Consider the following 57,671-nt stretch of genomic DNA (forward strand, 5'->3'; position numbering starts at 1 on the left):
AGGCGATTACCACTCCTACGGAGGCTTCTGTGAGGCGTGCGATGGCCATTCAGATGATTATCAATAAAGAACTGGGGCTAGCGAAAAATGAAAATCCACTTCAAGGAGCTTTTATTATTGAGGAATTGACCGACTTGGTAGAGGAAGCCGTGTACCATGAGTTTGAGCGGATCAGTGACCGTGGAGGAGTAACCGGAGCCATGGAGACCATGTACCAGAGAGGGAAGATTCAGGAGGAGAGCATGTACTACGAAGGTCAAAAGCACTCCGGGGAATACCCCATCATCGGAGTAAATACCTTTCTGTCAGACACAGGTTCGCCCACCGTGGTGCCTGGAGAGGTGATCCGCGCAGAGCAGTCTGAGAAAGAATTGCAGATCCATCAGGTAAATAGCCTTAGCAAGCAAAATGCGGGGAATAGCAAAGATTTATTAAATGAATTGAAAGAGGCTTCGGTAAGAAACGAGAATGTGTTTTCTTTGCTTATGAAAGCCGCAGCCAGATGCAGCTTGGGCCAGATCACCCATGCCTTATATGAGGTGGGGGGCCGATATAGGCGCAATATGTAATGGTGACCTGGCGAAAAGTAAAAAATAATGATAAGTTTATTTATGTCAATTTCACCCCTTTCGATGACATAAGTGAATTTATAAAGTGTAAAATTGTTCTATTTCAAATAAATTAAAACATAAAATAGCGATGGCTAAGAGAAATGTAACAGTCACCATGAAGGCTGACTATGAATATGAGGCGGTAAATCCTCAGGGAAATAAGGTCATGATCGATATGTATGATGCAGACAAGAAACAGGCACAATCTCCTATGGACCTGGTGCTGTCGGCTGTCGCCAGTTGTGCTTCAGTGGATGCAGTACAGATGATGAAGAAGAAGCGAAAGACGGTGGAAGCCTTCCAAGTGGAAACGGAAGGAGATCGAAACGATGGCGTTCCTGCCTTTTATACAAGTATTCATATGAAGTTTATCCTGACTTCTCCCGATGCCACAGAGGAGGAATTTGCCAAGGTGATCAAACTTTCGGTGGATAAGTACTGCTCAGTATCCGCTTCCCTGTCTGCTGAGATTTCTTATAGCTCAGAAGTGAAGCGCCCATGAGAGTAGTCAAAGAGCTCTCCTCAGGCTTTACCAAAATCACCGTTTTCTCCTGGAATAATAAGTATCTTATTAAGTATGAGCAGGGTATGCTGGAGCAGACTTATAAGGTGAATGAGATGGATATATTGGAGGAGTCTGACCTGGAGATATTTTATTCTGAGGACTTCGTTTCAGAAATAAATAAAAAATTCGAAGAGATGGGGCAATTACTTAGAATTCAATTAGAAAATATTTAAATTTAAGATCTATTTAAATATTTATAGATGAAATATGTTTATTCTGTAATAATTCTTGTCTTTTTGGTCTATTCGTATGGCTGTACTTATGAAGGTACAGAGGTTTATACCGATGAGTTTTCTTCTTTAGACTCGATTATACAGGATATGGAATCGGATTTAGCTCCTTTGGAGGTGGTAATAGCTGATTTAGCGGCTCATACCGCCTCTATTTATGATATGAAAGAGGATTTGGCTAGTCGGGCTCAGCATGATCAGTATTCTGAGTCGAGCACTGGGGTGATCTTTCGAGACACATTGGATCCTAATTTCAGCTCTGTGCATGTGTCTTCCATCAGTCCAAATAAGGAAGAGGCATTGCAGCAGGTGTATTATACGGAGTACCTTGATTCAGCTTTTAGATATACCTATGCCAGCGCACCTTTTGTGGCTCAGGTCTATTATAATACTCCCTTACAGATGTGTAGGATATTTCCTGCCTTGGATGTGCTGAATGTATTCGATGCCGAAATGAATTTGCCTTTATATAATTTTTATTATATGGCAGATGAGGTACGGAATCCTCAGCGAAAAAGTAAGTGGTTAGAAGATATTTATGTGGACCCCGCAGGTAGGGGCTGGATATTATCATTGATCCACCCTATCTATGAAAATGAAAAGTTAGCGGGGGTTTTAGGGATAGATATTACCATTAATGATATTATTAAGAGATACCTAAATCTCAAAAACCGGAAATTATTGATCATCGATGGATCTGGGAATATTGTGGCAGGAACCAATGAGGCAATAGAATTGCTGAATTTGCCTCCCTTAAGAAATCACACTTATGTCCAGACCATCAATAGTGATAATTTCAGGAAAGGGGATTATAATTTGTTTAAATCTAAAAGTAAAGAAGTGAGGAAAATGGTTGCCAAATTCCTATTAGAAAAAGATAATTTTTATCAGATAGACGATGAACTTTCTAATAATTTGTATCGCGTTTTTTGTCGGCAAATGAACCTGCTGAATTGGTATATCCTTGAAATTAAAGCTTAGTCATACTAGAGGGGCATGAAGTACAAAGAAGAATTAAAAAAATTCAAATTACTTACTTTGGTGACTGTCACCTCGGTAATTTTGATTCTTTCTCTGGCTTATTTGTTTTATAATACCCTGACAAAGAACTTGTTAGGTAATAGCAAAGAGTTTCTAAGTAAGCAAACGGAGATTGCTGCTAATGAAGTCCAGAGGCGTTTCAATACATTATACGAGGATTTGAGCTATTTCTCAAGTAGCCATCAGGGTGGAGGCACGATGAGTTCTGAGCAGTCAGCCATCCAATATTCCCGAACACGCCAATTGCTAAATTCGTATGGCACGCTCATCGATACCTTATTTGTAAGGACCGACACAGAGGTGACGGCTTACTTTTTAAGGGATAATAATTATTTTGAATCAGCACCTGTACCCTCCACACGTAATTTCAAAGATCCCAGTCGCTATGTTTTGGTAAAGAATCTCAAAAGCCCCGTCACGGTAATTGCCTCCGTGGATTTGGATCGTTTTATGGATTATTATGCCTCTAATCATTTCCTTGGGCCTGGTGGATACAAGTTTTATCTTCAGGATAATGAGCTTACCAATATTACAGAAAACCCACAGTACCCCTATATAAGGTTCTCAGAGCAGTCACTTTCTGTACTAAAAAATGAATATCAAGGAGGCTTAAGAGGGGTATATGATGGGGTTTTTGTCACCGCTGATGATCATGCGATTAGCTCTATCGTCGCCCAATACCCATTTAGCTTATACCCTCTGGAGGGTAAATTTGCATTTGTTTTTTCTCAGGATAAAAGCATTATCGTATCCAGGCTCTATAATACTTACTTTTTGATATTTGCGGGATTGCTGGCTTTATTGCTTTTGGTGATATTTCTGATGATGAAGCACTCCTTAAGTATTGATGAGAAAAACTTACAGCTGGAACGCAAATCAAATGAGGTAAATCAGCTATTTGAGCAGCAAACGATGCTACTTCAGGAAACCAATGGTTTCGTATATTATCATAATTATAATGGGGAGGTATCCCAGGTAAGTGACAATGTGTTTGATGTCCTGGGTTATACTCCAGCGGAGTTTCTGAAAAAAAATAAATCCTTAATCGGGCCAAAGGACCTTGGTAAGATTCAGGAAAAGGCAGCAAAAGCCATTAATTCCCAAGCCCCTTTCTTAGGTTTTGAGGTGAGTTTTATCAAGAAAAATGGAAGTACTATTCGTACTAAGCTTTTCGAAAAACTCTTTTATGATGAGGAAGGGAATTTTACAAGTAGCATTGGAATAGGAACCGATATCAATGAGAAGTTTCTCGCAGAAAGGGAATTGATCAAGAGTGAAAATAGACTCAGGTCCGTGCTAAATAGTCTTCCTGATATCATCTTTATTTACGATTATAACGGAACCTATCTGGACTATTATGTTCAGGATACTGATATGCTGGTATCTCCTCCGGATGAGTCCCTAGGCAAAAACATCCGCGATATCATCCCTGCACCATGGGGAGAGAAAATGGAAAATGCCCTGCATCGAGCCGTAAAAACGGGCAGGATACAGACAGAGCAGATGGTGCTCAACCTTCCCGCAGGGAAGAAGTTCCTGGAAGTGCGCTTCTTTAAGTTGGATGATGAGCGGATGATTTCTGTGGGTAGAGATATCACCGAGCAGCGACTATGGGAAAAGGGCCTGAAGGAGGCCAAAGAAATGGCGGAGGGTGCCAATAGGGCCAAATCCGAATTCCTGGCAAGCATGAGTCATGAAATCCGAACTCCAATGAATGGGCTATTGGGAATGATAGGTCTTTTGGAGAACACCAAATTGACAGATGAGCAGATTAGCATTGTGGACGTGATCAAAGACTCTGGGGAATCTTTACTATCTATAATTAAGGATATTCTTGATTACTCCAAGATAGAAGAGGGGAAGCTCGAGTTGGATCTCTCCAGTGTGAGATTGCAGGAGGAGTTGAATAAGGTGATCAATATTTTCTCCGGAATGGTCCTCAAAAAGGACATGCACCTTAACCTCACGGTGTCTCCAAATGTCCCTAAGTGGCTTATTTTGGATAAGGAAAAGCTGAATCAGATACTATTTAATATCATTGGCAACGCTATCAAATTCACCCCAAGGGGTGGAGAGGTAAATATAAAAGTGTCAGGAGAGCCTTTCATGGACAAGAATTTTATGATTTATTTCATAGTTCAGGATACAGGAGTGGGCATTCCTAAATCCAAGGTTCATAGCCTCATCAATCCATTTACGCAAACGGGAAGTGGTACGGCAGAGGAAAAGAGTGGTAGTGGTCTGGGGCTTGCCATAGCCAATAAGCTCATAGAGCTGATGGGTGGGAGTCTGCAGATCGAGAGTGAAGTGGACAGGGGTTCTGAGTTCTCATTTACTGTTTTTGCTCGAATCGCCGAAGGTGCGGAAGTGGAGCAGGGAGAGTTGGATAAGTATGCCACCAATGAATATAGTTTATCAAATATCGCAGACAAATACCCTGTGAAGATTCTTTTGGCGGAGGATAATGATATTAACCTTAAATTCATGAAGCTTCTCATGAAGCAATTGGGCTATGAGGTGGATACTGCGGTCACCGGAAAAGAAGCCGTGGAGGCGATCGCTCAGGGAAATTATGATATGGTATTTATGGACTATCAGATGCCTATAATGAATGGACTGGAAGCATCCACAAAAATCAAAAGCACGAAGAAAGGCAAGGAAGTACGGATCATCGGCTTGTCAGCCAATGTGTTCAAGGAAGATATTGAAAAAGCCTATGCCGCAGGAATGGATGACTACCTCACCAAGCCTATAAAAATCCAGGACCTCGTCGCCAAAATAAAAGAATGCTACGGCCTGAATGTCTGATAATGGACCTAAATCGGCTTAGATAATTTTTTATAATCTTTAATACCCATTGGGGTGATAAGCGTTAAAAAAGAAGAGATTGCCTCAGTGGATGGCTTCACCAGATATGCCCAACTGGGGCGATGATGAAGGCAATTCTAAAGCAATCTCTTAAGATGTTTTATTAAGCCAGGGAATCTATACCTTGGTATTGAGGTCAAATGCTTCCAGGTATTCAGCGACTCTTTTGACAAACATTCCTCCAAGGGAGCCATCCACGACGCGGTGATCATAGCTATGGGATAGGAACATCTTATGTCGAATGGCGATCACATCGCCAGTGGGTGTTTCCACCACCGCAGGCTTTTTAGTAATGCTTCCTACCGCCAATATGGCGACCTGAGGTTGCATAATGATGGGAGTGCCCATTACATTGCCAAAAGACCCTACATTGGAGATAGTATAAGTGCCACCAGACAGTTCATCCGCACTTAGCTGATTGGCACGAGCTCTGCTGGCGAGGTCATTCACTTTTTTGGAGATGCCCGTTAGGTTCAGCTCATTGGCTTTTTTGATTACAGGGACGATGAGATTGCCAGAAGGAAGGGCGACAGCCACCCCGATATTAATATTTTTCTTCTTGATAATCGTGTCTCCATCCACCGAGATATTGATCATAGGGAAATCCTGAATGGCCTTGGCCACGGCTTCTATGAAAAATGGTGTGAAGGTAATCGGCTCGCCGTTTTTCTTTTTATAGTCTTCTTTTACCTTATTTCTCCACAGCACGATATTGGTCACATCAGCTTCCACAAAGGAGGTGACATGAGGGGAGATTCGCTTAGACTCCAGCATCCTTCCGGCGATCATCTTCCTCATACGGTCCATTTCGATGATCTCATCACCGGCACTTACGCTTGCGGATACTTTCTGACTAGGGATATGGTTTTCTGATGGGGCAGATTTGGCTTTTAGATAAGCCAGCATATCATTTTTGGTGACGCGGCCTTCTTTGCCTGTGCCTGCTATGCGGGCGAGCTCGTCTTTGCTTATGCCTTCTTCCTTGGCGATACTCTGCACCAAAGGACTATAAAATCGATCGTCCTTAATGGCACTGCCGGAATTAGATAATAAGGAAGCGGTCTGAGCTGGCGCTACGCTGAGCAGCTCTTCATTTTCCTGTATAGATGGATCTTCGTTTGTTTTTTTAGGCTCCTGAGAAGTAGGACTATGGCTGGTTTTTTCTTCTTCGTCCTGCGTTTCTATTAATGCAATGGGGGTACCAACGGCCACCACATCGCCCTCTTTTACTAGGATTTCTTTCAAAAGGCCAGCATGAGAACTAGGGACTTCTGTGTCCACCTTATCCGTGGCCACTTCCAGTACTGATTCGTCTTGATCGATTTGGTCGCCTTCTTTTTTGAGCCAGGTAAGGATGGTTCCTTCAATAATGCTCTCACCCATTTTGGGCATTACCATTTCTATAATTGCCATATGATATTTCCTTTAATTGGGCTATTTTCTATAATTTAAAATTATATTTTAATTTTCTATTTGCAAAACCATGTTTGCAAAATTATATGTCTTTACTGCTTTTTGATCACCTTGCGGAGGAGATTTAATACTGCCGTGGCGGTGTGTTCTATATTCAACTGTCGGTCGTAAGCCAGCTGGAGTTTTCTGGTGACCAGCCCATCTGCGGAGGCGATGGCTATCCATACGGTGCCCACCGGCTTGTCCTTGCTGCCCCCGGCAGGTCCAGCGATGCCGCTACTTGCAACCCCATAATCTGACTGGAATCGCTTACGCGCTCCGTTGGCCATTTCTGCCACCGTTTCTTCGCTCACTGCTCCATATTGACGGAGGGTTTGGGAGCTTACATCCACCAGACTTTCCTTAAACTGATTATGATAAGGGACGATAGCCCCATTAAAATAAGAACTGCTTCCGGGTATGCTGGTGAGCAAGTGCGCTATATATCCTCCGGTGCAGCTTTCTGCTAGGGATACCGTTTTGCCCTCACTCTTTAGCAAGCGACCTACAGCCTCTTCCAGGGTGTCCTGATCATATCCGTAGATATAGTTTTTTATCAGTGGACAGACTTTCTTTACCTCCATCTGTACCTCATCACTCAGCTGCTGGTGATCCTCTCCAAAGGCCGTCAGTCGCAGCTTTACCTGACCTAAGGAAGGTAGATAAGCCAGCTTAATATGTTCTGGAAGCTGGTCCTCCCAGGTCGCGATCAGGTCAGCAAGCCAGCTTTCCCCTATGCCCACTGTGCGGATGACTTTATGATAGATGACAGGAAGGGAAAATTGCTCTTTTATTTTTGGAAGGACAAAGGCCTCCATTAGGTATTTCATCTCATGGGGGACACCCGGCATTGACATCCATTTTGCACCGTTCTCCTCAAACCACATTCCGGGAGCCGTCCCCCGTTCGTTGGGTACATAAGTACACTTGCTAGGAAGGTGCCCCTGCAGTTTGTTGAGCGGGGTGAGCTCACGCCCACGCTTGGCAAAGAAGGTTTCCACATCCTTTATTGCCTGCTCATTGGGTACTATCTCGCATTGGAAATATTTAGCCATCAGGGGTTTGGTAAGGTCATCTTTGGTGGGACCTAGACCGCCAGTGATCAGGATGATATCTGCACGGACCTCAGCCTTCATGAAGGCCTCTAAAATATCCCTTTCATTATCCCCAACCGTGGTTTTGCGAACCACACGAACGCCAATCTGATCCAATTGCTGGCTGATCCAATGACTGTTGGTATCCATGATTTGCCCATACAAAAGCTCATCTCCAATAGCAATTATTTCTGCATTTACTGCTTTCATAGTTATACTTGATTAGGCTCTCTGATAATGAACAAATGTATAGTCGAATTGGTTTTTTTCGTCCTTATGATGCACTTCCTCTGTCAGCTTTCTCCAGTTTTCCTCTTTAAATTCTGGGAAAAAAGCGTCTCCTTCAGGCTGACAGTTCACCTCGGTGATCAATAATTCGTCTGCTATGGGTAAGGCTAGCTTGTAGATCTCCGCTCCCCCAATTATATAGACCTTCTCCTGCTGGAGTTTTTCTGCCAAGGTGATGGCCTCCTCGAGACTATGAACCACGTAATGGCCGTCAGGGAGGCTGTAATTAGGATTTCGAGTGATCACCACAGAGGTGCGATTGGGAAGTGGCTTCCCCATGGACTCGTACGTCTTCCGCCCCATCAGGATGAGGTGCCCCGTGGTATGTCTCTTGAAATGTTGTAGGTCCGCTGATAATTTCCAGATTAACTGGTTATTCCTGCCGATTACATTATTGGTAGCTTTTGCTACGATCATGGATATAGTCAAAACCTTGGAATTTTTAGGATTCCACAAGATACCAAGGTTTTTTCAAGTGGTGAAGAATGAATTTGAAAAATGTAGGCTATATCTTTAGATATAATGAAATTTCTTCCCGAAAACTTATTGCAGCTCCTTCAGGTTTAATTTTAGCCATAAATTGATGGCTGCTTTTTAGTAGCATATCCCCCAAGAAAATGCAAGGAGAGCGAAGCCCTTTTGGGGTTATAATTATTGCATTAGCACTCAAAAAAAATGGGATGAATATAAAATTCATCCCGAAATTTGATTCTGCTCAATAAAAAATAGTCAAACCAATACGCTGATATTTTGTTGGTCAATATTATTCGGTGCTCATGCCGTTTTTGTATTCAGATAGGATGAAGTCGGTAGATTGTCTGGTATTGATTTCCACGATTTTCATCCATGTTTCGCCTTTGTCTTCCTTAGATACATGGTGGATTTCCATCACATCGCCCTCCGGTAAGTCCTGATATAAGTTGCCATGCTTTTTGGCCATCTTGCCACTAAACATAAAGTTGTTTTTGGACCAAAATGATGCATAACCCTCCACTGGAGTTTTACTTACCCAATAGTTGATCGTCGCCTCTTCATTCTCCATTCTGTATTCTTCACAGGTGACACCTAGTACCGTCTTGGAATTACCTGTTTTCTCGATCTTATAGGCTTCTTCTATGCCTTCCACATCCGGAGCATCTCCCTCTTTTACATCGGCAGATTCGATCATTTTGTTCCAGTCAGCACCATAGGACATATAGATTTTCTCTTTCTCCTCATTTTCCATGAGGATCACTGTGGAATTATTTTTTCCATCAAAAATCATCACTGCATTTTCCATCTCACTTTCCTTACTATCCATCTTGATTCCCCAATAATGCTCCTCAGCGCTCAGGTAGGTCCTGAAAACCGTGTTCTCTATGTCCTTACCCTTTTCGTCGGTACCCGAAATCTCCATATCTGTATATCCCGAAAAATGATAACTATCTTCCGTTGGGGCATTTAGGTTTACACTGCTGAAGATCTTTCCGTAATCATAGTCGCTTCCCTCATATTCCGATGCTGGACCAAAAATAGACTCTAGGGTCTTGTCCACTTGCTTTTGAGTGGCCGTTTCTACTTCTTTGGTCACCCTTCTTTCCACCGCTTTTTCCACCCCATCTTGGGCTGCTCTCTTTAGTTTATTCAAAAACTGAGCATGAGCAAGTCCAGAACTGCTCACTATCAAAATGGAAATGCCTAAGAGTATTTTAAATGATTTCATGGTTAGAGTAGGTTAATATCAACTATTCAAGGTAATAAATGCCCCAATCATTTACTATAGGCATATAGTATTTGGGAGTTTATAGTTAGTATTTTGAATGTGGCAATTAGTTAATGCAGAAAAAACAGGGAATTGGATGAACTCAATCGGGCCTTTCAGGGAGGAAATCAAGTAGGTGATGAAAAAAAATAGATAAAAATAGATGACATCAAACTTGCCCTGAGCACATGATGTCATCTTTGCCAATCAGAAGAAAATTTATGATTTAGCGTTTGAGCTATTATAGCGTATTGCCACGAAGGAAGTCATCGATGGCCATTCGTTTTTTACCTTGCAGCTGTAGCTCTTTGATAGCGATGATACCTTCACCGGTTTGTAGATGGAGGTAGGTTTTATTATCGGTTTTATATTTCCCGGCTTCTAATCCTAATGTGCCGGGAAGGCTTTCCGTTTGGAAGATCTTGCAGAGTTTATCATTGAGATTTGTCCATGCAGCAGGGTAGGGGGACAGGCCTCTTACCAGGTTATGTATTTTCTCAGAAGGCTGATTCCAATCTATTTCACAGGTCTCCTTATAGATTTTTGGGGCATGATTTAAGGCTTTACTTTCATCCTGCACCTTGGTTTCCACTGGCCCTTGGGAGATTTCTTCGATGGTTTTTAGCACGAGTTTAGCGCCTCTGTTCATCAGCTTTTCGTACATCGTTCCGATATTGTCCTCAGGAAGGATGGGTTCTTTTTCCTGAAAAATAATACTTCCGGTGTCGATTTCATGACGAAGAAAAAACGTGCTTACCCCGGTTTCCTTTTCCCCATTGATGATGGCCCAGTTGATGGGGGCTGCACCGCGATAATCTGGAAGTAGGGAAGCATGCAGGTTGAAGGTGCCTTGGGCTGGCATATTCCAAACCATCTCAGGAAGCATGCGGAAAGCGACGACCACCTGAATGTCAGCATTGAAGCTTTTAAGCTCTTCTATAAATTCCGGAGACTTTAGGTTTGTGGGCTGGAGTACTGGGATATCATGTTGGAGGGCGGCTTCCTTGACTGGAGATGGTACCAGTTTCTGGCCCCGGCCTCTTGGCTTGTCAGGAGCAGTGACCACTGCGATCACATTCCATCCGTTATGCACTAATATTTCTAAGGAGGACACAGCAAATTCCGGCGTGCCCATATAGATTATCCGAAGATCTTTATTCATGATATATTTTTTTTACCCTAATAGATCGTGTTCATCCTGGCTCAGTCTCCAAGGGAAATCCTAATTTCTTTTCAAGTAACTCCTACGTATTTCTTATACGGTATTGAGGAATAGCTGTATTATTTGCCATAGAGTAATGGCAAATAATTTTATTTATACAATAAATATTTTTGCCTCATGGTCTTGTATTTATCTAAGGCCGGTTTCCAGCTTGCTTTAATTTCCGCAGCGGATTTTCCAGCCAAGATATCCTTCCTCAATTGGTCAGTACCTGCGAGTTTGTCGAAGAAATTATTGAAGAACTTCTCTTTTTTGCCAGACTTTTGGTACATCTCCAGAAGGTAGGAAAGGGTGAATTGATGTGAAAGCGGCTCCTCTCTGAGATCCGTCCCATAGCAGAGCTGATCCTCATGTGGTGGATGTTTGCTCATGCCCTGAATACTCTTTGGGGTGAAGGTAAATTCTCCATATTTAGGGTCTGGAGCACCATAGACTTGAAATGGGAAATAAGTCCCTCGCCCCACGCTAATGTCTGTTCCTTCAAAGAAGCATAAGGAAGGATATAGGCGGATTGAGATATCATTTGGAAGATTTGGAGACGGCTTTACAGGCAGGGAGTAGGGCATACTATGATCCCAATTGGCCACAGGGATCACCGTGATATCAGCTTTGACCTTGTTTTTTAGCCATCCTTCGCCATTGATCATTTGGGCTAGCTCGCCCATGGTCAGGCCATGGATTACAGGGATTTCATGCATTCCCACGAAACTCCTATACTTGGGGTCCAGCATGGGACCATCGATATAGTCAGCATTTGGATTGGGGCGGTCAAGGATAATTAATGGTTTTCCTTGCTCTGCACAAGCCTCCATGACATAGTGCATGGTGCTGATATAAGTGTAAAATCTCAATCCTACGTCTTGAAAATCAAAAATCAAAACGTCTACATCCATAAGTGCTTCCGGAGAAGGCTTCTTATTGGACCCATATAGAGATACCAAGGGAATACCTGTTTCCTTATCAATATCATTTTTTATAACCTCCCCAGCATCTGCATTTCCTCGGAACCCGTGTTCGGGTACAAAAATCTTTTGGATGGTAATATCGTTTTCCATCAGGAAATCCACCAAATGCAAATTGTTCTTTTGGGTCAGCACCCCGGTTTGATTAGTGATCAAGGCCACTTTTTTCCCTTTCAGGAGAGAAAGATAGAGCTGCCCCTGGTCGGCTCCCGGGAGGATGGCTGCGCTCTCCGTACCAAAGCTTGTTCCCTTCACGACGATTTTGTGTTGGGCAAGCAAGGAATGATGAGCGAGGGTGCATAAAAATGTAATTAGAAATATTAATTTTACCTGCTTCATTGTAATTTGCATTTGAGTCTTAACAAAATAAAACACTTCATTGAACCTTTCCTACTTCATTGCCAAAAGAATTAGTTTTAAAAGGACCGGCGGTTTCACGGGCACCATTCATGGCATTGCGGTAGCGAGCATAGCCATTGGTCTTTCTATACTTATTATTGCTTTTCTGATTCAGGGCGGGTTTAAAGAAGTCGTGGCCAATAAGGTTTTTGCGTTTACTGGGCATTATCAGGTCCATAAGTTTTCGTCACATAATGGATATGAGGACATTCCCTCCAGTAAGAATAGCCAATTTTATACCAATTATAAGGATTATGGTTTTGTGAAGCATATCCAGGAGTATGCGTTCAAGCCAGGGCTGCTAAAAGGGGACGATGAGGTGCAGGGGGTACTGCTAAAAGGTATAGGGCCAGATTTCGATTCGGTAGCCTTTCAGCCCGCATTGCATGAAGGACGCTTGATAAATTTCAATGAAGATGGCAGCGCTGCCAATGAGGTTTTGCTAAGCCGTAAGATAGCCAATAAGCTGCTGCTCGGTCTGGGGGATAAGGTGATTATGTACTTTGTCCAGGATCCACCCCGGTATAGACGCTTTGAAGTGGTGGGGATTTACGAAACTTATTTGGAGGATTTTGATGACAAAATGGTCCTTGGCGATATCCAGACCATACGAAATCTCAATGGCTGGAATCCCGACCAGGTGGGAGGCTTTGAGGTGTTTATCAATGATCCAAAACAGATTAATGAGTTTGAAGAAGCCCTTTATGACAAAATTGATTATGATCTGAAAGTTGATAATTCTACCATAAAATTTATTCAAATATTTGACTGGCTCAAACTACTAAATAATAATGTATATGTATTCCTGGCTTTAATTCTCTTCGTAGCGGCTTTTAATATGGTGTCTATTTTGTTTATCCTCATTATGGAAAGAACCCAGATGATAGGGATGCTCAAGTCCATGGGAAGCAGTAATCGCCAGATTCGACGGATTTTTGTGTGGAATGGGATTAGGATTATCGGGCGGGGTACCCTTCTGGGAAATGCCATTGGCTTAGGACTATGTGCTTTTCAGTATTGGACACAGGCTTTGACCTTGGACCCTGAAAACTATTATATGACCTACGTGCCCATAGAGTGGAACTGGCCCGTGATTATAGCTTTGAATTGTATCGTGTTGGTGGTGACCACCTTGGTGTTGTTTATTCCAGCGATGCTGATCAGTAATGTCCAGCCTATCAAAGCTATTCGCTTTGATTAGCCCTCTTAAAAGGTCTAAATAAACTGATCACTTTCATATAAATGACACCCATTACGGCTTCTCTAAAAATATGCTTGGACATCTTTGAGGTGCCTTTGGTGCGATCGGTGAAGATGATCGGTACTTCAATGATACTATAGCCAAGCTTCCATGAGGTAAACTTCATTTCTATCTGGAAAGCATATCCCACAAAGCGAATTTTGTCCAATTTTATTCCTTCAAGCACTGATCTATGGTAGCATTTGAACCCTGCTGTGCTGTCTTTTATAGGTAATCCGGTGATGAACTGCACATAGACACTCGCGAAATAAGACATCAGTACCCTTCCCATGGGCCAGTTGACCACATTTACCCCTTTGATATACCGAGAACCTATGGCCATATCAAAGCCTTGCTCTGCGCAGGCTTGGTATAAGCGAATCAGGTCGTGAGGATTATGGGAGAAGTCAGCATCCATCTCAAAAATATAGTCGTAACCTTCTTTTAGCGCATGCTTAAAGCCCTCTATATAGGCAGTGCCCAATCCTAATTTTCCAGAGCGTTGGATAAGATGGACCTTTCCAGGATGAAGGCCCTGAGCTGCTTTTGCTAATTCGGCCGTACCATCAGGGGAATTATCGTCAATAATCAGGACCTCAAAATTCCCCTCCAAAGCCAGCACCGCGTAGATGATGTCTCGGATATTCTCCTTTTCATTATAGGTGGGGATGATGACGAGTTTCTTGTGATTCATAATTTCGAAACCCAAAATTAGAATTTAAAGCGGTTTTTTTTATACCAACTGACAAAAAATGATGAGTTTATGAGCTTAATAATAAATATATCTAAAATATTTCGGCCCGCTCTAGGCTATATGCCACCTATTTTATCCTTCATAATCCAGTGCAGGTAAGATGAAAATGTTCCTACCTTATCCCTCAAGTGGATAAAGTGAGCAATTGAAGTCCTTGAATACCAGCCTTAACCATCCCAACCCTATATTGTAGTGTCTAGTCAGTATTATAGTATATTGGGAGCAAGTTCAAACAAAAAGCTAAAGGTAGATCTTAAGTCGATTCGGCTGAGAAAAAGCGTAAGGCGCCAGTAAAAATAAACATAGCCGCTTGACGAGATAGACGAAAATCTTAAATTAGTACCCGCTGACCCCTCCAAAAACTATGGTTAATAGTGTTAAAGATTCAATAGGTTGCTGGGGCTGATGGAACCTTGACTAGTGGCGGATAGTAAATTAACTGCATCTTATAAGTGATTAAGTTATGGCAAAAGAACTAAAAATAGAATCATAGCCTATTAGAATCATAGCCTAATAGGATTTAGCATTTCCTATATTACTTCAGATGATTGCTAAGGCTGGAGGAGTATTATGAATCTGAAGAAAATGATACTCTTAAAAGTACAGGCTTGGAATGGAAAGTCGTTAGGCTAAATAATAGTAAATTAATGATTTTTGTGGCGAATAAAACATGATGCTTGACGGAAAATTTAGTTCTTAGGAACCGCCTACTTTTCTTAAACCAGATGCATTATATTCCTCAATAAATGGTGAATTATAGATGAACTATCATACATTTCAACCAAGTTCTGATTTGAAAGCTCTTATCAGCTGTTATTGGACTTTAGAAGTTCCTGTTGGACCTGAGTCACAAAGGCAGCGAATAATCCCAGATGGAACCATTGAAATGGCTTTTATACTTGGGGATGACATAAAGCGATACACCTCGGAAACTGAATTTATTATTCAACCTCGTGCAATGGTGCTAGGCCAGATAATCGATCCATTTTATATTGAGCCTACAGGCTATGTGAATACCTTTGCAATTCGTTTTTATCCTTATGGCTTTGCTAATTTCGTGTCAGGGTCGATTAAGAGCTTGGAAAATAATGAAACACCACTAGGTGAGTTGCTTGGAGAAAAAACAGCATTGGGATTGGAGCAAAAAATTATAGAGGCCAAAAATAGTACTGAACGAATTGAAATAATTGAAAATTTCCTTTCGGGAAAGTTACACGAAAAAACTACTATCGATACTATCGTAAAATCTACGATTGATGCCCTTTTGGAAACAAAAGGAAGTGCCTCTGTGAAGGAAATCCTTAGAGATGATTTATCCAAACGGAGACAACTTGAGCGAAAGTTCAAAAAACAAATTGGCCTTAGTCCAAAACAGCTAGGTAAAGTAATCCGATTACAGACCGCTTTAAAAATGTTATTGAACAAACAGGAAGAAAACCTGACGGACATAGCGTATGAAAGTGAATATTTTGACCAGGCCCATTTTATAAAAGACTTTAGAGAATTTACAGGAATCAACCCCAAGGAGTTTTTAGGTAATGAAAATATGGCACTTTCTGCCCTTTTCTATAAATAATTAAGGTGTCGCATTTTTACAATTTTTGTGGATGTCCCTAAGCTAAATTTGACTAATCAAATAAAGCAGGACGATATGAAATCATACATTTTTTATATAGCCATATTCCTATGCCACGGTTGTACTGCATATAGCAGTCAAAGGGCATCAAAAACCAAATCGAATTCAGTTGTATCTAATCTAAAAACAAAAGAAATGAAGAGTCATATTTCGATTTTTGAAATTCCTGCAAGGGATATTTCACGAGCTGTCGATTTTTATCAAGCGATTTTGGGCATTAGCATTGAGAAAATGGAAATGCCTGAAATGGAAATGGGAATATTTCCCTATGAAGATCAATTGATAACAGGGGTTATAGTAAAAGCTGAAGGGTATATTCCTTCGGCAGATGGGGTGACCATTTATTTAAATGGAGGAGAGGATCTTCAAATCATTCTTGGTAAAGTTGAGGAAAATGGTGGGGAAATCCTGATGAAGAAAACAGCGCACGCAGATGATAGTGGGTTTTTTGCATTGTTTTTAGATACGGAAGGTAATAGACTGGGGCTCCATTCCCCCAATTAAATAGAATAATGGAAACACATACCTATGATTAAAGACAATAGTGCTCCGACTCTATTTTCCAATTTAGCCGGAGCACTTTCTTCCGATAATGCTACGCAGGTATCTTTTGGGTCAATTCCTGTGAAGAGTTTAGGAGGTTTGTCTGAAAGATAGGATAGCTTGTGATTTCTCCATTCAAAGTACCATCCTTGTAATTTTTTTTCTCTGATAGGAAGGGAAGCAGGAGGTGAAGAAGTTGGATTCATCGACATAATTTCAAATGTTCTTTGGCGAATTCACTGCCTTTATTGGCTGCTAGCTGGAGGTCTGCGCAAGCTTTACCGGGATTGCTGCTCATGATGCATACCGCGTGCCGCGCCAAGGCCTCATGATGCTTAGGATTATGCTTTAATACAAATTCAAAATCCTCTCTAGCCCAGTCGGTCATGCCCATCGAGAGCATAGCAAAGCCGCGATTATAATATGCCTTGATATTGTCCTCAGCATACATCAAATACATATTGAACTGAGAGGCACTTCCCATCGCATCGCCAAGATGAGCTTGCACTATTCCCCGATAAAAATAGGCTTTTGCCAACTTTGGCTCCAGCTCCGTTGCTTTTAGCAAAAAGAGATCTGCAGATTGGAAATTCTTATTTTTGATCATCGCTCGTCCAAGTAGAATCATAAGTTCCGCATCATCATCACGGTACCTGGCCGCCAGTAGCAAATTCTTTTCTGCCAAAATATAACTTCCCTGCTCCCAATATACCTTGCCGATCCCTGCATATGCAATGCCATCTTCAGGCTTCATTTGTAGTATTAACTTATAATCCATCAATGCATTATTCCAATCCTTCAATTGCTCATAAGCCATCGCCCTGAGCTGCAAAGCCTCGGTATTAGACATTTTCATAAATAACACCCAGTTGAGCTCCGAAATGGTTTTATAATATTGGCCCTGCGCAAAATGCCGCTCGGCTTCCTGCAGGCTGTGCCCACATGAACTCAGACTTAAAACCAGTACAACTAAAAACAGCTTTCTCATATCGTAAAGTTTAGTTATAAAACTAAATAAATAGTATCTAAAATGCAATAGTCTTTAATTATTTGTTTATCAGGATATTGCGTGCTGTGTCTGTTTTCCTTCTGCTTGGCCAGTCTTTTAGGGTTGGATTAGTTATGACTTGAAATTTTTATGGGGAAGGGGGAAAGACCGCTAGGAGATCGGATGGGATTAGCCTGGTTTGGAGAGATTTTATCCGGACTTTAGGCTAAGCCTATTTTTCATGTCAACTATCAAATGCTAATGGTAGAATCTGAATTTTTGGAAAATTTTATAGCATAGCAATCCAAAAAGCATTCAGGCCTCGTACATAGCCCAAACAACGTAAAAGAAACGAGCCATGATCAAAAAAATAATTATCGGAATCGGACTGATGGTCATCTTATTGGTGTCCATCCTTGCAGTCCATATATATATGGTGACCAGCAGCAAGCCCTCGGGGCCAAATTGGGCGATGAGCCAGATAGATTTTAATGAGGATATAGACAGCCTCAAGTCCGTGGCGGTGAGCGCGGGATTTTTGGATATGGATGGGCTTAAGGATGCTCGCGTCAACAGGGTTTCGGATTATATGGTGGTCTTATACGATCGTCAAAAACACAGTCCCCATGAACTAGTGAGCCAGATGAATTCCAAGTTTGACATGAAGGCCTCACTTTTTCAACCTAGTGAGTCGGAATTGGCTGCCAGCTGCCCCGCCATTGACAAGAGTTCCCTGACCTACCAGCTGGGCGGGTTCTTCCAAAAGATTTTTACTAACTAATAAATTTCACATAAACCTTTACAACATGAAAAAACTAAATCAATTTTCAATTTATCTCTTACTGATGACGGTGGTACTTTTCGCCTCATGTAATGATGATGATAAGATGGCCCAGCAGCCGGTGGATGATTCATTTTATGCGACCAAGCTTGGGGGAGAAATGAAGGTGGAAGATCCAGATATGCCTGGTCAGAAGATCGAGCAGGGCTATTTGAATCTTCGTACTGTGGTAGGAGGGACGGTAATGCTTGTTGCTTCCGACGAAAAATATACTGAGCTAAAGCCGTATTTCAATGTGCTCTTAGCCGAGGTAGGGGCCAATGATCTCTCTGGTTACACTGCATTGGTCAAGGATTTTACAGATTTGCTAGCAGTATCTACAGGAGCCGAAAATTTCGAATATTCAGGGATGAGCATGGTAGATGCGCATAATCCGGTGGCGAATGAGCGCATGAACGGTCTTATTGATAATGAAGATTTTGACCTGTTTATAGAGGCAGTGGTGCAGTCCGCTACAGAAGCGGGATTTGGAACTGCTGATATTCTGGGCCCAGTGGGTGACCTATTAGAAGGAACGCGTGAGGCCATCGTGCAGCGGCAAGATGAAACTATGGTGGATCTATATACCCGATTGGGAGGAACCGTAATGGTCACTGATCCCACGGATGATTCGCAAATGGTGGAGGCCGGATATGCTCCACTAAAAGCCGTGGTCACTGAGACCGTACTTTTGGTGGCTTCTGATCCAGAATTCGCTGATTTAAAACCTTATTTCCCTGTTCTCCTCGCTGAAGTAGGGGCCGGAGACTTATCAGGTTTCAATATATTAGTAGAGAACTTCAGCGACTTGCTGGCCCAATCCATAGGATCAACTAACTATAAATATGAAGGAATGAGCATGGCCGATGCCCATAATCCCGCCGTCAATGCGCGTATGACAGGCATGATTACCGACGATGATTATGATCTCTTTGTGCAGGCTATTGTAAAAGCCGCCACCAATAAGGGTGTGCCAGAGTCTGTCATTGGGGAGTTTGGCGCGCTGCTTAATAGTGCAGGCCTCCGTGGAGCAATTATCCAAGCTTAATTATAGATGAGACAAAAAAGTAAAAAGGCTTTCCATATTTGGAAAGCCTTTTATATAAATGCCTTAGTCTGGAAAAACCTGCTCACCTAGTAATTTGTAGATTAAAGGTGGGGAAAGCCTGAGCTTGCGGCGATTTAAAGCACTCCCTTAGTACTTGGAAGTTGATTTAGCGCTGCTATATCTCTTTTGACAGCCATTTTTATTGCTCTCGCCAGTGCTTTAAAAATAGCTTCTATTTTATGATGTTCGTTTTGACCTTCAGCTTTGATATTCAGATTGCATTTGGAAGTGTCACTGAAGCTTTTGAAGAAGTGATAAAACATCTCTGTGGGCATATCACCGATTTTTTCACGCTTAAATTCTGCCTCCCACATGGTCCAGGGTCTCCCTCCAAAATCGATGGCTACCTGAGCCAATACATCGTCCATTGGCAATAAGAACCCGTACCGATAGATTCCTTTTTTGTCACCTAAGGCTTTGAGATAGGCTTCGCCCAAGGCCAATGCCGTGTCCTCAATGGTGTGATGCTCATCGATATGCAGATCACCCTTTACCTTGATTTCCAGGTCTGTTCCACCGTGCTTACCGAGCTGCTCCAGCATATGGTCAAAGAAAGGTAAACCGGTGTCAATATCACATTTTCCAGAGCCATCAAGGTTTACACTGATTTGGATTTGAGTCTCTGAAGTGCTTCTTTCTACGCTAGCTTTACGGGCTGGAAGACGAAGGAATTCATAGATTTCATCCCAAGAAGTGGTGGAAAGTGAAGCTCCTTCAGCGGCTTCTTCTCCAATAAATATCGCCTTTGCACCTAGGTTTTGGGCTAGTTTTATGTCCGTATGACGATCACCAATGACGTAAGAATTGGCCATATCGTAATCGCTGCCCGCCATATATTCAATAAGCAAGGCAGTGCCAGGCTTCCGTGTAGGTGCATTTTCATGCTCAAAAGTCTTATCAATATGGATAGCAGAAAAAATCACCCCTTCCTGCTCCAGCGTTTTGAGCATTTTGTATTGGGCGGGCCAAAAGGTGTCCTCTGGAAAGGAGTCTGTACCCAGACCATCCTGATTAGTCACCATGACCAATTCATAGTCCGTTTCCTCAGCGATTTTTCTGAGATTAGAGATCGCTTTAGGTAGAAATTCTAGTTTTTCGAGGCTGTCCACTTGGAAGTCCACCGGTGGTTCCTTGATGATGGTGCCATCTCTATCTATAAATAATACTTTTTTCATTGCTGTAAAATGGTTTTGTGGTGTTAGCTTGATAGGGTTAGGATTAGTCAAATTGCTTAGAAATAAGACTCATCTCCTCCAGAAATCGCTCGTTTTCGGCTCTGGTGCCCACCGTAATCCTTAGGCAATCCGCACAAAGTGCCACTTTGGATCGATCTCGGATTATAATTCGCTTTTCGATGAGCGTTTCGTAGGCTTTCCTCGCGGCGGGTACTTCCACCAAAAGGAAATTGGCATGACTAGGATGAATTTTTTTGACGAAGGCCAATGCTAATAATCTGGATTTCAAATATTCTCTTTCTTCCAGAATTTCTTTTACCATCTTATCTTTTTTGGCCGTATTGTCCAAGGCCTCCAAAACCGTGTCCTGCGTAAGGCCACTGATATTATAAGGAGGTTTTATTTTGTTGAGAATAGCGATAATTTCCTCCGAGGCAAAAGCCATTCCTAATCGTAATGAAGCTAGTCCCCAAGCTTTGGAGAAGGTCTGCATTACCAATAAATTAGGCGAATGCGGCAGCTCCTCGATGAAGCTAGGCTCATCACTGAAGTCAATATAAGCCTCATCTACTACCACTAATCCATCATAGTTGGACAAGATGGTCATGATATCCGCTCGCTTGACCTTATTCCCGCTAGGGTTATTAGGTGAGCAAATGAAGATGATTTTCGTATCCTCATTTACCTCTGCCAGGATCGCATCCGGGCGGAGCTGATAGTCAGGGCTGAGCTCCACCTTTTTGATTTGGATATCATTGATATCCGCACTTACCTCATACATCCCGTAAGTAGGAGGTAGGATGATGATATTGTCTTTGCCGGGACGGCAAAAAGCCCTCATTAAAAGGTCTATCGCTTCATCACTACCATTTCCCAGGAATATCTGAGAAGGGGAAATATCCTTAATAATGCTGAGTTTGGCTTTGATCGCATACTGATAGGGGTCAGGGTATCGATTAAAATTCCCCTCGGTAATTGATCCGTATGGGTTTTCGTTGGCGTCCAGGAATACACCTTCTTTACCGGTATATTCATCTCTAGCAGAGGAGTAAGGTTTCAGCTCTGCTATATGTGGACGCAGGAGTTTTTTTAGATCAAAGGCCATCGTTACGCGTTGTCTTTTAAGTATTTTAAGCGAAGGCTTACGGCGTTTTTGTGCGCTTCCAGCTGCTCATTTCCTGCCATTACCTCTATAGTTGGACCTAGGTTTTGGATGCCTCGAGGGCTGATTTTTTGATAAGTAATTTTCTTAACAAAACTATCTAAAGAAACCCCGCTATAGTTTCGGGCATAGCCGTAAGTAGGTAGGGTATGGTTGGTGCCTGAGGCATAGTCTCCGGCGGATTCGGGAGTATAATTACCGATGAATACAGAGCCTGCATTCACGATATTTTTTATTATCTCATCCTCATTTTTCACCGCTATGATCAGGTGCTCAGGAGCATATTCATTGATCAGATCTATGGCTTGCTGCTGGTCGGGCATGATGACGGCGACACTATTGCTTAGTGCTTTGGCCGCAATGACCTGCCGAGGCAGTTTCTCCAGCTGCATTTCCACTTGTCGGAGTGCTTTTTCTGCCACCTCCTTGGTGTTGGTGACCAGGATCACCTGACTGTCCACGCCGTGTTCGGCTTGAGAAAGCAGGTCTGCGGCCACGAAAGCCGGTATAGCGGTCTCATCAGCATATACGAGTACCTCAGATGGTCCCGCAGGCATATCGATCGTGATTCCTTTCTTGGTTGCCAGTTGCTTAGCAGCCGTCACATATTGGTTTCCCGGTCCAAAGATCTTATCCACCTTAGGGACCGTTTCGGTTCCATGAGTCATGGCAGCGATGGCTTGCGCCCCGCCCACTTTGACGATTTTGGTGATGCCGATAAGATCCGCCGTATAGACGATGGCAGGGTGGATTTTCCCTTCCTTATTCGGTGGGCTGCAGAGTACGATTTCTTTACATCCCGCAAGGTTGGCAGGAATGCCCAGCATCAATACCGTGGAAAATAAGGGCGCCGTTCCTCCAGGGATATAAAGCCCTACTTTTTGGATGGCCACACTTCGCCTCATACAGGTCACGCCTTCCATCACCTCCATACTGAGGTCCTCGGTGGCTTGAGCCTTATGAAACTTCTCAATATTCACTCGAGCGATTTGAATGGCGGCCTTTAGCGAGTCATCCACCTTGGCCTTGGCCTCGGCTACCTCCTCAGGGCTTACCAATAAATCACGGATTTCCACATGGTCATACTCCAAAGCAAATTTGATAAGAGCCTTATCGCCTTGCCTTTTCACCTTTCGCATGATAGGCTTGACGATCTTTTGGATCTCTTTCATCTTCTGAACTGGCCTGGCCAGTTCTTTTTTCCATTCGCTCTGACTGGGATTGGTGATTACTCTCATTCGTATAGTTTTTGGAAAATCAATTATAAAACCATCTTCTCGATGGGCACTACCAGGATACCTTCTGCGCCTGCTGCTCTGAGCTCTTCAATGTTTTCCCAGAATTGGTCTTCATTGAGTACAGAGTGCACGGAGGACCAGCCGTCTTGCGCCAATGGCAGGATGGTAGGACTGCGCATTCCTGGGATCAAGGAGATGATCTTGTCTAATGAATCATTAGGAGCGTTCAAAAGCACGTACTTATTGCTTTTGCCAGTCTGAACGGCGTTGATGCGGAAGAGAAGCTTCTCCACGATCGCCATTTTTGCGGCGTTTAGTCCCTTATGGCTGATGAGGACAGCTTCAGATTTGAAGATTTCCTCCACTTCCTTCAAGCCATTCATCATCAAGGTGGAGCCAGAGCTCACAATATCACAGATGCCTTCTGCCAAACCAATGCTTGGTGCAATCTCTACAGAGCCACTGATTTCATGGATTTCTGCACTGATATTATTGGCGTTTAGATAGTCTCCGAGAATTTTGGTATAGGAAGTTGCAATGCTCTTGCTCTGAAAATAAGACAGCCCAGGATACTCTTCACCCTTTGGAATGGCCAAGGAAAGACGACATTTAGAAAATCCCAGTTTCTTCTGGATATCGACATCTTTGTCTTTCTCTACCAGCTCATTTTCTCCCACGATACCAAGATCAGCGACCCCATCAGCGACGTATCCAGGGATATCATCATCTCTCAGATATAAAAACTCAATTGGGAAATTGGTAGAAGTGGATTTTAGTTTTCCGGTGCCATTATAAAATTTGATGCCACACTCTTTAATCAGACGCAAGGAGTCTTCACTCAAACGACCGCTTTTCTGTACGGCAATGCGAATTATATTTTCCATGAAATAAAGATACGAATATGAATAGTTCTTTTAAGAAATTCTTTGAATCAATCGGGCTGCATCATAGCGGAATGCACAGCCACTGGGGCGATATGTATTTGTCCTTCCTCCTTAAGAGGAATGATGCAGGTGATGAACAGTCACAGTAGTCTGAACTGTAAAAAGTGGTTGTGATTTGCTATGTATTGCGTTGCTGTTCATGATAGTGATACAAAATTAAGCAGCTATCCTAATTATCCAAAAAATGATAAACTTTTTTCCTAAAGCTTAATAATTTATTAAAGAAAGGTCTGGTGGATTACCGAATTGAAATTCTCCCTTTCCTGCTCATTAGGGATGGATTTTAGGGAGATTACCGTTTTTTTGATAATCTTTTGGATCATTGAGTCCATTATTGTTTCATAATACCCTGAGGATTGATTTTCTATTTCCTTTCCAAATCGACTCAGTTCCTCCGTTTTTATTTGCTCCAAAGCCTTTTTTAAAAGTCGTACACTTCCCAGATTTTTATTGTGAGCGATCCATTGTAAATATTCCTGCTGATAGATTGCCAGAATCTCCTCCACCTGATAGATACATGCGGACTTCTGCTCCATCGTGGATTGAGTGACCTTGCTGATGTCATCCATATCATAGAGTACCATTCCCGGAGTCTGAGAGACGGCCGTCTCCACACTGCGAGGGATGGAGATATCCACGATGACCTTAAAGGGCTCTTTCCATAATAGGCTGTCGGCAGCACTGATTAAGGGGCTCTCCACCGTGGGCGTGGAGATGATAATATCAAAATCCGCAAGGCTGCTGGCTAGGTTCTCTAATGAGCGATACCTAAGTTTCGATCTATTCTTATTATTAAAATGATCCACCCGGCCTCTGGACCTATTGAAAATCTCAAGCTCGGTATGGCCCTTAGACATGAGGTGACGGCAGACCTTCTGTCCCATATCCCCAAAACCAATGATGGCGATTCTGGGGTTTTTGATCATAGAATAATACTCTTCGATCATATCGACCGCTGCGTAGGATGCCGAGCTGATTCCATTGCGGAAGGCCGTTTCCTGACTGATTTTTTTGTTGGCGCAGAACACCATCTGCATCAGGCGGTGAATGAAGGTCCCCGCTGTTGCGGTACTTTGGCTAAGCTGATAGGCAGCCTTCAACTGAGAGATGATTTGGGCGTCTCCTAGAATCTGTGACTCTAAGCCTGCGGATACCCTGAATATATAGTGAAGGATTTCATCCTCCTTTTCCATGAACAAAAATAATTCCCGAGCCTGATGGAGGTCTTGCCTCTTGAGCTTGCAGAGGATCTCAAGAGCTTGCATGGCCGCATGTTCCTCCCCGATAAGGAGAATCTCGGTTCGATTGCAAGTGGATAGAATCAGAATTTCCTGAATACTGGGATCAGCCTTTGCCCGCTCCAACACCGTCTGAGTTTCTGATGGGGTAAGTGCAAAATTTTCTCGATCAGAGATTGTGGTTCGTTGATGAGAAAGGCTCAAAAGTCGAAATTGCATCATTTTTCTCTCTTTAAATTTTGAAGCTAGCCCTTTTCGTACGCTTCAGGCTTCTTATAGCATTACCTACGCATTGCAGGCCATTTTTGGATTGATAGACTTTTGAAATAAGTGATAAAATAGTTTTAGCGAAGCTCAGGAATGAGGGTTCTACCTTAAAAAATAAACCCTCTCCATAGGCTACTGCATTAATTTCGCAGGACGTAGGAGTCGTAGGATCGGAAATGATAATAGAGTTTTGTACCGCTCAAAAAATAGCGCTGAGCTGATTTAGTCTAAAGGGTAAAAGCGTATACTATTCCCATTCTGCTAAGTCATTTGAAAGCCGGTAGTTTCTTTCAAGTTATGAGGATGAAATTATGTGCTATTCAAATACAAAATTCATATAGAAATTTCAAATTGATGGAAAAAATGTGGAAAGTCTGAAAGTTTATTTTTCATCCAGATAATAATTGCGGTTATCCTCCTTAACAGGTTATAAATTAGGTATTTATGGTTTGTTGATCGGCAAGATTATGGACTAGGGAAATTGGTGTTTTCTTTTTTAGGAAGTCTATAAAGCTATTAATTCGCGCTTATGGGAAATAATTTGGAGAAAGGCTAAATCCATTTTCGGTCCTCGATTCGTAAATGCTGGTAAGTTCACACGGTGGTGTGTGGTCTTGCCTGCGCAAGTAGGTTAAACAAAGTTTGTGGTTCCATTTTTTAAATTAAAAAAGGAGTGGCTTATTGGGCCACTCCTTTTTAGTTATCCGCCAGATTTTTTGGCTTTATACTTATTGCTTTGCAAGACTTGGAGGATCTTATCTCTATGATCCCCTTGGATGATGATTTCACCATCTTTGACGGTACCCCCAACGCCACATTTGGTTTTGAGCAGTTTGCCGAGGTCTTTGAGGTCATCTTCTGATCCGACAAATCCCGTGACGAGGCTTACTTGTTTGCCTCCTCGGGCTTTCTTGTCCAGCATTACTTTCAGGTTTTGCTGCTGAGGAGGGAGGGTTTCGGCATCTCCATCCTGCCCCTCTTCAAACTCAAAGTCATCACTGGTGGAATATACCACCCCATCTCTTTTTTTCCAGTCGTTGCTATTCTTTTTAGCCATTATACTATTATTTTATTTTCATGGTCCATACGGGGCGCTTGGCGTGGTTTACGACATCCTCCGCTATGCTGCCGCTGAGCAAATGCATGAAGCCTGTTCTTCCATGTGTCGCCATGGCGATAAGGTCGATATTATGGTCTTCAGCATATTCGGTGATTCCTTCTTCCTCCGTATCACTATTATAAATGTCAAAAGTAACATGTTCTAAGTGATTTTTGGCAATGAACTCCTGAACTTTGGTTCTGCTTTGGCGTGTGGTCTCGAAGGAGCTGGAAGTATTTATTTTCACCAAATGAAGTTCAGCATTCAGGCTGACCTGAAGTTTCTTTAATTGAGTGAAAATCGGCTGGTTTTCTTCGCTGAAATCACTGGCAAATAAGATGTTTTTGATATAACGAGGGTCGGACAGTCCCTTTATAGTAATTACGGGACACTTAGCATGTCGCACCACTTTTTCCGTATTGGAGCCTATTAGTAACTCTTCTAAACCGCTGCTGCCCTTGGAGCCCATTACGATCAGGTCTGCTTTGGTTTCAGAGATCTCGTTTGAAATGCCCGCATAGGGATTGCCAAAAATCATTTTGGTGGTAAACTTAAAAGGAAGATCAATATTTTCCTCTTTAAGTTCAGCCATCTGCACCTTTCGCTGCTCGATAAGCTCCATCATGAAGACATTTTGCATTTCATTGGAGCCGATGCCCACTTCGCCCATAGTGTTGAAAGTTTGCCCTGTTGGGATCTCTATCACATGGAGGAGTTTTAGATGGCTTTGATTGATAGTGGCAAGACCTTTTGCAAATGCGAGTGCGTTTTTGGACTCGGGAGAAAAATCATAAGGTACTAAAATGGTTTTCATGGCTGTTAGTTTAAAATTTCAATTGATATATGCTTAATAGACTACGGCATTTTCTATGCGTGTACTTTTTCTTAGGTTGACTTGAATTATCAGTCACGCAGAAAACTGTCAAAAGCTTAATTTCTACTCGCTGTCGAAGAGCAATTTTCCTTGTCCCAAGATCGATAGCTTTCCCTAAATTAAAGTACGAAAAAGAAGTAGTAAAGGCCAGTCTATTTTCATATAATAACTACCAAAATCAGGCCTAAATTATCTGATTGAAAGCATATTTTTGAAATCTCAAATAACACAGCCCTATAGAGCTCTTATTTTAGTATATAGGATTTGGTTTTTAGAAGGGTGGATAAAGTCCAAAGAGGCCTGAGAGCCTGTTTTGTCCTAGAGGAGGATAAGTCCCGCGCCAAAGATCATGACCCATAGTAAGGTAGCAAGGGCCATTTTTTTAAGATAGGGATCTAGCTCTTCCGAGCTGGTTTTTGCCTGCACTTGATAGGCAATATAAAACATCCTGGGAAAAACTACCAAGGCCCACAGGGCTCCAGGAGCAGATTCCAGCCAAGCAAAGCCAATCAGGGCGAGGTTGCCTATGATCACTAGGGACCAATTATATATCACCGCTTTAGTGCGGCCAATGCGCACTGGAATGGATTTCTTTCCCGCTTTTGCATCTGAATCTATATCCCTGATATTATTGATATTCAGTACGGAGGCGCTAAACAGTCCCAAGGAGATGGCGGGCAAAATAACGCTGGTAGAGAAGGACATCGTGTGGAGATAATACACGCCAAACACACCCACCAAGCCGAAAAAGATAAATACCGAAATGTCTCCCAGGCCCATATATCCGTAGGGATTGGAGCCAGAAGTATAGTTGATAGCAGCGATAATAGAAAGTATGCCTATAGCGAGAAAAGCGAAGAAAGTGGTCCAGGTGTTGATGGCAAAATACAATAGAGCAAGGCCGCAAAAAAAGGATATTACCGCCAATAGGATCATGGCTTTTTTCATTTCCTCGGGCTTGATCACACCAGACTGTACCGCTCGTATTGGCCCTTTTCGATCTGCACTATCTGCCCCATGGATGCTGTCCCCATAGTCATTGGCGAGGTTAGATAGGATCTGAATCAACGTGGTGGTGAGGGCTGCCAAAGCGGCCACTTCCCAGCGAAATAAACCGTGAAAATAGGCTATAAAGCTGGCCATAAATATACTGGCAAGCGCCAGAGGAAGGGTGCGCAGCCTGATCGCATGTAGCCAAGCCTGACTTTTTGTTTGAAGAGTAATGTCCACTGATAAGGAAATAAATAAAGGCAGCCTCAAAATTTAAGATGTGAGCAATTTCCCCTCCATCTTAAGGTGTTCTGAGGCTGCCTTTAGCCATACAATTTTATGATTCAATCACCGAAATAATTTCTTCGTCCATCGGTTTTACGGAGGATTGGAAGAACTTCTTCAGCTCTCCATTCTCGTCAATATAGTATTTGCAGAAATTCCATGTTGGCTCTTCGTTATTCCAGCCGTTCAGGTCCTTATCTGATAACCAACGGTAAAGAGGATGCTTATCAACGCCCTTTACGGATACTTTCTGAAACATCGGGAAGGTCACTCCATAATTTCCAGTACAGAATTTCTTGATATCATCATTCGTCCCCGGTTCCTGACCTCCAAAATTGTTGGCAGGAAAGCCCAGGATGGCGATTTTATCCCCATACTTTTCATTGAGTTCCTGAAGCCCTTCATACTGCGGGGTATAGCCACATTTAGAAGCTACATTCACGATCAGTACTTTTTTGCCCTTATACTTGCTGAAATCCACCAAATTGCCATCGATATCTTCGACTTTGAAATCATAGAATGATTGTTCGTCCTGCATAGTTGATTCTTCTTGAGTGCTGAGACCCGCGATGCCTGCGGATTGCGTGTTTTTATTTTCGCCACTGCATGCTGCTAATAGCACCGCGGTCATAAGAACTAATACTTTTTTCATGGTATGGTATATTTTCAGGTGAAAATTATTTTTCGTAAATATCAAATCTGCTAAAAGCTCTGAACATTCACTTTTAATCATTCATTATTGGCCTTTGCTGCTTAGCTCGATGCTTTAAATGAATAGGGGATGTTCTGAAAGCTACAGACAAACCATTTACATTTTTTCGGGAACCTTTATCCCTAACAACTTCATCCCTGCCTTTAAAGTTCTCGCCACCTGGCTGCTTAAAGCCACGCGGAAAGCTCTTACTTTTTCGTTCCCCTCACTAAATATAGGAAGTTCTGCATAAAATCGGTTGTACTCTTTCGCCAAATCAAACAGGTATTGTGCGATGATGCTTGGAGAAAGTTCCTCTCCGGCCTGTGATATTTTCTTCTCAAAACCATTCAGCGCCATGATCAGCTCCTGCTCAGCAGTCTCTATATGCTCCAGTCCCTCAAATCCCGCAGGGGAATAATCCACTCCTATTTGGTTTGCTTTGCGGAGAATAGAAGAGATCCTCGCATGGGAATACTGAATGAATGGACCTGTATTTCCCTGGAATTCTATGGATTCCTGAGGATTAAATAGCATTCGTTTTTTAGGATCTACTTTCAGCAGGAAGTATTTTAAAGCTCCTAAGCCCAGCATTTCGTATAGTTGATCGGCTTGCTCCTGGGAGAATCCCTCGATCTTGCCCAATTCCTTGGTGTGACTGGCTGCCGTATCGATCATTTCCTGGATGAGATCATCCGCATCCACCACTGTACCCTCGCGGGATTTCATTTTGCCGGTAGGCAGATCCACCATCCCATAGGAGAGGTGGTACAAGCCATCTCCGTAAGGTCGATCTAGTTTTTTCATTATTTTGAACAATACATCGAAGTGATAATCTTGCTCATTGCCCACCACATATACTGATTTGCTGATATTGAAATCCTGGTATTTAAGGTCTGCGGTGCCCATGTCTTGGGTGATATAGACGGAGGTGCCGTCTCCGCGAAGGACGAGTTTCTCGTCCAAGCCTTCCTGCGTAAGGTCTGCCCAGACGGAGTTATTGTCTTTTTTGAAGAAAACCTTCTTCTCCAAGCCTTCTTCTACGATATCCTTACCTAATAGATAGGTGTCTGACTCATAATAATATTGGTCAAAGCTCACCCCCATTTTTTCATAGCTGCGATCAAAACCTTCATATACCCAGCTGTTCATGGTTTTCCATAGGCTCACCACTTCTTCATCTCCTGCTTCCCACTTACGTAGCATTTCCTGGGCTTCTAGGATGAGTGGTGCCTGCTTCTTGGCCTCTTCTTCAGTGGCGCCTTCAGCCATCAATGCGGCGATTTCTTTCTTATACGCTTGGTCAAAAAGCACATAATACTTGCCAGCAAGGTGATCACCTTTCAGACCTGAGCTTTCGGGAGTCTCTCCATTGCCAAAGTGCTGATAGGCCACCATGGATTTGCAGATATGGATTCCGCGGTCATTTACCAGGTTGGCTTTTACCACTTCATAGCCATTCGCCGCTAAGATCTCAGCTACTGAGAAACCCAAAAAGTTGTTTCGAAGGTGTCCCAGGTGCAAAGGCTTATTGGTGTTGGGAGAGCTGAATTCTACCATTACCTTTTCGCCCTTGGCAGGAAGCTGCCCTATATTTTCGTTTTTATAAAGCTTCTCAAAAACCGATAACCATGATTGCTCATTGACGGAGATATTCAAGAATCCCTTGACGACATTAAATGCACTGACCACTTCACAATTTTCCAATAGATAAGCGCCGATCTTTTCGCCGCTTTCTTCGGGTTTCATCCTAGTGAATTTCAAGAAGGGAAATAATACAAAAGTATAGCTACCCTCAAATTCCTTGCGGGTGGGCTGCAGCGCCAGGTCCTCAGCACTTACTTGATGGTCAAAGGTGTCTGCAAATGCCTTGCTTATTGAATGAAGTATTTGTTCTTGAATGGTCATTCTCTTATATAATATAATGTGTCAAAAGTTGCTAACAAGCGATTGGGTCGTGGACTCCAATATATCAAAAGCGGTCTCCGCCATGACGTTCTCAGAATCCAGGGTTGGGTTTACCTCCACAATTTCCCAGCAACATACTCTTTTATCTTTTATTAAAGTCTCATTGAGGTGTAAGGCCTCCTCCACCGTAAGCCCATCGGGCACAGGAGTGCCAGTGCCGACCGATATGGAGCTGTCCAGGCTGTCCACATCAAAGGAGATATAGATCTGATCACAGTCCTTAAGGATAGCCAATGCCTCGGCAGCGATTTTTTCTATTCCTTTTTGCCTCACCTCTGCGGTCCTGAAATTCTTTATCCCATGTTTCTTTATCAGATGCTCTTCGGGGGATTCGGTGTCGCGAACCGCAATATAAATGATGTCCCCGGCCTTGATTTTGGGGAAGTCTCCGCCGATGGCCTTGATCTTTTCCCAATATTTTTTTTCTTCCTCCGAAGGTGATTTTACTTGGCATTCCAGATTGTCCTCCTGAAGGCACATGCCGAGCGGCATTCCATGCATATTGCCGGTGGGGCTGGTGTATGGGCTATGAATGTCTGCGTGTGCATCGATCCATATGACGCCTAGGCGCTTGTCCGGGTCGGCAGCTTTAATGCCCATGATGGTGCCAGCCGCCGTGGAATGATCACCAGCCAGGACGATGGGGAATTTCTTTTTAAGCCTTAAGGCTTTTATCGCATCATGGACGCTGGATAATACCTCATACACGCCGTCGATATATTTGGCATTCGGGAAAGCGTTGCCTTTCCAGAGGTAATTATTAGAATCCTTGACGCTGATCGGGTCAAACTTCGTGAAAAAGTCGGATTTTTTGTCCAAGCTGGCGACTTTGAGCGCATCGATGCCCAAGCTGGCGCCACGGGTGCCTGCGGCCAATTCTGATCGTACTTCTACTAGTTTGATGTCTCTCATAGATTTTCGATTCACTACATGAATTTGGGGCATATCGTTTTCAGCATTTCCTCAAATCCCATTGGTGGTACAAAAGTAGTCAAAAAACTACATTTTTTTTCGGTATTATAATAATTGGATTTTCAGCGATTTTTCGGGCTTTAAAGCCATTTGCCAAGGGGGAGATTTAGAAGGAGAAATAATTCCCTACAAAATCTATAGGGAAATTAGTTTTTGAAAAAATATATTGTACCTTTGAAGAAGTTATTAGTGAGCGGCGCAAAAGCAATTCACTGATTTATACCGAATAGGGGAGAGAACAGGCTCATAGATCCTATAGCAACCTATCCAAAGAAAAGGTGCTAAATCCTGCCTAAATCATTTAAGGAACTATAAATTAAAAATGCCATGAAGATGTTTAAAGCCTTTCGAATGCAAGTTTTTGCCACTAATGTTCGCCGCTGCTGTTGTTGAAATTGACACAGCCTTTTAAACAAAAACTAATAATTATTAAAATCTAAGAATCATGACAGCTATCGCTTCAAATTATAAAGTATCACAAAACGAAACCATCTTCAGCTTCCAATCCGTAATCAGAAATAATAATAAGGAAGTCAATGAGCTAAATGTAAGAGAGTATTTGGCTTCTAGATCCGATGTGGAATTGGAAGGTCAGGGCACTTTTTCATTTGGTAATTATGCAGGTGTGAACAAGGAGTTTAATGCGGTGTATTTTAACCTTAAAGGAAATCTGTCGGAGCATTATGCTTTCTTCAGAGGCTTGGTTCTGGCAGGACAGCCCAATGAATTGTTTTTGGAAAGTGTCCACGAAACTAAAAGCTTCACTCTGAAATTTTATAATAAAAATGAGGCAGTCGCAAAAAAATACCTCGAAAAGTTATTCAAAATCGTAGAAGATGAACTGAGATTCAAACAAGTACTAAGAAAAGTCCTTGTGAATCAAGAAAGACATAAGCTGGAAGAAAAGCTGCTTTTCAATGAGCTATCTAATTAAATACAATGATAAACCACTAATAATGACCATAGTAAAACTCCTTTCTCATCTGCAGAAAGGAGTTTTTGTTTTTTATAAGCAGGCATGAATTTTGGAAGAGCTGGTAATAGTTACTATTTTATGAAAAATAGCTGTTTGAATTTTAAAGAATTGAATGCAACTTTCGATCCTAAAACACTAAATCTTTTCAGTGCCTAATGAACAAATACATTGATTTAATTCAGCAAACCTTTGATTTCCCCACGAGAGAATTCAAAGTGGAAGATGAAAAGCTTTTTTTTAATGGCGTAGATCTCATGGATATCATTGAGACGTATGGAACTCCGCTAAAACTAACTTACCTTCCTAAAATCAGTGAGAGCATACAAAATGCGAAAACTTACTTTAATAATGCGATGGAAGCCCATGATTACCATGGTAAGTACACCTATTGTTATTGTACCAAATCATCCCATTTCAAGTTCGTTCTGGATGAGGCACTGAAAAACGACATCCATATCGAAACCAGCTCGACCTTTGACATTCCACTCGTGAGAAGCTTGTACGAACAAGGCAAAATCACCAAGGATACGCACATCGTCTGCAACGGTTTCAAAAGGGATCTGTACAAGCAGTATATCACCGAGCTCCTCAATGATGGATTCAAAAACTGTATTCCTGTTTTGGACAACCTCACTGAAATTGATTATTATCTGGAGCATGTGAAGGTGCCTTTTCAGGTCGGCATACGTATCGCCGCCGATGAAGAGCCTAAGTTTGGCTTCTACACTTCCCGTCTGGGCGTGAGATATAAGGATATAATCGACCTGTATGAGACCAAAATAAAGGATAATCCAAATGTGAGCCTGAAAATGCTCCATTTCTTTATCAATTCGGGCATTCGTGATACTGCCTATTACTGGTCTGAGCTTACGCGATTTATACAGAAATATGTGGACCTCAAAGCCATCTGCCCCGAATTAGACACTATGGATATTGGTGGTGGCTGGCCCATCAAGACCAATGTATTCTTTGATTATGATTACCAATATATGGCGGATCAAATCATCAAGAATATCAAGTGGATGTGCGCCAAGAATAATACGCAGGAGCCCAATATCTTCACGGAATTTGGAAGCTATACTGTTGGAGAAAGTGGAGCGGTTCTCTATTCTATCTTGGAAGAAAAACTCCAGAATGACAAAGAGCTTTGGTATATGATCGATGGGTCCTTCATCACTCAATTGCCAGATAGCTGGGGACTGAATCAAAAGTATATTATGCTGGCGGTAAATAACTGGAAGGAAGAATATCATAATATCAACCTAGGTGGCCTGACCTGCGATAGTATGGATTACTATAATTCGGAGGCTCACCAATATAATATTTACCTCCCAAAGAAAGAGGACAAAAAGACACCTCAGTACATTGGGTTCTTCCATACGGGGGCCTATCAGGAGTCTCTAGGTGGATATGGAGGGATTCAGCATTGCCTGATTCCTGCACCCAAGCACGTCCTGATCGATAGAGATACAGATGGGTCTGTCACTCATAGGCTGTTTGCAGAGGAACAAAATAGTGCGAGTATGCTAAAAACCTTGGGCTATTAAGACCAGAACTGCACTTACCTAATCATAAAAAAGGGTTTACTTATTTCGATAAGTAAACCCTTTTCTTATTTTATAGGATTGTTGATCATGAAGTTATAGGCCTATTAGTGACTATAAAGCACCGAGAATGCGATGTACATACTGATTCAACCTTCCACTTTTCCTCCTCATTAAATGAGGAGGATTTGTCTATTTTAGAGATTTCGGTAGAAGCTGTTTTGGCCCTTAAAGTGATCCACTTTTTCGCCTTTTAGATTCATATATCCGCCCATACAGTCTGCCGTCATGCAGCTATGAACGGGCAGGATCCCAATGAGTTCTCCCAGATGTACTCGATCGATAATGGCCTTAGGTGCCTGCAATACCCCATGTTCTTGGCTGATGCTTTTTACGATGGCAGGCTCTTCTAAAATCTCCCATCCATCCTCATGAATAAAGACCACTTCACCATAGGATTTTTGACCATTAGGTAAGATCAGAACATCCTTGGATAAGTGTACTCCTCCGCCATGAACGAGGATTTCATTTTTATGCTTTTTGATATCCACGATAGGTGCTGCCAAAGCCACAGCAATATCCTCCTTGGTACAGCTGCCTAAAGCGGCTTGTGTAAGGTCATAAAAAATAAAGTTTCCCGGACCTACCTCATCTATTCCTGCAAAATCCTGCTGAATAGAACAGCTAGGGGTATCTCCTAGACGGATTACGAGATCTGGAAATTCAGAATTATATTTGTCCTTCAGCATGGTCAGGGCCGAGGTAGTTTGATGATAGATGGCTTGGATTTCCTCAGGGCTGCTATGGTAAGTATGTCCGGCATGAATATAAAAGCCTCTGAACTTAAGTTTATTCGTTTTGAGAGAGGTTCTAAGAATGGCCTCTATCGTCCCAAAATCACTGACTTCCACTCCTGTACGGCCATATCCGGCATCTATCTCTATGAAATACCCTACCTGCTGTAGCAAGTTATCTGCTAGCAGACCTGCGGTGGCGGCATTGACGAGTTGGACCGAGATGGACTGCTCCGCAGCGAGGCGATTGAGCTTGGTGATCTCCAGCGGGTTAAAGGGAAAGGCAATATGGATATTTTCCCATAACTGAGGCAGGAAATATTCGGCAGCATATATGCTGGAAACGGTGATTTCTGTGACCCCATATTCCTTATACCATTCGCCAATATGCCTGGATTGATGGGTTTTGAAGTGGGGGACGAGGCGAGTGTGAGACTTTTTGGCCTTTTCACTCATTTTTTTAAGATTATTTAATGCTTTCTTTTCATCCAGAAATAAGGTGGGTGCGGTAATGATTGGATAGGGTAAAATCATTTATAGGTTATTAGTGGGTACTTGATTTCTGTGAAGCACTAGGGTCTTCCAGAAGCTGACCTTCAGCATCAGATGGTGCTGGGATGTGTAGGGTGTTTTGTAAATAAGCAATACTGGCTTCGAGTACCTTATCCCAGTTTGGGTTGGTGATGGAAGAGCCGATTACATGGTCTCCCGCATCTGGGAAGGCTTTCTTTGCCTTTAGGTTTTCTGGACTGTTGACTTCCTGGTACATTTCTATCATTGCAGGGACAGATACCACCTGGTCTTGGTGCTCCTTATCCTTGAAATAATAACCTAGAAATAAAGGCTGTTTTATATTGGTAAAGGTCTCCTCATTCATTCGGCTATAAACCAGCTGAGCGAGGGTTTTGTAGGCATTGATATGATACTGTTCCGACCAGTATTTTGCCTTATCGCCTGTGCGTGGACTGAGGACCACCTGGTCATCATTGGTGCCAAATTGCTCAAAAAGCCATCCCTGCCATGGGCTAAAGAAGGCTTCAAGCTGATTTCCGTAATCTCTAATGCATGGGGAGTAGAGGATGATCGCCTCGATATCCTCACGCTCGGAGGCCACCAAAGTCGTCAATGCTCCGCCCATGGAAGTACCTATGATTATGACTTTTTTACCTAGGCTCTTACCTATCATAAAAGCCTCCCGTGCCCCATCTGCTAAGATATCAGCAGTTAGGTATTCGAAGGCATTGGGCCGGTCTATACCGTGCTCAGGCAATCGCGTCAGGTAAAGGTTGGCTCCAAAATGGGCGGCAAGCTTCCGGTGGACCGGATCTCCTTCCATCTGGCTGGCGCCAAATCCATGAATATATACGAATGAGTATTCTGTAACCGCTGGATTTAGACTGTCAGCCCAGACGATCCTTGCCTCATTATTGGGTTTGAGTCCTTTTACTGTATCTTCTTTATGAGTGACATACTGCTCGAGCGCTGTCAAATCTGTCGGCACGCTTGGATAGCTGCCTTTTAAATCGCTGAATTCTTCTTTTGGTCCCAACATATATCCAACTACCAAAATAATAGAAATAGAGAGTAGAATCGGTAAAAGTTTCTTGTACATGATATCCTATATGAGATAATATAGTAAATCTACTGGGTTTTCTAATTTTATCCTACCAATAAATATCATTATTAGCCATTTATAAGGCCTTAAGGAGGTGTATTTACGGGTATTGGGCATGGATTTCCCATATTTCTCCCTTAAACCACTACTTTTCATAAATAATAATGAGGATTCCCAGGTTTTGAAAAAAAATAGCAGCAAACTACCTCTAATCGGGATATTCTGCTGCTATTATTGCTGTTTGAAGCTAGTTGTTTTTACTTTTCTATTTTCTCATAAGAGGCCAATACACCTTTTACCATGGCTGCACTGAAGCCATGATGTTCCATTTCGTTTAGACCGACGATGGTGCAGCCTTTTGGTGTGGTCACCTTATCAATGGCCGCTTCTGGGTGGATGCCTTTCTTGATGATCAGCTCAGCAGCTCCTTTTACCGTTTGGTTTACGATATCATTGGCCGTCTTAGCATCAAAGCCAATCTGAATACCTCCCTGAGTCATCGCTCTCATAAATCGTAATACATAGGCAATTCCGCAGGCTCCCAATACCGTGGCGGCTTCCATCAGGTGTTCCTCGATCAGAATGGATATCCCAATGCTATTGAACACCGCTTTGACCTCTGCTTCCACCGCCGGGCTGGCATGCTGAGAGCAGATGCAGGTAATAGACTCCTGGATATCTGCCGCTATATTTGGCATCGCCCGGAATATGGCGGTGTCCTTAGGAAGATGGATGGCCATCTCCTCCAGGGTGACTCCGGTGGCAAGGGAGATGACCGTTTGGCTGGCGGCATCCAGTTCAGGAGATATTTCTTTCAATATCAAAGGTATATTATAAGGTTTTACCCCCAATATCACCAAATCTGCCGCCTTTGCAGCAAGTTTATTGTCCGAGGAGACATTTACCCCCAGGGCTTTGAGATGAAATAAGCTGTCTGGCTTCCTTCGGGTTACCCATAAGTTATTGCCATCAAAGCCTTCTGTGTCTAATAATCCATTGACGATCGATAGACCCAAATTACCACAGCCAATAATGGCTATCTTTAGATTTTTCATTTTGTAATAATATGAAATAGAATGCTATCCTTTTGTGATTGTAAAAATAAGCCAATCATTTGGATGTTGCTTTGATCAGGGATAAATAATTTGAGCATTAATCATCGCTTAAGTAGGAAGAGAATTATCCCCCTTCCTATTTAGCTCTGGTAGAAATGAGCTTCATGGCTCATCCACTTCCTTTGCCCGTACTTTGGCTTAGGTTCGATCGGGGATCTGTGGATAGAGATTTAGTTATAGTTGGGGAGCGTGGAGGTAGATCAGGTTTTGCCGAATGGCTTCTAGGTGGTTTTGGGGAAGTGTTTCCTTACTTGGGTGTTTATTTGAGAAAAAAAAAGGAGACCTCAGTGAAGTCTCCTTAATTATTGTTAGTCAGTGTTTGTCTTAGCTTAATTTGGCAAGACTATCTTCCAAGGTTTTGATTTTTGCCTCTGCATCGGCCTGCTTCTTTTTCTCGATGGCGACCACTTGGTCGGGGGCATTATTCACAAAGCGTTCGTTGCTTAGTTTTTTGACCACACCGTTTAGGAAGCCCTTGGTATATTCTATTTCTTTTTTCAGGTTTTCCTTTTCCGCTTCCACATCGATGGACTCATTGAGTGGGATGAAGAATTCATCAGACTTCACCACAAAACTCAATGCACCTTCCACAGAGTCGCCATAGCTTACCGATTCTAAATTGGCAAGTTTGGTGAGGATAGCCTCGAATGACTTATATAAGTCAGGGCTCTGCGTATTGATAGTGAGTGCAAAGGCTTCTTTAGGAGAGATCCCTTTGGAGGCCCTTATATTTCTCACCTGAGATACCACCTCGAATACCTGCGCGGCATCGGTGATCATCCCTTGATTGTATTCATCCGCCTTTGGCCAAGGAGAAACGATCAGCGCATTTTTCACATCACGGCCCTTGATCTGATGCCAAAGTTCCTCGGTAAGGAATGGCATAAATGGATGAAGTACCTTCATGATTTTTTCGAAAAACGCCAGCGTTTTTTCGTAAGTCTCCAAGTCTATTGGCTTCTGATACTCAGGCTTAATCATCTCCAGGTACCAGGAGCAGAAGTCATCCCATACCAATTTATAGGTGCTCATCAGGGCATCAGAGATTCTAAACTTGCTGAAATGGTCCTCTATCTCTTCCAGCGCTTGGTTAAAGCGACTTTCATACCATAGAATGGCAGTTTGATTTTGATGATTCTGAATAGAAGAATCCACTTCCCAGCCTTTTATTAGTCGGAAGGCATTCCATATTTTATTAGCAAAATTACGTCCTTGCTCCACCAGTTTCTCATCAAAAGGCAGGTCATTTCCCGCTGGCGAACTAAACAACATCCCCGTTCTTACACCATCTGCCCCATAGATCTTGATCAGTTCCAATGGATCAGGGGAGTTACCCAGAGATTTTGACATTTTTCGCCCTTGCTTATCACGGACTATACCCGTCAGGTAAACATTTCTGAACGGTTTTTCGCCCATATATTCATAGCCTGCGATGATCATTCTTGCCACCCAGAAGAATAGAATCTCAGGAGCGGTCACCAGATCATTGGTAGGGTAGTAGTATTTCAGGTCTTCATTTTTTTCGCCTGTGGCAAATACATTCGGATCAAAAACCGAGATCGGCCACAGCCAAGAAGAAAACCAGGTATCAAGTACATCCTCGTCTTGTTTTAAGTCTGCCAGTTTATAGTTTTCACCATACTTTTCGTTCGCCACCACTAGAGCCTCTTCGGCGGTTTTGGCGACCACATATTCCCCATTAGGAAGGTAGAATGCAGGGATCTGGTGGCCCCACCATAGCTGACGGGAGATACACCAGTCACGGACATTGTCCATCCAGCTGCGGTACATGTTCTTGAATTTCGGAGGATAAAGGGCGATGACATCGTCCATTACAGCCGTCAAAGCGGGCTTAGTGATGTCCTCCATTTTTAGGAACCACTGCAAAGATAGCTTAGGCTCAATCACCGCATCGGTCCTTTCAGAATGCCCCACATTGGAGGTGTATTCCTCTTCTTTTGCCAGCTGACCCGCTTCTTTCAGCAGTTTGGCTATTTTCTTTCTGGCGATAAAGCGGTCTTCACCCACCAGAATCTGAGCTTTCTCATTTAGCGTCCCATCATCTGCGATGATGTCTATGACCTCCAGCTTATGTCTAATGCCGATTTCGTAGTCATTTACATCATGGGCAGGAGTGACTTTCAGACAGCCAGTACCAAATTCCACATCTACATAATCATCCTCTAAAATCGGGATGCTACGGTTGATAAGTGGTATGATAGCTTTTTTGCCTTTTAGATGAGCAAATCGACTGTCATTTGGATTTATACAGATGGCCGCATCGGCCATGATCGTCTCGGGACGAGTGGTGGCGATGGTGAGCGTTTCATCCTCACTGCCTTCTATTTTATAGTTGATATAATATAGTTTTGACTGAATCTCCTTAAAGATCACCTCATCATCAGATAAGGCAGTCTTACCCTGGGGATCCCAGTTTACCATACGGATACCACGGTAGATTTTGCCCTTATTATGCAGGTCCACAAATACACTGATAACTGCCTCGCTAAGGTCCGCATCCATCGTAAACTTGGTACGGTCCCAGTCACAGGAGGCGCCTAGTTTCTTCAGCTGCTCCAGGATGATTCCCCCATATTTCTCCTTCCACTCCCAGGCATAAGACAAAAATTCCTCCCTATTTATGGACTTTTTGTCAATACCCTTTTCCTTAAGCATGGCCACCACCTTAGCTTCGGTGGCTATAGACGCATGGTCAGTGCCAGGAACCCAGCAGGCATTTTTGCCTTCCATTCTAGCCTTTCTGATCAGCACATCCTGCAAGGTATTATTCAGCATATGCCCCATATGCAGAACTCCTGTCACATTTGGCGGAGGAATGACAATGGAATATGGCTCCTTATTATAATCTACGCTGGAACTGAAAAGCTTATTTTCCATCCAGAAATCATACCATTTGGACTCAGCTTCTGAAGGGTTATATTTTGTGGATAAGGACATAGTCGATGTTATATTGTAGCAATATGAGTTTCTATCAAGGTGCAAAAATAATAGAAATATTTTTCAAGGCCTTAAATTCTGCTCAATAAGAGTAGTAATATACCGCTTTCTGCACGGAATCCTCCCTCTGCTAAGTTCCTGGACGCAGCAGATTTTGATTATTTACGCATAGTCAGACCTTATATCAGGGGACGGGTTGCCTGGATTTTTGGGTTAATTTTGATTCATGAGAAAAGCGATAAGGCGGATATCCAGGCGATCCTGTACCTAACAGTGATAGCTCGGCCATTATTCTGCTTTTACTTATTTAAAAAGGATTTCCTGTATTTGCCGTCATTTCCTGCGAGAGATTGCTTATTTTGGCAGGTGTTTTTTGCTATTTCAGGATGCAATAGTAATAAACGGAAAGGTTCACCGTATTAACTTTTATAAATAATAAATCATGAATGATTCCTTAATCACTGATATCCCAGAGATTTACGCCGCCTTGCAGCAGCGATCGTCAGAAATAGGGTTTACCATGCCCTCAGATTTGTACATTGGGAGTTTGTTGAAAACGTTGATTTCCTCCAAACCAAATGGGAAATTTCTTGAGCTTGGTACAGGCATAGGACTGTCCTTATCATGGATGGTGGATGGCATGATGGGGGACTCCTCTATCATCTCGGTGGATAATGATCCTCAACTAATCGATATTGCAGGCGCCTATTTTGGGATGAATCCGCGGGTACAGCTGATCTGTCAGGACGGAGCAGAATGGATCCGTAATTATGAGGGAGGCCCATTTGACCTTATTTTTGCAGATGCCTGGCCGGGGAAATACAGCTGTCTGGATGAGGCCCTAGCTTTGCTGAAGATCGGAGGGATGTATGTCATCGATGATATGAGCGCTCAGCCCAACTGGCCCGAGGGACATCAGGATAATGTGGATGCCCTGGTCGCAGATCTGGAGCAAAGAGAAAATTTTCACCTTACCAAAATGAATTGGTCAACAGGTATTCTGCTCGCCACCAAAATTGCTTGATTTTGGCCTATACCTAATCGCGATCTACCGTAATTATAGTAGTTTTATGGTAATTGAAGCAGTTTTTGTTAATTTTAGAGGAATTGCTCTAAATTAATGAAGTTCGCAAGTGGAAACCACCCTTTATAATTCTCACTTATATGCCAAATAGACATGCACCGAAGCATCCAGGGGATCTTCCTCTTAATCAATGGGAGCTAAGACTCATGCTGGGAGAGGAATGGGAATACTTCAGCCATATTCTTCAAAATTTCTATTGTTCCTGCGGAGAGATAGGACGGGAATTGGTGGATTATAGAGTGTTTTTGGATAATCATAATGATATTATCCTAAGAGGATCTTGTTCCATTTGTGATTCTCCCGCTGCGCGTACCATTTCTACCAGCGAGGTCGAGGAAAACGTCATCGTGGCTAAGCGGATTAGAAAGGAAAAAAATAAATGATCTACTCAGAGTTTTTTCACCATTTTTGAGCTAAGTGTAGTGGTGGAAGGATGGGCCGTAAGCGTTGGCGAAGGATGTATTAAATAGAGCGCTGCTGACTTCATGGACTTTACTAGGGCAATTTACTTTAAGGGTTTAGCTTTAAATGTAGGGATAGTCGGACAGAAGCTTTTTGTTGTGTTTTATATTATTTAGTTTCATTTTTAAGATGGTTTATACTTTTATTTTGAGAATAACAGATTTTTTTTTGGATAAACAATTTAGTGTATAGCTAGTGAATATTACCATTTTTATAAGTATAATTGTGGGCTTTAGATCAGTTGACCCTGCTTGATATTAGCGTTATTAGAAATTATATTCGGCGAATAAATAGCATTCTAATCAGTATTATTTTCACCATAAACCGCCACTTTAACTATGAAATGGAATACCCAATTATATGATCATAAACATGATTTTGTTTCCAAATTTGGTGAAGACCTTATCAATCTTATGGCTCCAAAAGCTGGGGAGAAGATATTGGATTTGGGATGTGGTACAGGAGATCTGGCGAAGGCAATTAGTCAATCGGGAGCGCAATTACTCGGAATAGATAGCAGTCCGGAAATGATCCAAAGCGCCACAGAAAAGTATCCGGATCTATCTTTTCAGGTGGCCTCCGCCGATAGCTTTGATATGCCCAATCAATTTGACGCGGTATTTTCCAATGCAGCGCTCCATTGGGTGCTGGATAAGGATATTGCGGTGGACTGCATCCATCGCAGTTTGAAGCCTGGCGGGAGATTCGTGGCTGAGCTGGGAGGTAAGGGTAATGTCTCCAATATTGTATCCGCGCTCAGAGCCTCTCTCAATAATCATGGCTATAAGGAACTTGCCCATAAAGAGGTGTGGTATTTCCCCTCTCTTTCCGAATATGCAGGCATTTTGGAGAAAAAAGGATTTCGGGTGAGCTTTGCAACGCACTTTGACCGAAAGACTCCCCTGAAAGGTGAGGAAGGAATAAAAAACTGGTTGTATATGTTCTGTAAGAATTTCCTGGACACGCTTGCTGAAGAGGAGGTGGATGAGATCCTTACAGAAGTGGAGGCTCAAATAAAACATACCAATTTTGATGATAATCAATGGTTCGCTGATTATGTGAGATTGCGTGTGCTAGCAGTGAAACGTTAAATGTTATTACCCCATAGCCCCTTGATGACGGGTGGTTTCTTTATCACTATTCTTTTCTTTGCCCCTAAAAAAAAACAAAGGATCACTTAAAAAAAAATATCCCCGAAATGCTCTCGCAGATCGGGGTACTAGGGTTTAATAGGTGTTTACTATCTTAAGGTTTGCTGGTGAAACCTAATTTTTTCAAGCCTTCTTGGATCTCCGGAGCTCCCATAAATAGGTTCCAGCCTAATCCTGTACGATGATTTTCGATCATTGCCACGATGGGACCTTGGTCGATGGCGAGGTATCGCTCAGGATAAAAGTCTGCCTCAGGGCTCAAGGCATCATAGAAACCATATCTCCCAAAAACTTTCTCACCATAATTATAATACAGGTTCTTCAGCACCTTTATGGATTCCTTAGGGGTATAAGGCATGGAGGAAAGCGCCGCAGTAGGAGAGATGACCCCGAGGTCTTCTCCTGGACGGTGGGCATTATACCCAGTCACGGTATAGCTGGCGGTAAGGCCCCATAGGTCCTCGCCATAACCTTTATAGTCTTCAGGATTTTCTACACACCATGCGCGGTTGATCAAGGTATGATTTTTATTTTCTTCCCAATAATCTGCATATTGGTCGGTGAGCCCTTTAGGGTTTAATCCCAAATAGGAATAATGCGCCCAGAATAGCGGGCCTCCCATTTTTTCGGAACCGTTATGCTTTAGTTTTAGCTTATATCCATAAGCTTCCACATCGGTATTGATCCCGCCACTGCGGGCCCAGCCCTTATGATAAGCGGAGGCGGGGATGGTGTGGGTAGGCGAGGAGGCCGCAAGGATATAGGTGATCAGGCATTCATTATAGCCTTCCAGCGGGAAATTCATTTCCCATTCATGGGTTGGCGACCAATGCCAATACAGCACATCATGGCCACCTTGCGTGTACCAGTCCCACTCCATGTCTTTCCACAATTGATCAATGCGATTCGCCAATTTCTGATCGGCATCGCTTCCGGATTTATAGTATTCTCTTACTGCAAGTAAGCCTTGCATCAGGAAGGCAGATTCCACAAGATCTCCGCCGTTGTCTTTATTACTGAAGGATTTTCCTTTGCCAGTTTCTCCATACAGCCAGTGAGGCCATACTCCATGGTAGCGATCGGCATTTTCCAGGAAGGTAGTCATCTTTTCGAAGCGCAAACGTCCTTGCTCACGGGTAATCCATCCTCGGTCTATCGCGGCGATAATACCAAAGATTCCGAAGCCTGTACCGCCGGTGGTGACCACCGACTTATCATCCTGAGGATAATTGCCATCGATATGAATCCGCTCAGGGGCAAGCCCCGAAACGGGCTCTGCACCTTCCCAAAAGTACCTGAAAGTGTAATATTGCACCATGTCAATAAGTTCTTCCTCAGTAAAATCTCTGGTGGATACCTGCACGATGCCCAAATCCTCGGCTTCCGGACTGGCGCCCACCGCTTTTACTTTATACTGTAGCTGGAGATTTTGGCCAAGATCATTGACGAAATCCATGTACATGGTGTCGGAAAGGCTGGCTCTTTTGGTGAAATCTTTACCATCCATACTCGCCCATATTTCATAGGAATCTACTCCCTGGATACTGGGCCAGTGCAATTCCACATGTCGGTCATAGCCCTTGGCGGTGATGAGGCTTTCGCCAATTTCCTCTTTGGAAGAGCAGGCAAAAACCAGGACGGTCATCAGGACTGACAGACCGATTAATAGTGCGTGTTTTTTCATAAATTCTAGGGTTTATTTATGTTTTGAAAATAACCAAGGCAGAAGTTCTGGTTCTGCAAAGGTGGGATCCCATGCATTATGGTTGGCTTCCGGATAGAGGTCATAGCGTACATCGGCATTCTCCTCAAGTAATGCTTCATAAACTCTCCTGGATAATATCGGAGGAACCACATCGTCCTTGCCACCGTGTGTCAGCCATACCGAGGTGTTTGGAGCATATTCTTTGGCTAAGGAAATATTTCCTCCGCCACAAATTGCCACCGCTGCAGCGTATTTATCCGGCCATCTGCCTAGCGTCTCCAAGGTGCCAAAGCCCCCCATCGATAGGCCCATGACATAGAGCCGATTAGCATCAACACTGAAATCCTGCTGCAGCTGATCGACCAATTCGTTGACCATATCAAGCTGCTCAGAAGGCTGGTCCAGCGATTGGCTGAAATCAGGATCGCCCTGGCCACGGAGCTCTGCACGAATACTGATGTCTATCCAGTAGGTGTCCTCAGGACACTGGGGAAATACCACGATGGCCGGGAATTCTTTGCGATTATGCTTGTCAAGAAATAAGCTGGAGCCATGGCTCAGCTGCTTCTCATTGTCACTGCCACGCTCGCCAGCACCATGAAGGAATAATACCAGGGGATATTCCTTTGAGCTCTTGTAGCCTTTTGGCAATAATAACCTATACCTAAGGGAGTCCCCAGCCTCATTTATATATACCTTATGATCAAAGAGCTTCTTGTTTTGGGCAAATAAAGTAACCGACCAACTGCTCATTAATACTACCATGAGCCATATTGCGGTTGATTTCGAGCTTCTTTTTATTAATCGTTCCATACAATAATTTCTTTTGAGACTTCCATGGAATTTGTTCCTATCATCACTTCAAAATCTCCCGGTTCAAAAACAAAATCTAAGCTATGATTATAAAATTTGAGGTCTTCCTGACGAAGCTCAAAGTGTATCTCCTGAGTTTCTCCAGCTTTGATAAATACTTTTTGGAAGCCCTTAAGCTCTTTTACAGGGCGGGTTACGCTGCCCACCACATCTCTAACATACAATTGGACCACCTCGGCTCCATCATATTTCCCAGTATTCGTAATGCTTACCTTGGCCGTGAGGGTTTGGTCACCAGCCAGCTGGCTATGGCTAAGCTTTACATCGCCATATTTAAAACTGGTATAACTAAGTCCATATCCAAATGGAAAAAGGGGGCTGTTCGGTATATCGAGGTAATTAGAGCGGAATTTCTGAAACCATTCTCCTTCGGGGAGGGGTCTGCCAGTGTTTTTATGATTATAGTAGATTGGGATTTGCCCTGTGTTTTGAGGGAAGGTAGCGGTCAGTTTTCCTGAAGGATTTACCTTACCGAATAGAACATCTGCAATGGCGTCGCCAGCTTCGCTGCCACCAAACCATACATTGAGAATGGCGGGTAAATTTTCCGTTTCCCATCGTATTGCTAGTGGTCTTCCTGTAAATAATACCAGGACTATAGGCTTACCTGTTTTGGCCAGCTCCTGGAGCATTTTGCGTTGGTTTTCTGGAAGCTCAATGGAGCTTCTGCTGGAAGATTCTCCGCTCATTTCAGCAGATTCCCCCATAGCCGCCACGATAATGTCTGATTTTTTGGCCACCTCCAGCGCTTCAGCAATCAGCTCTTCTTCTGATCTACTATCTCTATAAGTAGGCTTGCCAAAGACACTTACCCGGGATTCTAAAAGTGAATCCCTCACTATATTGGCTCCTCGAGCATGCAGAATGGTGACTTCTTCACCTACTGCATTTTTTATTCCTTGCATCAGGGAAATGGATTCTTCAAATCTCCCCGCAACAGACCAGGTACCGGTCATATTCTCGGCATTGTCCGCCATAGGGCCCACCAAGGCTATCGTTCCCTGCTTCGCTAAGGGAAGGGTTTGCTTTTCGTTTTTTAATAATACAAAGGACTGGGCGGCTATTTCTCTGGAAACTTGCCTGTTTTCGGCATTGAAGATCTCATTTTCAGCTCTTTCTATATCGCAGTATCGGTAGGGATCCTCAAATAGGCCTAGCTTGTATTTGGCTATTAATATTCTTCGGCATGCTTCGTTGATTTCCTCTTCAGTGATTTTCCCCTCTTCCAGAGAAGGTTTTAGAGTGGTAAGAAAACCCTCTCCCACCATGTCCATGTCCACACCTGCCTGTAGAGAGCGTGCGGATACGGTCTGCAAATCGCCGATCCCATGATCGATCATCTCATTGATAGCGGTATAGTCTGTCACCACAAATCCATCAAAGCCCCACTGGTCTCTCAAAACCTCAGTCATCAACCAGCGATTGGCAGAGGCTGGAATTCCCTCCACCTCATTGAAAGCCGTCATTACAGTGCCCACGCCAGCCTCAATGGCGGCCTTATACGGTGGGAAATATTCATTATACATACGCTGACGGCTCATGTCCACCGTATTATAATCTCTGCCTGCTTCGCCAGCCCCATAGAGAGCAAAGTGTTTTACGCAAGCCATAAGGGTAGTGCTGAGAGATAAGTCGTCTCCTTGATAGCCTCTGACCATAGCCTTGGCTATTTCTGAGCCCAGGAATGGATCTTCACCACTTCCTTCAGATACCCGGCCCCATCTAGGATCTCTGGATATGTCTGTCATAGGCGAAAAAGTCCAGTTGATGCCGTCTGCACTGGCTTCTTTAGCAGCGATCTGCGCACTTTTTTTGATCAATTCCATATCCCAGCTGGATGCAAGGCCAAGGGGGATGGGGAAGATCGTTTCGTATCCGTGGATGACATCCATCCCAAAAAGTAAGGGGATTCCTAAACGACTCTCCTCCACTGCCACACGCTGCACATCGCGGATTTTTGCCACAGTCTTGATATTAAATAGTCCTCCCACTTGCCCTGCCTTTATCTTGTCGGCAATATTGGAGCTGGAAGCCTGTCCCGTGGTGAAATCTCCCGCGGCAGGAAGGTTTAGCTGCCCAATTTTCTCCTCCAAAGTCATGAGGGCTAGGATAGAATCTGCTTTTTGTCGGAAAAGAGCCTCCTGCGTGCCGGTTTGCTGCGCAAATGCATTTGCACATCCCAGCAGCATAAAGCTGAAAATTAGGGGTAAATTAAGGTTTTTCATGCTTATATTTTTTTGAGTTTACTGTTAATAGCTAAATCCAAGGGCCTCTAAGCCATTTTGGATCTCTGGATCTTTCATAAAGGTGTCCCATAGAAGACCTGTTCGATGATTTTCGATCATCAGGAGTATAGGGCCCTGATCTATCGCTAGATAGGAGTCGGCATACCAATTTTCAGAAATATTGAAAGCGTCTTTAAATCCATATTCTCCCCAGCTTCTTTCTCCCAAATCGTAATAAAAATAACGAAGTGCCTCCATGGATTCCACAGGGGTATAAGGCATGGAGGACAGGGCTGCCGTAGGACTGATCACCCCTAGATCATTAGTGGGCGAATGGGCATTATAGCCTTGGTGATTATCACTGGCGGTCAGTCCCCAGGCTTCCTCCCCATATCCCGCAAAACCCTTAGGGTTTTCGATACAATAGGCTCTATTGATTTTAGTATGAGCGAGATTTTGCTCCCAATAATTTGCGTACTGATCACTTAGGTTTCTGGGGTCAAGGCCAAGAAAAGAATAATGCGCAAAGAATAAGGGGCCACCGCGGTCTGATCCCAGTGGCAGGATCTCCCCATAGAAGGTGCCGCCATTTCTAATGGAGCCATTTTTCGCCCAACCTTCTTCATAGACCCCCTTGGCGATAGGATAGGTTTCGGATGATGCAGCTAGCACATAGGTGATCAGTGCTTCATTATATCCGCGAACCGGGAGGTTCATTTCCCAGGCATATTCAGGAGACCAATGCCAATACAGGATATTTCCGCCACCTTTGGTGTACCAGGACCATTCTACCTCTTCCCAAAGTTGCGTGATCTTATCGCTCAGCGCAAGTTCAGTAGCGCTGCTCGTATTTAAATAAGCTCTTACGGTGAGCAGGCCTTGGATCAATAAGGCTGTTTCTACCAAATCCCCGCCATTGTCCTTAGTGCTGAAAGGGATAGTTTTCCCAGTTTCACCATGGATCCAGTGTGGCCAGGCCCCATGGAAGCGGTCGGCTGCGGCTAAGAAGTCCACCATCTTGACCCAGCGGCTTATCGCCTCAGTTCTGCTGATAAAGCCACGCTCTACCCCTACGATCATCGCCATGGCTCCAAAACCAGAACCACCCGTGGTCACTGTATTGCCTGAGGTATTTCTCTCTCTCGTCATGCCACTCACTGGGTGCCCAAAAGACCAAAAATACTCGAATGTCTGCCGCTGAACTTTCGTGAGTAGCTCCTCATCAGAGATAAGTGGGAATTTCGCTATTCCATTGGTTCCTGTGTAAAAGGCGAGGGAATATCCCCCAAAATATTCACTATGCTCGCCCAGAAGCTGCTCGCTGATCGAAAGTGTATACTGTTTTAATTCCTGCAAAGCAGTGGTAGCACTGATGCTTAAGGTATGAAAGTCCTCGGACCACTGAAATTCCAGAGAGCCTGCTTGGTCACCGGTGATTTTGACCAGATTTCCTATATCGGATCTGGAATTTTCGCTAATCGGTGCATCAAATCTCAAAGTGGCTTTTAAACTTGGATTGACCTGATGGTATTTATTGGTGCCTAATTTTATTCCTTCCTCGAAATTGATTTCAGTAAGCAACATCTCCCCGGCCTTCGTGCTAAATATAAGTGTAGCACCAGCGAAACCTGCGGTGTTGGTGGAGTGGATGGAAGGTGAAATTTTTAGGGTATAGGTTCGACCCGTTTCTAATCCTCCCTTAGGAGATAGGGTCAATGTCTTTTTATTGGTCAATAAGTTATAAGAAAAGTCTATGGTGTTACCCTCATTATCGGTAAGGCTGATGGCAGCAGGAAGGGCTTCTTCTGCTATCCCATGAGAAAAAGTCAAGGTGATAGGGCGATCGGTAGGTGCATTGTCAATGGAGCTGCCGTCGGGATCCAGCGATTGCTCACCGATGGATGCGGTCTCCAGGCTGAGGTTGGGAAGGTTTTCCTCCTCTTTGGCACAGGAAAAAAAGAAAAATGCAATGCATAGTATAAGAATGGAATATCTCATATAAATAAGGAGAAAAGGGAAGCCCAATACTTAGCATGGGCTTCCCAGGGGAATTAAAATATATTACGGCTGTTCGTCATTCATAATCTCTTGTACTTCTGCTTGGCTAAGCGCCTTATCGAATATTCTCAATTCATCTAAGAAGCTAAGGTCAGACAGGTGGCCCCATCCTGCAAATCGTGGGGCTCCCGAACCGATGGAAAGCAAGTCACAACCCTCCCAGCTGATGCCTGGATAGGATCCTTGTGAGGCTATATTTCCATTGATATAGAGGGTGCACTGATCAGCGCTAATGGTGAAGGCCAGGTGTATCCATTCTGTACTAGTAGCAGGATCAATCGAAGCGGCATCTCCGCCATCAAACCAGTTTTCGGAGGTTCCTGTACCCACATTGAGCTTGAAGGTTTGACGGGTGGCGCTTCCTTCTCTGAACAATCTGAAACCAGCGGTTCTATTGTTCATATTCTGAGGATTGGCTTCGTCTATTGGTCCCATTACGAGAATACCTGCTCTATCAGGTACATTATTGATCTTGTACCAAAAAGAAGCAGAGAACTCTGGGTTTGCCAAACTAGCTCCAGGATAGGTCAGGTAAGCACCAGTCGCACCTGCATAGGCATTGGTTCCTGCCACACTTTGTCCTGCAAAACCGGGGTTGCCTACCTCATTTGCGGGGCTGATCGTTACCAAATCCACATATTCCCCATCAAATGGAATATAGAAAATCTCATTTTCATACTCAGATTTGTAAGGAGGGACTTTATCAAAGGTCACCGTAGAAACAGTGGTCTTGTCCGTAATATCATTAGCGCTGATGGTCATGGTATGGGGACCATTGGTGATATTGTCCACCGGAACCTGAAGGGCCGCTCTTCTATAATCCTTGAAATCATTATAAGATCCGATTTCCTTGCCATCTATGCTGAGGGTAATTGAGGCAATTTCGATATCATCCTGCACCTCGAATTTTGCGGTGATGGCGGTGACATCCTCCGTTACCCGGATCAAAGTACCCTCTACAGGGTAGGAGATGGCGATCTGCGGCGCAGTTTCGTCCTCACCTGGAGCTACATAATTGAGCTCATCAATATAACTATCTGTACAAGCAGATGCGGATGCTAAAAAGGCAACTGCTATTATTTTAGATGTAAAATTCATGTTCTTTGGGTTATGGGATTCCAACTATACTTATTGAGCACTACCTGCAGATAACTGAGGAAGAATGTCCATCTGAGCTAAAGGGTATGGCAGGTACCGATCGGATGCCTGATAGTTTCTTCCCTCATAGTTTAGTGGAGCGGTCTGATCATAACGCACTAAATCATAAAAGCGAATTCCCCACTCCATACCGAACTCGGCATATTTCTCATCCAATACCTGCTCCAAACCTACGCCGCTCAGAGGGCTTAGGCCCACGCGGTTTCTTACTGTATTGACCGCGGCATCAGCAGACATGGCTGTGCTGGTCGCCCCATTCACCAATGCCTCTGCATGCATTAATAAGATCTCAGCGTATCTGATGACGGTGAAATTTTTGTTTTCTCCATAAGAGAAACGTCCCTCCGTAAGCTGGTTACTTGGAAGATATTGCTTGCCACTCAGGAAATTATACCTCGGGTGATCATTGAATACATCTCCATCAGGTGAGATATTACTTACCCATGCAGGAAGGCTGGCAAATGCTGGGTCAGTCTTGATTTCGTTGATGCCGGAAGGAGTAAATAATACCGTGGTGGTCAATCTTTCCATCTCATTTCGCTCAAGCATAAACTTCACATACTTAAGGCTCGGCTCCCAGAATCCCCATCCGCCACCAGCGCCAGTTACTGCTGGAGTCCAGTTAGAAGGTCCAAAGAAATCCCATAAGTATCTATTGGAAGTTCCTGAAGGATTGCCATAATCTGAATATTGCAATTCTAAGAGGTTTTCACTGTTTAGCTTTCCTGGGATTTTGAATAGTTCGTAATAATCAGGCTCTAGGATAAATTGTCCATCAGAAATGATCTCACCGGTAGCATCCGCGACCTGCTGGAAGTTCTTGTTTTCCAGGTTGGCCATGGCCTTCACCGCTAAGGCGGTGTATCGCGTTACTCCACCAGGGACGTCTGTCCTTTGGTTTGGTCTTACACTAGGGAGATTAGGGATGGCCTCATCCATCTGAGCGGAAATATGGTCCATCACTTCTGCGAAGGTGCTCAGGTCCACATTGTATAGATCACTGGGCTGGGAGGTTCTTGGGATCAGAATGCTTCCCCATAGTCTTGCCAGTTGAAGCAATTCAAAGGATCGCAATACCTTAACCTCAGCGATATATTGACTGGAAAGGGCCGCGCTGGCGCCTGCATCCTGATACTTCTGGATCTCCTCCATCGCACCATGCCAATATAAAATATCGGAATATAAATTGAGCCAGGTGGAATTGTACATCCAGAAGTTTCTGTCGTACTCGTATAGATCTGTTTTGGTAAGTGGCTCTTGATCTCCACCGGCATCCACATCATCTCCTCGGACACTGATTAGTGGGAAGGTCTCCCATTGGAGGGAGTTGAATTCTGCGTAGGAGCCATTGAGCAATAGGACCATATTCTGCGATTGAGTATAGTCGGTTTCATCTGCAATGACAACATTTTCTAATGGCGTATCAAGCAGGTCGGAGCAGGAGGATAATACCCCTAATCCTAAACTTGCGGCCAATGTGTATCGTGTTATTTTTGATAATTTCATGGTTAATCTCAGGTTTTGGGATTAAAATTTCAGGTTTAGACCTACGGTATATACCGCTGGGATAGGGTAGGTTTGACGGTCAATTCCGTTAGCTACTTCCGGGTTAAACCCGTTATAGCTAAACACGGTCAATGGTCGCTCAGCCGTGAAGGTGATCCTTGCCGCTGGCATTTTTTGACCAAACAACTGCTTGTTCAACAGGGAATAAGCCAGTTGCACGTTTTGGATCCGGAAGTAAGAGCCGTCCTCTACAAAGTAGGTGCTGAAATTTTGGTTCCAGCCTTTTCGTAAACCTGCCGCGGATGGGTATTTGTCCGAAGTGCCTTCTCCTCTCCATAGGTTATCAGCAAGCTCCGCATCAATATTAGTGTCATTGGTGAAGATGATTTCACCTCGCTTACGGTTCAGGATTTTATGACCTACTTGCCCTTGGATCAAGGTGGAGAATTCAAAAGCCTTGTATTTGAATCCCAGATTAGCACCATAGGTGAATTCAGGAAGGAATGAGCCCATTACCACTCGGTCAGCATCATTGATTAGTCCATCACCATTTTGATCTTTAAACTTGAAATCGCCAGGAACCAGACCATTTTCAGATATAAATTCATTGGTATAACCACTGTTAGTGATTTCTGCCTCGTTCTGGAAGACCCCTTCTACCTCATATCCAAAGAAGGATTGGAAGGGTTGGCCAAGGATGGAGCGTTGTCTGAATTCTGCTGAGCCTCCGTCTAGGCTTTCAGGCCCTCCTAAGCTAAGTACTTGGTTTTTTAGCGTGGAGAAATTACCACCTATATAGTAGCTAAAGTCTTTGGAGATATCTTTCTGCCAGTTTAGGGAAACTTCCAGCCCTTGATTTCTAATCTGACCTACACTTCGTCTTTCAGTTGCTCTGAAAACTGGGGGGATAATGCTCACCGCCAAGTTTTTGGTGTCTCGGATAAAGTAATCTGCATCTAGGGAAAGCTGATTATTGAAGAATTTTGCATTAATCCCAAAGTTCTTCTCAACCGTGGTTTCCCACTGGTCAATTAGGTCATAAGTTGGATTTAGCCTACGGCCAATTACTCTGACATCGTTGATTGCTGTGCTGGTTTCTTCCAGGGTAGGGACTCCTACGGATGGTGTGATACCATCATTTCCTAGTTGACCCCATGAAGCTCTAAGTTTCAAGAAACCGATAGCAGGTACATCAAAGAAGTCCTCTTCACTGATCACCCAACCTGCACCAATGGTGGCAAAATTTCCCCACTTCTGCTGGAATTTATTATTGCCATCTCTTCTAAAAGTACCGTAGAGCAAGTATCTCTCATCATAATTATAAGCAACCCGCCCAAAGAAGGATAGGTAATGCAGCTTACTATTCAAGGTGGATCCATTGCTGTCCCCAATACCATTGACATCATAGTTCTCTGCATTAGATAGATACCAATATTGCTGATTATTCCAGGTGGGATCAGGATTGATGCCCGTGCCTGTAGCAAATAATACCTCGCTATACTCACTTCTATAAGACTGGCCTGCCGTCACTGTTAATAAGTGATCGCCCCAGTTATCTTTATAAGTAAAATAATTATCTACAATCTGATCAAATGCTGCTGCTGATTGCTTCCTTATTGAGGATGGAAGTTCTGTCACCCCATTGCTGTATCTGAAATTTACATTTCGGTTAGTGATCACATCTAAGCGATAATTATAGGCGGTCCGGAAAGATAATTTATTAGGAATAAGGTCTAACTCAGCATGGATATTACCATTCACCTTAGCGACATTATTTCGGTTGTCGTTATAAAGCAATGGATAGAAAGGGTTTTGGCTGTTTCTATAGCCCACATTTTGAGCATTGGAAAGTCGCTCAGGGAAGGCGTTGGTATTTTCTGCATCATATACCGGGATGATCGGGACGGCAAAATAGGAGTTGAACCAAGCAGCACTTTCTCCTACATACTGTTGAGAAGCACTGAAATTGAAATTTCCACCTACCGTCAACCATTCACGTATATCTGTGTCGATTTTAGCCCTGATATTTCCTCTCTTATAATCATTCCTTGCCTCATTTAATAGGCCTTCCTGAGAGAAGAAACTGCCGCCAATGGAATAACGTGTTTTTTCTGAACCTCCATTAAAGGAAAGGCTATGGTTTTGGATGGCTGCTGGGCTCATCACCTCGCTGTACCAATCAGTGTTTACATCTGGTAAGCTTGGATCCACACGAGATCTTCCATATCGCTGAATTGCATTTTGGACAAATTGCATATCTGCTGTGGAGCCTGTTTCATTAACATATTGAACAAACTGCTGTGCATTCGCCATTCTAAGGACGTTTTGAGGGACTTGTACCCCATAATAGCCATCGTAAACGATCTCTGGAGATTGCTCGTATTTCCCTGACTTGGTCTCTATCAATACGACACCATTGGAAGCTCTCACCCCGTAAATTGCGGAAGCGGAAGCATCCTTAAGTACAGATATACTTGCAATATCATTGGAGTTCAGGAAATCGATATTATCAAAAAACATCCCATCTACCACATATAATGGAGCAGCATTGCCTTCAAAGGAACCTACCCCACGAACTCGAACAGTAGGAGAAGCTCCCGGAGCGCCATTGCTGACAATCTGAACACCAGCGACACGGCCCTGAAGGGATTGCATGGCGTTAGGGGTGGGGGTTTTTACGATTTCATCCGTTTTGATGGTCGTGATGGCCGAAGTCAAATCTTTTTCCTTCTGAGTACCATAGCCGACCACTACCACTTCATCGAGAGAACTGATGTCCTCACCTAGAGTAAGGTCTATTTTACTTCGACCATTTAATGGAACCTCTTGGGTTTCGAAACCGATAAATGAAAAGATTAGGATGGCATCATCTGTGCCGACTTCGAAGGAATAGTTGCCGTCTAGATCGGTGACTGTACCATTGGAAGTGCCTTTCTCAAGGATGTTGACACCTGGGATGGCTAGACCACTCGGATCTACGACCGTTCCGGAAACACTGTTGGATTGCGCTAATGCCGATGACATCGTGGCAGTCCAGCAAAATAGCATAATCAAAAGAAGCTTGGCCAATTTGGGTTTGCAAGGCTTCTGTGATTCCTTACTTATGCGTAAAGACATAACCATAAGAATAACATTTTGGGTTCTAAAAACATTAAAATTTCAATCGGTTGCAGCTTGCGCTGAATCGTGATGAAAAGGTATAAGAAAGAAAAGTGCCAAGCTTAATTTTTGTTAAAAATTGGTCTTTAATTTCTCGTTTTTAGAAGCCAATTGATCTTGTTTTTTCCTAGATAAATATCAATACAAAAAGGGTCTATAGCTTTATATGAGGGCTTTTTTGCACCCTTATCCCTGTTAAATACTAAGCTTGTTTTTAGCCTCCATTTTTTGCCGGTTCAAAGGCATTTTTCTGAAAATTCGGGGGTATTTCTTACAGGCACTATTAACTGTCTGAACCTTGATTTTTATGCTCTCTGAATTATTGCCTGTTTGCCAATTTTTCATCTGCTAGAATCAAAATTTGCTCCCAGTTGGGGTTCGCATTTCCTAGAGCTTCTATATTGGCACGTGTTTTCTTTTTGAAATTCCACACGGTATTCTTTCCTGTCTCCAGCATCTCCGCTAATTCCTCTATTGTCTTTGGTTCATGAGCAGAGATCTGCTCGTAAGCAATATAGAAAGCCTTCTCCAAAGGGAATTTTACCCGATGAAAAATGGTGCCGGCAGTTACTGAGTCGATATGCCCACATTTGCTACATCGTTTGGTAAATAGCTTGGGCCCGGGCGCACTTTTGGTGTTTTCACACTGTCTGCAATGAAAACCTTTGCCCCATTTGCGCTCTTCCAAATACCTCATGCAAGAGGAGCTGTCAGGGAATATTCCTCTAAATTCTTCGTAAGAAAGTAGCTTATTGCTCAATCGGGCCTGGAAAGAGGCTTTTATATTTGACTTTAACTTCCAGTTATCCTTGTCCAGCAGGGA

47 protein-coding genes and 1 riboswitch (2 of these 48 cut by a window edge) are annotated in these 57,671 nt (G+C 43.3%); of the genes, 16 read left to right on the top strand and 31 right to left on the bottom strand.

Annotated features, from left to right (window positions below):
- From B050_RS0107135 to B050_RS0107160, 5 genes are all read left to right on the top strand, one after another.
- Positions 1 to 569 carry the end of a methylmalonyl-CoA mutase family protein gene (locus tag B050_RS0107135; protein ID WP_018473217.1) on the top strand. Its footprint begins 2,773 nt before the window's first position, so 569 of the gene's 3,342 nt are visible here — the last part of the coding sequence; its start codon lies off the left edge, out of view; it ends in the stop codon at positions 567 to 569.
- Positions 570 to 699: 130 nt separating this feature from the next.
- Positions 700 to 1,113 (top strand): OsmC family protein, encoded by a 414-nt coding sequence (locus B050_RS0107145; protein ID WP_026235711.1) that lies wholly within the window; start codon positions 700 to 702, stop codon positions 1,111 to 1,113.
- Complete coding sequence (locus B050_RS0107150; RefSeq protein WP_018473219.1) at positions 1,110 to 1,349, top strand: hypothetical protein; 240 nt, start codon at positions 1,110 to 1,112, stop codon at positions 1,347 to 1,349. The genes B050_RS0107145 and B050_RS0107150 overlap by 4 nt, the downstream gene beginning before the upstream one ends.
- A 27-nt stretch (positions 1,350 to 1,376) precedes the next feature.
- Entirely contained in the window at positions 1,377 to 2,387 is a 1,011-nt protein-coding gene (locus B050_RS0107155) for a cache domain-containing protein (RefSeq protein WP_018473220.1), read from the top strand.
- A 15-nt stretch (positions 2,388 to 2,402) separates the two neighbouring features.
- Complete coding sequence (locus B050_RS0107160; protein ID WP_018473221.1) at positions 2,403 to 5,255, top strand: PAS domain-containing hybrid sensor histidine kinase/response regulator; 2,853 nt, start codon at positions 2,403 to 2,405, stop codon at positions 5,253 to 5,255.
- A 177-nt stretch (positions 5,256 to 5,432) separates the two neighbouring features.
- Here the strand turns inward: B050_RS0107160 and B050_RS0107165 are convergent, their stop codons facing one another.
- The 6 genes from B050_RS0107165 to B050_RS0107195 all read right to left on the bottom strand — a co-directional run bounded on the left by B050_RS0107165 (position 5,433) and on the right by B050_RS0107195 (position 12,413).
- Entirely contained in the window at positions 5,433 to 6,728 is a 1,296-nt protein-coding gene (locus B050_RS0107165; RefSeq protein WP_018473222.1) for a dihydrolipoamide acetyltransferase family protein, read from the bottom strand.
- 92 nt (positions 6,729 to 6,820) lie between these two features.
- Complete coding sequence (locus tag B050_RS0107170) at positions 6,821 to 8,071, bottom strand: competence/damage-inducible protein A (protein WP_018473223.1); 1,251 nt, start codon at positions 8,069 to 8,071, stop codon at positions 6,821 to 6,823.
- Positions 8,072 to 8,083: 12 nt separating this feature from the next.
- Positions 8,084 to 8,566 carry a dihydrofolate reductase gene (locus tag B050_RS0107175; RefSeq protein WP_018473224.1) on the bottom strand — a complete coding sequence of 161 codons (483 nt, stop codon included), beginning with the start codon at positions 8,564 to 8,566 and terminating at the stop codon, positions 8,084 to 8,086.
- A gap of 346 nt (positions 8,567 to 8,912) precedes the next feature.
- Positions 8,913 to 9,851: a DUF4412 domain-containing protein gene (locus B050_RS0107185; RefSeq protein WP_018473227.1), complete on the bottom strand. Its 939-nt coding sequence runs from the start codon at positions 9,849 to 9,851 to the stop codon at positions 8,913 to 8,915.
- A gap of 280 nt (positions 9,852 to 10,131) precedes the next feature.
- Entirely contained in the window at positions 10,132 to 11,052 is a 921-nt protein-coding gene (gene fmt / locus B050_RS0107190) for a methionyl-tRNA formyltransferase (RefSeq protein ID WP_018473228.1), read from the bottom strand.
- 149 nt (positions 11,053 to 11,201) lie between these two features.
- Positions 11,202 to 12,413: an exo-beta-N-acetylmuramidase NamZ family protein gene (locus B050_RS0107195; RefSeq protein WP_018473229.1), complete on the bottom strand. Its 1,212-nt coding sequence runs from the start codon at positions 12,411 to 12,413 to the stop codon at positions 11,202 to 11,204.
- A gap of 40 nt (positions 12,414 to 12,453) precedes the next feature.
- On the opposite strand from B050_RS0107195, the gene B050_RS0107200 reads away from it, so the two are divergent.
- Positions 12,454 to 13,674, top strand: coding sequence for an ABC transporter permease (locus B050_RS0107200; RefSeq protein ID WP_018473230.1), 1,221 nt, complete (start codon positions 12,454 to 12,456; stop codon positions 13,672 to 13,674).
- On the opposite strand, the gene B050_RS0107205 is transcribed toward B050_RS0107200, so the two are convergent.
- On the bottom strand, positions 13,658 to 14,407 hold the full coding sequence (locus B050_RS0107205; RefSeq protein ID WP_018473231.1) for a polyprenol monophosphomannose synthase: 750 nt from the start codon (positions 14,405 to 14,407) through the stop codon (positions 13,658 to 13,660). The two genes, B050_RS0107200 and B050_RS0107205, sit on opposite strands and share 17 nt — an antisense overlap.
- Positions 14,408 to 15,227: 820 nt before the next feature.
- Between B050_RS0107205 and B050_RS0107215 the strand changes: the two genes are divergently transcribed.
- Together B050_RS0107215 and B050_RS0107220 are read left to right on the top strand one after the other, a co-directional pair.
- Positions 15,228 to 16,043: a DUF6597 domain-containing transcriptional factor gene (locus tag B050_RS0107215; protein WP_018473233.1), complete on the top strand. Its 816-nt coding sequence runs from the start codon at positions 15,228 to 15,230 to the stop codon at positions 16,041 to 16,043.
- Between the two features lie 75 nt (positions 16,044 to 16,118).
- Positions 16,119 to 16,607: a VOC family protein gene (locus B050_RS0107220; RefSeq protein WP_205744968.1), complete on the top strand. Its 489-nt coding sequence runs from the start codon at positions 16,119 to 16,121 to the stop codon at positions 16,605 to 16,607.
- Between the two features lie 241 nt (positions 16,608 to 16,848).
- On the opposite strand, the gene B050_RS0107230 is transcribed toward B050_RS0107220, so the two are convergent.
- The gene (locus B050_RS0107230) at positions 16,849 to 17,634 is read right to left on the bottom strand and encodes a tetratricopeptide repeat protein (protein ID WP_018473236.1); all 786 of its coding nucleotides are present in this window, start codon (positions 17,632 to 17,634) and stop codon (positions 16,849 to 16,851) included.
- Positions 17,635 to 17,992: 358 nt separating this feature from the next.
- On the opposite strand from B050_RS0107230, the gene B050_RS0107235 reads away from it, so the two are divergent.
- Together B050_RS0107235 and B050_RS0107240 are read left to right on the top strand one after the other, a co-directional pair.
- The gene (locus B050_RS0107235; protein WP_018473237.1) at positions 17,993 to 18,415 is read left to right on the top strand and encodes a hypothetical protein; all 423 of its coding nucleotides are present in this window, start codon (positions 17,993 to 17,995) and stop codon (positions 18,413 to 18,415) included.
- A gap of 25 nt (positions 18,416 to 18,440) precedes the next feature.
- Entirely contained in the window at positions 18,441 to 19,502 is a 1,062-nt protein-coding gene (locus B050_RS0107240) for a globin family protein (protein ID WP_018473238.1), read from the top strand.
- A 134-nt stretch (positions 19,503 to 19,636) separates the two neighbouring features.
- Here the strand turns inward: B050_RS0107240 and hisB are convergent, their stop codons facing one another.
- From hisB to hisG, 4 genes are read right to left on the bottom strand one after another with little or no spacing between them, the layout of a single operon-like run.
- Positions 19,637 to 20,737 (bottom strand): bifunctional histidinol-phosphatase/imidazoleglycerol-phosphate dehydratase HisB, encoded by a 1,101-nt coding sequence (gene hisB, locus B050_RS0107250; RefSeq protein ID WP_018473239.1) that lies wholly within the window; start codon positions 20,735 to 20,737, stop codon positions 19,637 to 19,639.
- 43 nt (positions 20,738 to 20,780) lie between these two features.
- Positions 20,781 to 21,842 carry a histidinol-phosphate transaminase gene (hisC, locus tag B050_RS0107255; RefSeq protein WP_018473240.1) on the bottom strand — a complete coding sequence of 354 codons (1,062 nt, stop codon included), beginning with the start codon at positions 21,840 to 21,842 and terminating at the stop codon, positions 20,781 to 20,783.
- 2 nt (positions 21,843 to 21,844) lie between these two features.
- Positions 21,845 to 23,137 (bottom strand): histidinol dehydrogenase, encoded by a 1,293-nt coding sequence (gene hisD, locus B050_RS0107260; protein ID WP_018473241.1) that lies wholly within the window; start codon positions 23,135 to 23,137, stop codon positions 21,845 to 21,847.
- 23 nt (positions 23,138 to 23,160) lie between these two features.
- Complete coding sequence (hisG, locus tag B050_RS0107265) at positions 23,161 to 24,021, bottom strand: ATP phosphoribosyltransferase (RefSeq protein WP_018473242.1); 861 nt, start codon at positions 24,019 to 24,021, stop codon at positions 23,161 to 23,163.
- 17 nt (positions 24,022 to 24,038) lie between these two features.
- On the opposite strand from hisG, the gene B050_RS23735 reads away from it, so the two are divergent.
- Entirely contained in the window at positions 24,039 to 24,170 is a 132-nt protein-coding gene (locus tag B050_RS23735) for a hypothetical protein (protein ID WP_018473243.1), read from the top strand.
- 129 nt (positions 24,171 to 24,299) lie between these two features.
- Here the strand turns inward: B050_RS23735 and hemA are convergent, their stop codons facing one another.
- The 7 genes from hemA to B050_RS0107305 form a co-directional block, all read right to left on the bottom strand.
- Positions 24,300 to 25,541, bottom strand: coding sequence for a glutamyl-tRNA reductase (gene hemA / locus B050_RS0107275; protein ID WP_083923244.1), 1,242 nt, complete (start codon positions 25,539 to 25,541; stop codon positions 24,300 to 24,302).
- A 745-nt stretch (positions 25,542 to 26,286) separates the two neighbouring features.
- Positions 26,287 to 26,643, bottom strand: coding sequence for a translation initiation factor (locus tag B050_RS0107280; RefSeq protein WP_018473245.1), 357 nt, complete (start codon positions 26,641 to 26,643; stop codon positions 26,287 to 26,289).
- Positions 26,644 to 26,650: 7 nt separating this feature from the next.
- A complete protein-coding gene (locus B050_RS0107285) occupies positions 26,651 to 27,499 on the bottom strand; it encodes a universal stress protein (protein WP_018473246.1) in 849 nt (282 codons plus the stop codon).
- 378 nt (positions 27,500 to 27,877) lie between these two features.
- Positions 27,878 to 28,789: a 1,4-dihydroxy-2-naphthoate polyprenyltransferase gene (locus B050_RS0107290; protein ID WP_026235713.1), complete on the bottom strand. Its 912-nt coding sequence runs from the start codon at positions 28,787 to 28,789 to the stop codon at positions 27,878 to 27,880.
- 97 nt (positions 28,790 to 28,886) lie between these two features.
- Positions 28,887 to 29,486 (bottom strand): glutathione peroxidase, encoded by a 600-nt coding sequence (locus B050_RS0107295; RefSeq protein WP_026235714.1) that lies wholly within the window; start codon positions 29,484 to 29,486, stop codon positions 28,887 to 28,889.
- A 156-nt stretch (positions 29,487 to 29,642) separates the two neighbouring features.
- On the bottom strand, positions 29,643 to 31,433 hold the full coding sequence (argS, locus tag B050_RS0107300; protein ID WP_018473249.1) for an arginine--tRNA ligase: 1,791 nt from the start codon (positions 31,431 to 31,433) through the stop codon (positions 29,643 to 29,645).
- A gap of 21 nt (positions 31,434 to 31,454) precedes the next feature.
- On the bottom strand, positions 31,455 to 32,405 hold the full coding sequence (locus B050_RS0107305; RefSeq protein WP_018473250.1) for an arginase: 951 nt from the start codon (positions 32,403 to 32,405) through the stop codon (positions 31,455 to 31,457).
- A gap of 274 nt (positions 32,406 to 32,679) precedes the next feature.
- A riboswitch (SAM riboswitch) is annotated at positions 32,680 to 32,783 on the top strand.
- A 127-nt stretch (positions 32,784 to 32,910) separates the two neighbouring features.
- Here B050_RS0107305 and B050_RS0107310 point away from each other — a divergent pair.
- Together B050_RS0107310 and B050_RS0107325 are read left to right on the top strand one after the other, a co-directional pair.
- Positions 32,911 to 33,399 carry a hypothetical protein gene (locus B050_RS0107310; protein WP_018473251.1) on the top strand — a complete coding sequence of 163 codons (489 nt, stop codon included), beginning with the start codon at positions 32,911 to 32,913 and terminating at the stop codon, positions 33,397 to 33,399.
- Positions 33,400 to 33,596: 197 nt separating this feature from the next.
- Positions 33,597 to 34,988 carry an arginine decarboxylase gene (locus B050_RS0107325; protein ID WP_018473254.1) on the top strand — a complete coding sequence of 464 codons (1,392 nt, stop codon included), beginning with the start codon at positions 33,597 to 33,599 and terminating at the stop codon, positions 34,986 to 34,988.
- A 194-nt stretch (positions 34,989 to 35,182) separates the two neighbouring features.
- Here B050_RS0107325 and B050_RS0107330 read toward each other — a convergent pair whose 3' ends face one another.
- From B050_RS0107330 to B050_RS0107360, 4 genes are all read right to left on the bottom strand, one after another.
- Positions 35,183 to 36,313 (bottom strand): alanine racemase, encoded by a 1,131-nt coding sequence (locus B050_RS0107330; RefSeq protein ID WP_018473255.1) that lies wholly within the window; start codon positions 36,311 to 36,313, stop codon positions 35,183 to 35,185.
- Positions 36,314 to 36,323: 10 nt separating this feature from the next.
- Positions 36,324 to 37,391, bottom strand: a complete 1,068-nt coding sequence (locus B050_RS0107335; protein ID WP_044201933.1) for an alpha/beta fold hydrolase — start codon at positions 37,389 to 37,391, stop codon at positions 36,324 to 36,326.
- A 260-nt stretch (positions 37,392 to 37,651) separates the two neighbouring features.
- Positions 37,652 to 38,449, bottom strand: a complete 798-nt coding sequence (gene proC, locus B050_RS0107345; RefSeq protein WP_018473258.1) for a pyrroline-5-carboxylate reductase — start codon at positions 38,447 to 38,449, stop codon at positions 37,652 to 37,654.
- 384 nt (positions 38,450 to 38,833) lie between these two features.
- Complete coding sequence (locus B050_RS0107360) at positions 38,834 to 41,467, bottom strand: valine--tRNA ligase (protein ID WP_018473261.1); 2,634 nt, start codon at positions 41,465 to 41,467, stop codon at positions 38,834 to 38,836.
- Between the two features lie 442 nt (positions 41,468 to 41,909).
- Between B050_RS0107360 and B050_RS0107365 the strand changes: the two genes are divergently transcribed.
- The 3 genes from B050_RS0107365 to B050_RS0107375 all read left to right on the top strand — a co-directional run bounded on the left by B050_RS0107365 (position 41,910) and on the right by B050_RS0107375 (position 44,104).
- Positions 41,910 to 42,491: an O-methyltransferase gene (locus B050_RS0107365; protein ID WP_018473262.1), complete on the top strand. Its 582-nt coding sequence runs from the start codon at positions 41,910 to 41,912 to the stop codon at positions 42,489 to 42,491.
- A 140-nt stretch (positions 42,492 to 42,631) separates the two neighbouring features.
- The gene (locus tag B050_RS0107370) at positions 42,632 to 42,934 is read left to right on the top strand and encodes a hypothetical protein (RefSeq protein WP_018473263.1); all 303 of its coding nucleotides are present in this window, start codon (positions 42,632 to 42,634) and stop codon (positions 42,932 to 42,934) included.
- Positions 42,935 to 43,351: 417 nt separating this feature from the next.
- On the top strand, positions 43,352 to 44,104 hold the full coding sequence (locus B050_RS0107375) for a class I SAM-dependent methyltransferase (RefSeq protein WP_018473264.1): 753 nt from the start codon (positions 43,352 to 43,354) through the stop codon (positions 44,102 to 44,104).
- A 154-nt stretch (positions 44,105 to 44,258) separates the two neighbouring features.
- Here B050_RS0107375 and B050_RS0107380 read toward each other — a convergent pair whose 3' ends face one another.
- From B050_RS0107380 to B050_RS0107415, 8 genes are all read right to left on the bottom strand, one after another.
- Positions 44,259 to 45,848 carry a glucoamylase family protein gene (locus tag B050_RS0107380; protein ID WP_044201939.1) on the bottom strand — a complete coding sequence of 530 codons (1,590 nt, stop codon included), beginning with the start codon at positions 45,846 to 45,848 and terminating at the stop codon, positions 44,259 to 44,261.
- A gap of 12 nt (positions 45,849 to 45,860) precedes the next feature.
- Positions 45,861 to 46,682, bottom strand: coding sequence for a carboxylesterase family protein (locus tag B050_RS0107385; protein WP_157492600.1), 822 nt, complete (start codon positions 46,680 to 46,682; stop codon positions 45,861 to 45,863).
- On the bottom strand, positions 46,670 to 48,967 hold the full coding sequence (gene bglX, locus B050_RS0107390; protein WP_018473267.1) for a beta-glucosidase BglX: 2,298 nt from the start codon (positions 48,965 to 48,967) through the stop codon (positions 46,670 to 46,672). The genes B050_RS0107385 and bglX overlap by 13 nt, the downstream gene beginning before the upstream one ends.
- Positions 48,968 to 48,991: 24 nt before the next feature.
- A complete protein-coding gene (locus B050_RS0107395; RefSeq protein ID WP_026235718.1) occupies positions 48,992 to 50,965 on the bottom strand; it encodes a glucoamylase family protein in 1,974 nt (657 codons plus the stop codon).
- A gap of 63 nt (positions 50,966 to 51,028) precedes the next feature.
- Positions 51,029 to 52,123, bottom strand: a complete 1,095-nt coding sequence (locus tag B050_RS0107400; protein ID WP_018473269.1) for a LamG domain-containing protein — start codon at positions 52,121 to 52,123, stop codon at positions 51,029 to 51,031.
- Between the two features lie 30 nt (positions 52,124 to 52,153).
- Positions 52,154 to 53,689, bottom strand: coding sequence for a RagB/SusD family nutrient uptake outer membrane protein (locus B050_RS0107405; protein ID WP_044201944.1), 1,536 nt, complete (start codon positions 53,687 to 53,689; stop codon positions 52,154 to 52,156).
- A 21-nt stretch (positions 53,690 to 53,710) separates the two neighbouring features.
- Positions 53,711 to 56,806 carry a SusC/RagA family TonB-linked outer membrane protein gene (locus B050_RS0107410; RefSeq protein WP_240473665.1) on the bottom strand — a complete coding sequence of 1,032 codons (3,096 nt, stop codon included), beginning with the start codon at positions 56,804 to 56,806 and terminating at the stop codon, positions 53,711 to 53,713.
- A 361-nt stretch (positions 56,807 to 57,167) separates the two neighbouring features.
- Positions 57,168 to 57,671, bottom strand: the 3' end of a protein-coding gene (locus tag B050_RS0107415) for a 7TM diverse intracellular signaling domain-containing protein (RefSeq protein ID WP_018473272.1). It continues 1,389 nt past the right edge of the window; the window shows 504 of its 1,893 coding nt (coding positions 1,390–1,893); its start codon lies beyond the right edge, outside the window — the gene reads right to left on this strand; the stop codon is at positions 57,168 to 57,170.

Source organism: Echinicola pacifica DSM 19836, assembly GCF_000373245.1.
Lineage (GTDB): Bacteria > Bacteroidota > Bacteroidia > Cytophagales > Cyclobacteriaceae > Echinicola > Echinicola pacifica.

Bases quoted from the DNA above. Each gene is read 5' to 3' on its own strand.
- B050_RS0107145 (WP_026235711.1), top strand. From the start codon at position 700: ATGGCTAAGAGAAATGTAACAGTCACCATGAAGGCTGACTATGAATAT.
- B050_RS0107150 (WP_018473219.1), top strand. From the start codon at position 1,110: ATGAGAGTAGTCAAAGAGCTCTCCTCAGGCTTTACCAAAATCACCGTT.
- B050_RS0107155 (WP_018473220.1), top strand. From the start codon at position 1,377: ATGAAATATGTTTATTCTGTAATAATTCTTGTCTTTTTGGTCTATTCG.
- B050_RS0107160 (WP_018473221.1), top strand. From the start codon at position 2,403: ATGAAGTACAAAGAAGAATTAAAAAAATTCAAATTACTTACTTTGGTG.
- B050_RS0107165 (WP_018473222.1), bottom strand. From the start codon at position 6,728: ATGGCAATTATAGAAATGGTAATGCCCAAAATGGGTGAGAGCATTATT.
- B050_RS0107170 (WP_018473223.1), bottom strand. From the start codon at position 8,071: ATGAAAGCAGTAAATGCAGAAATAATTGCTATTGGAGATGAGCTTTTG.
- B050_RS0107175 (WP_018473224.1), bottom strand. From the start codon at position 8,566: ATGATCGTAGCAAAAGCTACCAATAATGTAATCGGCAGGAATAACCAG.
- B050_RS0107185 (WP_018473227.1), bottom strand. From the start codon at position 9,851: ATGAAATCATTTAAAATACTCTTAGGCATTTCCATTTTGATAGTGAGC.
- fmt (WP_018473228.1), bottom strand. From the start codon at position 11,052: ATGAATAAAGATCTTCGGATAATCTATATGGGCACGCCGGAATTTGCT.
- B050_RS0107195 (WP_018473229.1), bottom strand. From the start codon at position 12,413: ATGAAGCAGGTAAAATTAATATTTCTAATTACATTTTTATGCACCCTC.
- B050_RS0107205 (WP_018473231.1), bottom strand. From the start codon at position 14,407: ATGAATCACAAGAAACTCGTCATCATCCCCACCTATAATGAAAAGGAG.
- B050_RS0107215 (WP_018473233.1), top strand. From the start codon at position 15,228: ATGAACTATCATACATTTCAACCAAGTTCTGATTTGAAAGCTCTTATC.
- B050_RS0107220 (WP_205744968.1), top strand. From the start codon at position 16,119: ATGAAATCATACATTTTTTATATAGCCATATTCCTATGCCACGGTTGT.
- B050_RS0107230 (WP_018473236.1), bottom strand. From the start codon at position 17,634: ATGAGAAAGCTGTTTTTAGTTGTACTGGTTTTAAGTCTGAGTTCATGT.
- B050_RS0107235 (WP_018473237.1), top strand. From the start codon at position 17,993: ATGATCAAAAAAATAATTATCGGAATCGGACTGATGGTCATCTTATTG.
- B050_RS0107240 (WP_018473238.1), top strand. From the start codon at position 18,441: ATGAAAAAACTAAATCAATTTTCAATTTATCTCTTACTGATGACGGTG.
- hisB (WP_018473239.1), bottom strand. From the start codon at position 20,737: ATGAAAAAAGTATTATTTATAGATAGAGATGGCACCATCATCAAGGAA.
- hisC (WP_018473240.1), bottom strand. From the start codon at position 21,842: ATGGCCTTTGATCTAAAAAAACTCCTGCGTCCACATATAGCAGAGCTG.
- hisD (WP_018473241.1), bottom strand. From the start codon at position 23,137: ATGAGAGTAATCACCAATCCCAGTCAGAGCGAATGGAAAAAAGAACTG.
- hisG (WP_018473242.1), bottom strand. From the start codon at position 24,021: ATGGAAAATATAATTCGCATTGCCGTACAGAAAAGCGGTCGTTTGAGT.
- B050_RS23735 (WP_018473243.1), top strand. From the start codon at position 24,039: ATGAATAGTTCTTTTAAGAAATTCTTTGAATCAATCGGGCTGCATCAT.
- hemA (WP_083923244.1), bottom strand. From the start codon at position 25,541: ATGATGCAATTTCGACTTTTGAGCCTTTCTCATCAACGAACCACAATC.
- B050_RS0107280 (WP_018473245.1), bottom strand. From the start codon at position 26,643: ATGGCTAAAAAGAATAGCAACGACTGGAAAAAAAGAGATGGGGTGGTA.
- B050_RS0107285 (WP_018473246.1), bottom strand. From the start codon at position 27,499: ATGAAAACCATTTTAGTACCTTATGATTTTTCTCCCGAGTCCAAAAAC.
- B050_RS0107295 (WP_026235714.1), bottom strand. From the start codon at position 29,486: ATGAAAAAAGTATTAGTTCTTATGACCGCGGTGCTATTAGCAGCATGC.
- argS (WP_018473249.1), bottom strand. From the start codon at position 31,433: ATGACCATTCAAGAACAAATACTTCATTCAATAAGCAAGGCATTTGCA.
- B050_RS0107305 (WP_018473250.1), bottom strand. From the start codon at position 32,405: ATGAGAGACATCAAACTAGTAGAAGTACGATCAGAATTGGCCGCAGGC.
- B050_RS0107310 (WP_018473251.1), top strand. From the start codon at position 32,911: ATGACAGCTATCGCTTCAAATTATAAAGTATCACAAAACGAAACCATC.
- B050_RS0107325 (WP_018473254.1), top strand. From the start codon at position 33,597: ATGAACAAATACATTGATTTAATTCAGCAAACCTTTGATTTCCCCACG.
- B050_RS0107330 (WP_018473255.1), bottom strand. From the start codon at position 36,313: ATGATTTTACCCTATCCAATCATTACCGCACCCACCTTATTTCTGGAT.
- B050_RS0107335 (WP_044201933.1), bottom strand. From the start codon at position 37,391: ATGTACAAGAAACTTTTACCGATTCTACTCTCTATTTCTATTATTTTG.
- proC (WP_018473258.1), bottom strand. From the start codon at position 38,449: ATGAAAAATCTAAAGATAGCCATTATTGGCTGTGGTAATTTGGGTCTA.
- B050_RS0107360 (WP_018473261.1), bottom strand. From the start codon at position 41,467: ATGTCCTTATCCACAAAATATAACCCTTCAGAAGCTGAGTCCAAATGG.
- B050_RS0107365 (WP_018473262.1), top strand. From the start codon at position 41,910: ATGAATGATTCCTTAATCACTGATATCCCAGAGATTTACGCCGCCTTG.
- B050_RS0107370 (WP_018473263.1), top strand. From the start codon at position 42,632: ATGCCAAATAGACATGCACCGAAGCATCCAGGGGATCTTCCTCTTAAT.
- B050_RS0107375 (WP_018473264.1), top strand. From the start codon at position 43,352: ATGAAATGGAATACCCAATTATATGATCATAAACATGATTTTGTTTCC.
- B050_RS0107380 (WP_044201939.1), bottom strand. From the start codon at position 45,848: ATGAAAAAACACGCACTATTAATCGGTCTGTCAGTCCTGATGACCGTC.
- B050_RS0107385 (WP_157492600.1), bottom strand. From the start codon at position 46,682: ATGGAACGATTAATAAAAAGAAGCTCGAAATCAACCGCAATATGGCTC.
- bglX (WP_018473267.1), bottom strand. From the start codon at position 48,967: ATGAAAAACCTTAATTTACCCCTAATTTTCAGCTTTATGCTGCTGGGA.
- B050_RS0107395 (WP_026235718.1), bottom strand. From the start codon at position 50,965: ATGAGATATTCCATTCTTATACTATGCATTGCATTTTTCTTTTTTTCC.
- B050_RS0107400 (WP_018473269.1), bottom strand. From the start codon at position 52,123: ATGAATTTTACATCTAAAATAATAGCAGTTGCCTTTTTAGCATCCGCA.
- B050_RS0107405 (WP_044201944.1), bottom strand. From the start codon at position 53,689: ATGAAATTATCAAAAATAACACGATACACATTGGCCGCAAGTTTAGGA.
- B050_RS0107410 (WP_240473665.1), bottom strand. From the start codon at position 56,806: ATGTCTTTACGCATAAGTAAGGAATCACAGAAGCCTTGCAAACCCAAA.